Origin of the sequence: Amycolatopsis melonis, assembly GCF_040064235.1 — a bacterium.
Classification (GTDB): Bacteria; Actinomycetota; Actinomycetes; order Mycobacteriales; family Pseudonocardiaceae; genus Amycolatopsis; species Amycolatopsis melonis.
In genome coordinates this window covers 279,320-336,990 of record NZ_JBDZYD010000004.1, presented here as the reverse complement: position 1 = coordinate 336,990, position 57,671 = coordinate 279,320, and the positions used below count along the sequence as shown (strand labels likewise).

Below are 57,671 nucleotides of genomic sequence, written 5' to 3'. Positions count from 1 at the left end.
GGCCGCGCGTGCGGCGACCGCTTCCAGGTCGGTGTCCACTTCGGACAGTGCGCACAGGTGCAGCCCCGCCGCCGACGGCACCGTCTTCAGGCGGCCCGCGAACACGCGGTCCAGGGTCTCGGTGATCCGCTCGTGGCGCTCGGCGTACACCCGCGTCGCCCGGCGCAGGTGCCGGGTGAACAGGCCCTCGTCGACGAACCGGGCCAGCGCGGCCTGAGCGGGCAGGTCCCCGTGCCAGTCGGCGAGCTGCCGGGCGTGGTGCAGGGCGTCCCGCAGCGACGCCGGGGCGACCAGGAAACCCAGGCGCAGCATGGGAAGCAGCGTCTTCGAGAACGACCCGACGTAGGCCACGCGGCCGCCGCGGTCGAGGCTCTGCAGGGGTTCGAGGGGACGGTCGGAGAAGCGGAACTCGCTGTCGTAATCGTCCTCGACGACGACCGCGTCCGCGCGCTCGGCCCATGCGAGCAGGGCCGTGCGCCGGGCCAGGCTCATCGGCGTGCCGAGCGGGAACTGGTGCGACGGCGTGACGTACACCAGTTTCGTGCGCGGCGGCAGCGCGGCGACGTCGAGGCCTTCGCCGTCCACCGGCACGCCGACGACGTCCGCGCCGTGCGCGGTGAACAGCAGTTTCGCCAGCCGGTACCCGGGTTCCTCGACGGCCACCCGGTCGCCGGGTTCGAGCAGCACGCGGCACAGCAGGTCCAGCGCCTGCTGCGCGCCCTGGGTGACGAGCACGTCGTCCGCCCCGGCACGCACCGAACGGGACACCCCGGCGTGCCGGGCGATCGCCGCGCGCAGGCCCAGATGCCCGCCAGGGTCGGCGTAGTGCGCGAACCCGGCGGCGTCCCGCAGTTCCCGCGCGAGCAGCCGCCGCCAGGTCTCCAGCGGGAACAGGGCGGCGTCGGGAATGCCGACGCGGAAGTCGAACTCGGGGACGTGCGCGGCCGCGGCGACCGGGGGCGGCAGCGACCGCCACACCGCCTTCGGCTGCGGTCCCTGCGCCGAAGGCGCTTGCCGCGGTTTCGGCGCGGGAAGCTCGGCGCAGACGTACGTCCCGGCGCCGACGCGGCCGGTGAGGAAGCCGTCGGCGGTCAGCCGGTCGTAGGCCACCGCGACGGTGTTGCGGGAAACGGCCAGGCGCCGCGCCAGCTCCCGGGTCGGGGGCAGCCGCTCCCCCGCGCGCAGCCTGCCGTCCAGGACGGCGTCGCGCAGCTGCCGGTAGATCCGGACGCTGAGGTCGCCACGCCCGGCGAGGCTGACGTGGAAGTCCATCCGCCGACTCTACATTGGCCCAATACACCATGGCGGAATTGGATCTGGGATCGGGCCAAGTGACGGCTTAGCGTAACCGGCATGACGTCGACTTCCGTGCGGCCGGGCCGCCTGCTCGCCGCCGCCCAGCTGGCCGGCTCGCTCGGCGACGGTGCCTTCCTGACCTGTTCGGTGCTGTTCTTCACGCGCATCGCCGGGCTGACCCCGGCACAGGCCGGGCTGGGCCTGACGCTGGGCTGGACGGTGGGTTCGGTGGCGGGCGTGCCGCTCGGGCACCTCGCCGACCGCCACGGCGCCCGGGGTTCGGCGGTGCTGCTGGCGCTGGCGACGGCGGTGTCGATCCTGGCGTTCCTGCCGGTCCGCTCGCCGCTGCCGTTCGTCCTCGCCGCGTGCGCCTACGGCAGCTGCCAGTCCGGGCTGGCGGCGGTCCGCCAAGCGCTGCTGGCCACGCTCGCCGAGCCCCGGCGGCGCACGCGGCTGCGCGCGCAGCTGCAGTCGGCAGGCAACGCAGGACTCGCGGTCGGCGCCGCGCTCGGCGGTCTGGCGCTCTCGGCCGACACGGCATCGGCGTACCTGACGGTCTTCGTCCTCGACGCGGCGGCCTTCGTGCTGACCGCGGTGCTGCTGCTCGCCCTCCCGGCGGTCCCGCGGTCGCCGTCCGCACGGAGCGGCGAGCCGAAACTGGCGGTCCTGCGCGACCGGCCGTACGCACTGGTGACACTGCTCAACGCGATCCTGTTGCTGCGCATGCCGTTGCTGAGCGTCGCGATTCCGTTGTGGATCGTCGAGCGCACGGCGGCGCCGGGCTGGACGGTGTCGGCGCTGTTCGTGCTCAACACGGTGCTGGTGGTGCTGCTGCAGGTCCGGGTCGCCGGGCGTCTGACGACGCTGGGTTCGGCGGCGCGGATGGTCCGTCACTCCGGCGTGCTGCTGCTGGCGTCCTGTGTGGCGTTCGCGCTGGCGGCGTCGGGGAGTTCGCCGTGGACGGCGTTCGCGGTGCTGGTGGCGGGCTCGCTGGTGCAGCTGCTGGGCGAGCTGCTGCAGTCGGCGGGCAGCTGGGAGATCGGCTTCGCGCTCGCCCCGGCCGACCGGCAGGGCCAATACCAGGGCTTCTTCGGCACGGGCGTGTCGGTGGCCCGCGCGATCGGCCCGGTGCTGCTGAGCACGGTGGTCATCGGCTGGGGCCTTCCGGGCTGGCTGCTGCTGGGCGCGCTGTTCGCCGCGGCCGGCTGCGCGATGGGTCCCGCGGTGCGGTGGGCGACGGCTTCCCGCCCCGCTCCCGCCCTCGCGGAGTGCGCTGCCTGACCGAGTACGGCGCAGGGGCGGGCAGCCGCAGCAGCCGGCCGAACCGGCCGGGTCCGTGGTGGCGCAGTGCGGCGACCGCTTCCGGCTCGTTGCGTGCGCAGTTGGCGAGAATGCCGAACAGCAGCATGGTCACCAGCAACGACGAGCCGCCGTAGGAAATCAGCGGCAGGGTGACGCCGGTGACCGGGAGCAGGCCGACGACGTACCCGATGTTGATCGCCGCCTGGGCGACCACGAGCAGGGTGAGCGTGCCCGCCACGAGGCGGATCCACGGGTCGAGGTTGCGGCGGGCGATCCGGATGCCCACGAACGCGACGCCCGCGTAGAGCGTCATCACGGCGACGCAGCCGACGAACCCGAGTTCCTCGCCGATGAGCGCGAAGATGAAGTCGTTCTCCACGCCGGGCAGGTAACCCCAGTTCGCGCTGCCGCGGCCGAGCCCCTGGCCGAACACCCCGCCGTCGGCGAGGGCGTAGAGCGCCTGGGTCGTCTGGTAGGCGTCGGTGCTCGGATCGGACGCGCCGGACAGGAACGCCAGGACGCGCGCCTGCCGGTAGCCCGCGGTCAGCGCGAGCACGGTGAACCCGGCGGCCGCCCCCGCCAGCAGGGCCGCGAACAGGCGGGCGGGGATGCCCGCGAACCACAGCAGGCCCAGCACGATGATGCCGAGGGTGATCGTGCCGCTGAGGTTCGGCTGGGCCATCACGAGCGCGAACATCACCAGCGCCACCGGCACGACGGGCACCAGCAGGTGCCGCCACCGGTGCAGCAGGTGCTCCTTGGCGATCAGGACGTGGGCACCCCACAACGCCAGCGCGAGCTTGGCGAACTCGATCGGCTGCACGGACTGCCCGGCGATGACGAACCAGCGTTGCGCGCCACCGCCGTTGGAACCGAGCGGGGTGAGGACCAGGACGAGCATGACCAGGGCCGCCACGAGCGCTTTCCCCGCCCACGCGCGGATCTTCCCGATCGGCGTGCGCAGGCCGAGCCAGAACACGACCGCCCCGAGCCCGAGGTAGGTCACGTGCTTGACGAACAGGTCGTACTGTCCGGAGTGGACACGCGGGTTGTAGGAGGACACCGAGGAGGCGCTCAGCACCATCACCACCCCCACGACCGCGAGAATCCCGGCCAGCGCCAGCACGAGGTGGAAGGAGGCAAGCGGCCGCGTCAGCCACCCGGTGAGCCCTTCCCGCGCGGCGGCGGCCCGTGACCGCCGGGCCGGTTCCCGTCCTGCTGTCATGACGTCGATGACGAGCCCCTTCCCGTGCCGTGCCCGCCTTTTAGAAGCTAGCCAGACCGGCTGACAGGACGCTGAGAACGCGACCTTGATCTCATCGGCCGCGCAGCACCGCAGCCCGGGTCCGGTCCAGTTCCTCGCCCGGCTCGACGCCGTAGTCGTGCCGCAGCCGCTCGCGGACCTGCCGATACACCGCCAGGGCGTCCGCGCGCAGGCCGCGCAGGTGCAGCGCGCGCATGAGCAACGCGGCCAGCGGCTCGCGGTGCGGGTGCGCCGCCAGTGCCACGGCCAGCTCTTCGGCTGCCTCGGTGTGGCGGCCCAGCCGCAGCTGCAGGTCGGCCTTGCGCTGGAGCAGCACGAGCTTGCGTTCGCCGAACCGGCGTCGTTCCCCTTCGGCGAACGGGCCGGGCAGCCCGGCGAGCGGCTCGCCGTGGAAGAGCCCGATCGCGCCGGCGCACGCTTCGGCGGCCGCGGCCAGGTCGGCGGCCGCCTCCGCCGCGTCCGCCTCCGCGACCAGCGCCGACAGCGGGGCGACGTCGGTGGCGACGCCCTGGCCGGCGAACAGGTATCCGGTGCGTTCCCGGCGGACCACCGAGTCCTTCGTGGTTTCGGCGGGCGCCCGCAGGCAGTTCCGGATCCGCAGCACGTACGTGGGCAGCACGTCCGTCCCGGTGCCCGGCGGTTCGAGCCCCCAGACGTCGTCGAGCAGCTCGGTGTCGCTGACGACGGTGTCCGGGCGGAGCAGCAGCGCGGCGAGCAGCGCCTGCTGCCGCGTCGGCCCGAGGTCGAGCGGGGTCGTGCCGCGCCAGGCCCGCAGCGGCCCCAGCACGGAAAACCGCAGCGGGGCCGGGGAAACCCGGGGCGCCACGGCCGGCGGTACCGGGTCGGGCGTGTCCTGGCCCGGCGTCACGAGGCCGTGGTCGAAGGCGTACACGACGGCCGCGGGCCGGTCGCGCAGGCCGAGTTTGGCGAGGATCCGGCCGACGTGGCTCTGCACGGTGACCTCGGAGATGTGCAGTGCCCCGGCGATCTCGGCGTCGCTCTGCCCGCGGCCGACGGCCCGCAGCACGTCCAGCTCGCGCGAGGTCAGCAGGTCCGCAGGCACCGTGCGGCTCGCCGAACGCCGGTAGGCGGTGAGCACGCGTGCGGTCACCGCGGCGTCGAGCCACGCGTCGCCCGCGGCGACCGCGCGCACGGCCCGGATGAGGTCCTCGGCAGGCGAGTCCTTGAGGACATAGCCGACGGCACCCGCTCGCAGCGCGCCGGCGAGCAGCTCGTCGTCGTCGAACGTCGTCAGCGCCAGTACCGGCGGGTGCGGCCCGCCCAGCCGCAGCCGCCGGGTCGCTTCGATCCCGTCGATGTGCTTCATCCGCAGGTCCATCACGACGACGTCGGCCTCGGTGGCGGCGAGAGCGGCGGGCACGTCGGCCCCGTCGCCGCACTCCCCGGCGATGACGAACCCGTCGCGCGGGCGCAGGATCCGCCGCAGGCCGGAGCGCACGAGCTCCTGGTCGTCCACCAGCAGGACGCGGATGCCGGTCACGGCAGCACCGCCCGGGCGGGACCCGCCACAGCGGACGGCACGGTGACGTCGACGACCCAGTCACCACCGTCGGGGCCGGTGCGCAGTTCCGCGCCCAGCTGCTCGGCACGGGCGGCCATGCCGGTGAGCCCCGAGCCGCCATGGGCCGGCCCCGCCACCGGCGCGGGCAGGGCGTTGCGGACGGTGAGCCGGACCCCGCCGGCGCCGACGTCCAGCCGGATCCGCGCGGTGCTGCGCGGGGCGTGCTTGACGACGTTGGCCAGGGATTCCTGGGTGATCCGGTAGAGCGCGAGCCCGGCGACGGCGGCCACCCGGCCAGGGTCACCCGACTGCTCGAAACGGACGTCCAGCCCGGCCGAACGGGTGTGCTCGGCGAGCCCGGCGATGTCGTCCGCACCCGGGAGCGCGTGCCGGTCCGCCGGGGCGTGCGAGAGCAGGCCGACCGTGCGGCGGATGTCGGCCATCGCCACCCGGCCGATCCGCTCGGCCTCGGTGAGCCCCTCGATCGCGTCGTCGACGTCCCGATCCTGTTGCAGGGCATGGCGGGCGCCGGTGAGGTGCAGCATCGTGACGGCGAGCGAATGGGCGGCGACGTCGTGGACCTCGCGCGCGATGCGACGGCGTTCGTCGAGAATCGCCTGCTCGCGCGCGGACGCCTGCCCGGCGCGCTCGGCGGCCAGTGCCCGGACGTACCAGCGCAGCATGAACCCGCCGGACAGGCCCAGCAGCACCGCGGCGAGGTACACGGCGAGCCCGGTGAGCCCCGGCCCGGCCGCGGCCCAGCAGAGCACTGCGACATCGAGCACCGCGAGACCGAGCGCGAGCGCGGGACGGGCGATCGAGGCCATCTCGGCGGCCACGACCACCAGCACGATCGGGGCGAAGTCCGGCACGCGCGGCTCGCCGAGCAGCAGTGCCACCGCGGCCGCCACGGTGACGCCCTTGATCCATGCCGCCACGATCCGGCCGGTGACCAGCCAGGCCAGGCTCGTCGACAGGGTCAGCAGCACCGCGAGGACCAGCAGCGCGGGCGGCGTCACCGAGGCCCGCTGCCCGGCGGCGACCAGGATCAGCGTGGCACTGACTCCGTTGGCGCCGACGGCCACCCACCACGGCAGGGTGATCTCCGACTGCGCAAGGCTTTTCTCCAGCCGCTCTGGCATCCGCACCGCGTCACCGTAGGGGAATTCCGGGCCCGTCCGCACCCTCGCGGAGCCGGTTCAGCGGGATTTCATCGCCCCTTGGCAGCATCCCCGACGTCGAGGCCGCGGGGGCCGCCGACACCATCAGGAGGGGTTGCTGTGAAGAAGCTTTTGCCTTCATTGGCCGGTCTTTGCACGCTGGCGGGACTGTGCCTGCTGCCCGCACCGGCCGCGCAGGCGGCTTCGTGCGAAGGCACTTACACGATCGTGGTCGGCGGAACGGGGGACAACGATTCGAATGCGCCGTACTGGCAGGGCAACATCAGCCAGCGCGTCGGCTATCCGGCCCAGCCGATCGGCTACAACGCCCGCCAAGGCGTCAACGAGCTGAACCGGCTGATCCGCGACCAGCGCGCCGCCTGCGGGGACCAGCACGTCAAGGCGGTCGGGTTCTCCCTCGGCGCCGCGGTGGTGCACACCTGGGTCACCGAGAACTGGCCGACCATCGACAACGTCAACGCGGTGCTCATCGCCGACCCGAAGCGCGCACCGGGACCGGGCAACGCGGGAGCCGCGGGACATCCGGTGGTCGCCCCGTTCGTCGGCGCGCCACTGGCCGGAGTGGACAACTTCTTCGGCGACATCCCCACGCTGACGCTGTGCACCGACGACATCATCTGCGACATCGACGCGGCCTCGGGCCTGCCCGGCTACCTGTGGGAAGGCAGGCACGGCAACTACAACTTCAACGTCGACGTCTATTCCGACGACGCCGGAGGACAGTGGTACAACGGCGTCTACTACCCCTGACTGGGCAAAGCCTGAGCGCGTGGTCTGCCGGCCGGAAACGCGCTTTCGTCTCATCCGGCGCAGCGAACGGCCCTTTCCTCGCGCCGGACTCCAGGAAAGGGCCGTTCGGTGCGCGGGACGAGACGAACGTCCCTTTCAGCCCGCCTGAGCCGGGGCAGCCTGGTGCAGCGCAAGGTCCGGACCGGCTGCGGAGTCCTCGGCCCAGGCCCCGGACTCCGCCGTCCACGTCTTGCCCGCGAAGCTCACCTTGTCGATGCCCAAAGCCTCCGCCCGGGCGACCAGCCAGGTCGCGTACGTCCAGCCCTCGGCTGCCGGGTGGGGGCCGGTCAGCTTGGGCGTTCCCAGTTCCTGTGTTGCCGCTGCCGCCACGTTGCCCGGGGGTGCCAGGGTCAGGTTGCGGCAGGTCAGTGCCGAGGGGAACTGGCCGTTGAATGCCGCCGCCATTGCTCGGGCCTGGGGTTCCCACTGTGCGTACGCGTCCGGGACGCCCGAACGCTGGACGCTCTGCGCCGCCACCGTGATCGGGAGCGTGTCCCAGTTCGGGAGTTTTGCCAGCTTCTCGTAGAACTCCGTCGCCGCGTACACCGGGTCGCGCAGCTGGGCGATCGTGCCCCAGCCCTGGCTGGGGCGCTGCTGGAACAGCCCCACCGAGTCTCGGTCGCCGCCTTCGAGGTTGCGGAGCTTGGACTCCTGCAACGCCGTTGCCAGCGCCACCGTCGCCGCGTGTGCGGGCAGGTCCAGCTTGGCTCCCACGGCCGCGATCGTCGCCGCGTTGTTCATCTGCTCGGGGCTGAACGTGTACGCCGCCGCGTCCGGCAGGGCCACCGTGCAGCCCGGGGTCCGGACCGGGGCGCGCAGCAGCACGACCCCCACGACGATTGCCGCGACCAGCACGACGACCGCGCCCAGTCCGATGGCCACCTTCAGGCCGCACCCGCGCACCCTGCCTCCCCGTCACCCGTTCGCACCAGTCTGCCCAAAAGCAGGACGCGGTGCACCGGGCCGGGGTTCAGCGGCCGGTGCCGAGGAAAATCGGGTTCGCCAGCGCCACCATCGCGTTCAGCCCACCGGACGGGCGACGGACCTCGACGCGCACCCAGCGGCTGTAGCGCGGATACGTCGTCCACCTGACCGTCGCCGCGCCGGAGTCGCCGACCGGCTCGGTGTGCTGCGGGCCGAGCTGGTCAAGGATCGTGACCGTCGTGCCCGGCACGCCGCCGACGACCGCCTCGACCGTCACCGGCGTCCCGGTTCCCGCGGGCAGCCGCTCGCCGATCCCCGCCTGCTGCCCGCCGCCGGATACCGTGAAGTCCAGCTGGACGGCCGCCGACTCGGCCAGCCACGAGCGGCCCGCCTTGAGCCCGGCGAGGAGTTCTTCGCGGCGCAGCCGGTCGGCGAGCACGACCGTGTGCGGCAGCGCGACCTGCTGGCCGGGGTTGTGCGCGTCGGAGTTGCCGATCGCCGGGACGAACCGGCCGCCGCGCAGCAGCCCGTCCCAGTGGACGACGCTCGCCTCGTCCTCGGCCCCCCACGGGCCGTTCCAGACCTCGACCAGATCGGCGAGCTCGTGGGCGAATTCGTAGGTGCAGCCGAAGCAGTTCGCGAACGGGTGCGCGGCGGTGACCAGGCCGCCCGCCCGGTGCACCTGGTCGGTGAAACGCCGGAAGTCGCGCGGGTCGGCCGCCCGGTAGCGCCAGTCGATCCAGGTGCCGGCGGGCAGGCCGATCGCGGGCCAGTGCCCGGACCGCGTCGTCACCTCTTCGCCGTTGAGGATCAGCAGGTCCGCCGGCGCGTAACGGCCCCAGACCAGCTGCGCGCTGGAGGTGTTGTGCTCGGTGGAGACGATGAAGTCGAGCCCGGCGGCGCGCGCGTCGGCGACGAGCTGCTCCGGCGTGCGGCGGCCGTCGGAGTGGACGGTGTGCAGGTGGCTGTCGCCGCGGTACCAGGCGCGGCCCCGGTCGCGCGCGGGCGCGGACTCCGGCGCGGGCTCCGGCTCGAACGGCGTGCCGGCGGGACCGAAGGTGAGCGTGATGTCCACCCGGTAGTTCAGGCCCTGCGGCGCGACGGTGTACGGGCCGAGGATCACGTGCCACCGGCCGGGCGTGATCAGCCCGGCCAGGTAGCCGGGGGTGGCCTCGGACGCGCTGATCGAGAACCGGTCGCGGAAGCCGCCGGACCAGCCGCGGAAGCCGCGGGCGTTGCCCAGCTCGTACCCCTCGGGGCCGAAGATCCCGATGTCGCAGGCGTTTCCGCGGGTGCCTGCGGGCACGGACGGCTTGTCGTAGGAGTACGCGACGTCGATCTGCCGGACCCCGCGCGGGACGTCGACGGGCAGGTAGTACCAGTCCGGCACGTCCGGCTTCAGGGTGCCGGCGACGGTGCGGGTCCGGCTGCCGCCGTCCTGCCCGGCGAACGCGACACCGGGCAGCATCGCCGCGGCCACCCCCGCTCCCCCGGCCAGCAGCGTGCGACGGCTGAAGTCCCCGGAACTCATGCGTCCCGACGCTAGGCGGGCAACGCGAACACCGGCGCGAACCGGGGGTGAACATTCAGGAGAACCGAAGCCGTGACGCTGCCCGGCCGGCCGTCCGGAAGGGCAGGACACGCTCCGCCGGACGGCGCACCATGGGAACGATGCGCGCCCACCTGCCTGCCGAAGGGGCGCGGCCTGCCGAGTCGCGGCCGCCGCGCCGGCCCGAACACGCCCTGCTGGGTCTGCAGCGCGCGGCAGGCAACCGGGCCGTCGCCGGGTGGGTGGCGCAACGCTCCTACGGCGACCCCGCGCTCGAGCAGGCGGCCGCCGGTGAACTCCCGGCGGCGCTCGGCTGGCTCGGCGGGCAGAGCATGACGGCCCTGATCGCGATCATGAAGCGGGCCCGGCCCCGCGGCCTCCTTCCCGCGCTGCTCACCGGGCTGACCGGGGACGAGGCCCACCTGGGTCCCGCGGGCGCGAAGCGGATCGAGGCGGTGATCCGGGCCGTGCAGTTCCAGGCCAGGGGACCGACCGGCAGCGACCGCATGCAGCTGGTGCTGCTGATGGACGCCGCCGCCCTGCCCGCCGACCAGCGGGCCGAGCTGGAGGCGCTGCTCCGCCGTCCCGGCGACGCGGCCGGTGACGGGCTGGAGGCCAAGCTGGCCGAGGGCGAGTTCGGCACCGCCTTCGCGATGCTCAACGGCATGAACATGGCGGGCATGCTCGCCCGGCTGACCCGGCTCGGCCGCGCCTGGCACTCCTACCTGGTCGCCAACCTCTCCGCGGCCGACGCGCTCGGGCCGCACAGCCGGGGCAGGCTCGAAATCGCGCTGGTCGCCGTCGACCGGGCCATGGCGGGCAAGGCGACCGCCGACGACCTGCTCCAGCTGCGGAACCGGATGGCGGCGATCGGCCTGCCCGGCGACCAGCAGCAGGAAGTACTCGCCGTGGTGCCGCGGGCGCGCGGCGGCGACGCGGAGTCCATTGCCGGCTACTTCGAGAACGTCGGGCTCTCGCCGTTGCTGCTGCCGCTGGCGGTCGCCCGCTCGTTCCGGCTGCTCGACGGCCGGACGCCCGAGCAGGTCGCGGCGACCGGGGAAAAGGTCTCGGAGGACATCCTCCGTGCGCTGATCTCACATTCCCGCGCGGCCGCGGTCCAGGACGCGGAGGCGATCCGGCAGGGCCTGCAGCGGGCGTGGACGAGCCGGTTCCCCGGCACGCCGCCGCCCTGGGACGTCGGCAGGCCCGCGACGGTGGCGGACATGGCGGCGGCCGACAAGCTCGGGAAGGCCGTCGACGCCGCGGTGAAGCAGCTGGGACCCGAGTTCGGCGCGCGGATCCAGGAACTCAAGACTCCCGAGTCGATCGCGATGATGGCCGGCTTCACCACGATCTACGTCGCCTCGCAGCTCACCCCGGCGGGCTGGGTGGCCGACGTCCTGGTCGGCGGCCTGGTGGTCGCCGGGCTGGTCATGGGCGGGATGGAGGCGCTGGAGATCGTCCGGCACGTCGCCGCGTTCCTGTCGACCGCCGTGAACGCCGGCTCGGAAGCCGACTTCGATGCCGCGGGCCACCACCTGGCCGTCGCGGTGACCAAGCTCGGTGTCGACGTGGTGCTGGCGATCCTGCTGCACCGGGTCGGCAAGGGCGCGACCGGCGTGGCCAAGCGGGCGCTGGCCTCGCCGGGCCTGCCCGGGCTCAAGCTGGGACTGGTCACCCCGGACGGCATGCTGATCCCGGACCTGCCGCCGGAGACGCTGCAGACCAGGGGTGGCGGTGGCGGCGGCCCGAAGAAGGTCAGGGCCCCGGCCGGCGGGGAGATCCTCTTCGAAGGCACCCGGGCCGACGGCACGACCGTGATCCGCAGCCGCGTCGGCCGCTCGCCGGGCAGGCTGGGCACCGAGGACCTGCTGCCGTCGAGCGTGGAGGTCAACGTCCCGGGCTGGGAGCGGGCGCACAGCCAGGGCAACATCACCGGGGCGGAGAGCGCGCGGGGCATCCGGTACGCGCCCAAGGAGGTCAACCAGAAGCTGCAGCGGCTCGGCATCGAGCAGGCGATCCGCGACCTGTTCTCGCAGAAGGCCCCGGACGTCGAGGTGATCATGACGACCGAGACCCGCGCGCACCCGGGCAGCCTGCGGCTGGCGGAGATCATCTACCGGATCGACCTGAAGAAGCCGACCGGCGCGACCCTGCGGGTCTACGAGGCCGCGATCGAAGTGCAGAACACCACGACCGCACCGCGGTGCACGCCGAAGCCGCCCGAACCGATCGGCTGGAGCCTGCTCGAATCCGGCGGCTGGCTGAAAGCCCTGCCGCGCAGGCGTTAGCGAGACCGGCGCCCGGAGAGGATCTTCGCGAGCGCGACGACGGTGACGGCGGCGGCCAGCCCGAGCCGCGTGACGTCGACCGCGGGCACCCAGACGACCTTGTCCCCGCGGACCACGAACGCCCCGGAGGGGCGGGCGAACACCCCGAACCCGGCCCCTTCGCGCACGGGCAGGGCCCCGGTGCCGTCCCCGCCCCCGCCTCCGCCGCCGGACACCGCCGCGGCCGGGATGACGACCGTGCCGTCCCGCTCGACCGGATCGCCGTAGACGAGCCGGGCGGAGAAGAGGTCCCGTGCCGCGGAGGTCCAGCGTCCGAGTTCCATCCGGCCAGTGTGGCGCGGAGGCTGCGGCCCGCGCGTCTCGTGGGCATGCGGCGTAAATACGACATCGCCGAGGCTCTTCGCCACGTTCGTGTGTAAAGCGGAGGTATCCGGGGCATCACCAAGGGACACCTGTGCGCCGGGGAGCGCCCGTACCGAGGGGAGACCGCGATGACCTTCGACTTCGTCGGCCGCTGGCTGGGCAGGCATCGCGACCGCCCCGGCGTCACCGTCGACCTGTCGTGCGGCGGGCGGGTCACGCTGCGTGAGATCGACGGGCGGCCCGTGCTGGCCGTCACCACCGCGCCCGGGCCCGACGGGCGGTGCGACGTCGCCGCCGTGCCGTTGTCGGAGGCCGAACGTCGCGAGCTGGGCCAGGTTCTCGAATCGGACGTCCTGCTCGCCTCCTGAGCGATTCCGCGTCACCTGCCGTTCCCCTGGCCGTAGGCTGCCCGTGCGCTTTGTGGCAGACCTCGCGGGAAACCCGGTCCCGACAGTGTGGCGCGGGTCGCTTTTTGGAGGGTTCCCACAAAGCAGCCGCCCCGGCATGCGCCATGGCGGACATTGGTCCACCCGGCTGTCATCCAGCAGGGTGTAGACAGGTGCAGGCGACGTTCCCGGACAGGTTCGTCGCCTTCTGTGCGTGGGTACTTGGGAGGCTCAGCCGGTGTTCAGTCGTGTTGCCATCGTCAACCGCGGAGAGGCCGCGATGCGGCTCATCCACGCCGTCCGGGACCTGTCGGCGGAAACCGGGACGCGGATCGAGACGGTCGCCCTCTACACCGACGCGGACCGCACTGCCACGTTCGTCCGTGAGGCCGACCTGGCCTACGACCTCGGTCCCGCTTCGGCACGCCCGTACCTCGACCTCGCCAAGCTGGAGCGGGCGCTCGTCGAGACGAAGGCCGACGCCGCGTGGGTCGGCTGGGGCTTCGTCGCGGAGGATCCCGCGTTCGCCGAACTGTGCGAGAAGGTCGGCGTCACCTTCGTCGGCCCGAGCGCCGAGGCGATGCGCAAGCTCGGCGACAAGATCGGCGCGAAGCTGATCGCCGAAGAGGTCGGTGTCCCGGTCGCGCCGTGGAGCCGCGGCGAGGTCGCCACGCTCGAAGACGCGCTGAAGGCCGGCGAGCAGATCGGCTACCCGCTGATGCTCAAGGCCACCGCGGGCGGCGGCGGGCGCGGTATCCGCAAGGTGTCCTCGGCCGACGAGCTGGCCGACGCCTACGAGCGCACCAGCTCCGAAGCCTTGCGTGCCTTCGGGTCCGGCGTCGTGTTCCTGGAGCGCCTGGTCACCGGCGCGCGGCACGTCGAGGTCCAGGTGATCTCCGACGGCGCGACGGCGTGGGCGCTGGGTGTCCGCGACTGCTCGGTGCAGCGGCGCAACCAGAAGATCATCGAAGAGTCGGCCTCGCCCGTCCTCGCGCCGGAGCAGGCCGCCGAGCTGAAGGCCTCGGCCGAGCGGCTCGCCGTGGCCGTCGGCTACCGCGGCGCGTGCACCGTCGAGTTCCTGTACCACCCCGGCGAGAAGCTGTTCGCCTTCCTCGAGGTCAACACCCGCCTGCAGGTCGAGCACCCGATCACCGAGATCACCACCGGCACCGACCTGGTGAAGCTGCAGCTGCACGTGGCGAACGGCGGGAAGCTCGAAGGCACCCAGCCCGCCGAGCTCGGCCACGCCATCGAAGCGCGCCTCAACGCCGAAGACCCCGACCGCGACTTCGCCCCCTCCCCCGGCCGCATCGCGCGGCTCGCCCTGCCCGCCGGGCCCGGCATCCGCGTCGACACCGGCGTCAGCGAGGGCGACACCATCCCGGCCGACTTCGACTCGATGATCGCCAAGATCATCGCCTACGGCCGCGACCGCGACGAGGCGCTGGGCCGCCTGCGCCGCGCGATGGCCGAGACCACCGTGATCATCGAGGGCGGCGCGACCAACAAGAGCTTCGTGCTCGACCTGCTCGACCAGCCCGAGGTGATCGACGCCAGTGCCGACACCGGCTGGATCGACCGCGTCCGCGCCGAAGGCCGCCTGGTCACCCACAAGCACTCCGCGATCGCGCTCGCCGCGGCCGCCATCGAGGCCTACCAGGACGAGGAAGAGGTCTCCGTCCAGCGGCTGCTGTCCACCGCGCACGGCGGGCGCCCGCAGGTGCAGCACGAGACCGGCCGCCCGCTGGACCTCAAGCTCCGCGGCGTCGGCTACCGCGTCAGCGTGGCCCGCGCCGGCCGGACGCGGTTCCGCGTCGGCATCTCCGCCGGCGCGTCGGACGTCCACCACGCCGACGTCGAGATCCACCGCTTCGACGCCCACAGCGGCCAGATCCTGGTCAACGGGCAGCGGTTCCGGCTGGTGGCGGCCACGCACGGCCCGATCCACCTCGTCGAGGTCGACGGCGTCACCCACCGCATCAGCCTCGACGAGGGCGGCGTCGTCCGCTCTCCCGCGCCCGCGCTGGTCGTCGCGACGCCGCTGGCCGTCGACGACGAGGTCGAAGCCGGCGCGCCGATCCTCGTGCTGGAGAGCATGAAGATGGAGACGGTGCTGCGGGCGCCGTTCCGCGCCCGCGTCCGCGAGTGCCCGGTGTCGGTCGGCAGCCAGGTCGGGACCGGCGCGCCGCTGATGCGCCTGGAGCCGCTGGGCGACGACGCCGGGGAAGCGGCCGCCGACAGCGGCGAGACCATCGAGATCGACCTGCCGCCGGTGCCGGACGGCGGGTCCGCGGCCGAGCGCGTCGAACGCGGCCTGCTGGATCTGCGCAGCCTGCTGCTCGGCTTCGACGTCGACCCGGCCGAGCGCAAGCGGCTCGTCTCGGCCTACCTGGCCGCGCGCGCCGAGCTCGGCAACCGGCCGGTCGAGGGCGAGCTGGACCTGCTCACCGTGTTCGCCGACCTGTCCGAGCTGAGCCGCAACACCCCCGGCGGCGAGGACACCGCCTCGAACAGCGCGGTGCACAGCCCGCGCGAGTTCTTCCACAGCTACCTGCAGAGCCTCGACGTCGAGCGGGCCGGGGTCTCCGAAGGCTTCCAGGCGCGGCTGCGGCAGGTGCTCGGGCACTACGGCGTCACCGACCTCGACCGCACGCCCGAGCTGGAAGCCGCGGTGTTCCGGATCTTCCTTGCGCAGCAGCGGATGGCGGCCGACGTCGCCGTCGTCTCGGAGCTGCTGCGGCAGTGGCTGGCCGGTGCGCCGCCTGCCGAGGCGCTGAGCGAGCGCGCCGGGCTGGTGCTGGAGCACCTGGTGGAGGCCACGCAGGTGCGCTTCCCCGCGGTGTCGGACCTGGCCCGCGGCGTGGTGTTCCGCTGGTTCGCCCAGCCGCTGCTGCGCCGCAACCGCGCCCGCGTCTACGCCGCCGTCCGCGACGAGCTGCGCTACCTCGACCAGCACCCGGACGCGCCGGACCGCGCCGACCGGATCCAGGCGATGATCACCGGCTCGCAGCCGCTGGTCCGGCTGATCGGGCAGCGGATCGGGCGGCCCGGCCACGACCACGCGCCGCTGCTGGAAGTGCTGACCCGCCGCTACTACGGCAACCGGCGGCTCTCCGGCGTCACCGTCCGCGACGCCGGCGGCTCGCGCTGGCTGACCGCCGAGCTGAACGCGCCCGGAGGCGTGCTGCCGCTGGTCACCACCGCCGTCGACATCGCCGGGCTGCCGGACGCGCTGCGGGCGCTGGGTGAGGTCGCCACCGACGGCGTGGTCGCCGACCTGTACCTGCGCTGGGAGGACCAGCCGGACGTCGACGCGGCCGCCGAGCGGCTCGGCGCGCTGCTGGCCGAGCACGGGGTGCCCGCGAGCGTGCGCCGCGTCGTGGTCACCGTGGCAGGTACCGGCGGTGCCGTGATGCACCACCACTTCACGTTCGAGCGCGACGGCGCGGGTTTCGCCGAGGACCGGCTGATCCGCGGCCTGCACCCGCAGATCGCGCAGCGCCTGCAGCTGCAGCGGCTGCGCGAGTTCGACCTCACCCGGCTGCCCTCGGCCGACGAGGAGATCTACCTGTTCAAGGCCGTGGCGAAGACCAACCCGGCCGACGAGCGGCTGATCGCGATGGGCCAGGTCCGCGACCTGACGCCGCTGCGCGAAGCCGACGGGCGCCTGGTCGCGCTGCCCGCGCTCGAGGACGCGGTCACCGCGTGCCTCGACGCGATCCGCAACATCCAGGCGCAGCGGCCGCAGAACAAGCGGTTCGACACCAACCGGATCATGATGTACGTGTGGCCGCCGACCGACCTCACCACCGAGGAGCTGAACACCCTCGTCCAGCGCATCCTGCCGACGTCGGTCGGTGCCGGGCTGGAGGAGGTCCAGTTCCTGGCGCGGCGGCGCACGGACGCGGGCAAGCTGACCGAGCTGGCCGTCCGGATCGCGTTCGATCCGGGGCACGGCGCGCGGCTGCACGTCGGGGCGCCCTCGACCGAGCCGGTCAAGCCGCTGGACGACTACCGCCTCAAAGTGCTGCGCGCGGCGCGGCGCGGCAACGTCTACCCGTACGAGCTGACCGACCTGCTCGCCGGGCCGCAGGGCACGTTCACCGAGCACGACCTCGACTCCGACGGCGTGCTGGTGCCGGTGGACCGGCCCAAGGGCAAGAACTCCGCGGCCATCGTCGCCGGTGTCGTCACGACGCCGACCGAGCGGCACCCCGAGGGCGTCACCCGGGTCGTGCTGCTCGGCGACCCGACGAAGTCGCTGGGTGCGCTGTCGGAGCCGGAGTGCTCGCGGGTCATCGCGGCGCTCGACCTGGCCGAGCGGATGCAGGTGCCGCTGGAGTGGTTCGCGCTGTCCTCGGGCGCGCGGATCTCGATGTCCTCGGGCACCGAGAACATGGACTGGGTGGCCGCGGCACTCAAGCGGATCGTCCACTTCACCCAGGACGGCGGCGAGATCAACATCGTCGTCAACGGCATCAACGTCGGCGCCCAGCCGTACTGGAACGCCGAAGCCACGATGCTCATGCACACCAAGGGCATCCTGGTGATGACGCCGGACTCGGCGATGGTGCTCACCGGCAAGCAGGCGCTCGACTTCTCCGGTGGCGTGTCGGCCGAGGACAACTTCGGCATCGGCGGCTACGACCGCGTCATGGGCCCGAACGGCCAGGCGCAGTACTGGGCGCCGAACCTGCCTGCCGCGCGTGACGTGCTGATGGCGCACTACGACCACACGTACGTGGTGCCGGGCGAAGCGGGTCCGCGCAAGGCGGGTACGAACGACCCGGTGAACCGGGACGTGTCGACGTACCCGCACGCGATCGCCGGCAGCGACTTCACGACGGTCGGCGAGATCTTCTCGGCCGAGCACAACCCGGACCGCAAGAAGCCGTTCGACATCCGCACGGTGATGCGCGCACTGTCCGATCAGGACCACCCGGTGCTGGAACGCTGGGCGGGCATGGCCGACGCCGACACGGCGGCGGTGCAGGACGTGCACATCGGCGGCTGGCCGGTCTGCCTGGTCGGCATCGAGTCGCGGTCGGTGCCGCGGCGCGGCTTCCCGCCCACCGACGGCCCGGACGCCTACACCGCGGGCACGCTGTTCCCGCGGTCGTCGAAGAAGACCGCGCGGGCGATCAACGCGGCGTCGGGCAACCGGCCGCTGGTGGTGCTGGCGAACCTGTCCGGGTTCGACGGCTCGCCGGAGTCGCTGCGCAAGCTGCAGCTGGAGTACGGCGCGGAGATCGGCCGGGCGATCGTCAACTTCGAGGGCCCGATCGTGTTCTGCGTGATCTCCCGCTACCACGGCGGCGCGTTCGTGGTGTTCTCCAAGGCACTCAACCCGAACATGACGGTGCTGGCCCTGGAGGGCTCGTTCGCCTCGGTGCTGGGCGGCGCCCCGGCGGCAGCGGTGGTGTTCTCCGGCGAGGTGAACAACCGCACGGCCGCCGACCCGCGCGTGACCGAGCTGCAGGCCAAGGTGGCGGCGGCGAGCGGCGCTTCCCGCGCGGTGCTCAGCGCACAGCTGGCCGAGGTCCAGGCGTCGGTCCGCGCGGAGAAGGTCAGCGAGGTGGCGGCCGAGTTCGACCGGGTGCACAGCATCCAGCGCGCGGTCGAGGTCGGCTCGGTGGACGCGATCATCAGCGCGGCCGAGCTGCGGCCGCGCATCATCGAGGCGATCGAGCACGGCCTCAAGAAGTAACGTCACCCGCGGAGGGCGGCACTTTCACGTGAAAGTGCCGCCCTCCGGCGTTCCCGCCGGGAGCGGCGCCCTGCCGGCTCAGGCCCGGAGCATGACGATCGGGTAGGCGATCGTCGTGACGCGGAAGCCGTCGTGGCGATCCAGGTACGAACCGCGGATCCGGTAGAGGACGTCGACCATCTTCGGCGGACCCAGCCGCCCGGACCGGACCAGTTCGCGCAGCCCGAACGGACGCGCGGCGCCGTCGCCGCGCATTTCCCGCAGCCCCGACGCGATCCGGTCCAGATCGAGCGAGTAGAGCATCTGGAGCAGCGAGACACCGGAAACGTAGTGGGCAGGCCCGTCCGAGTGCGGGAATTCGGGAATCAGGTAGAGGGCGCCGATCTTCCGGCGACGACCGGCGCTGATCACCTGCTCGAGCGGCCGGTCCGAAACCCACAGCGCCGTCCCGCTTTCCCGCGAGCCGTCCGCGGGCGGTGGCAGCAGCACCGACCGGACTTCGCAGGTCTCCCGGCGGAAGGTCCGGCGCAGCTCCCGCCAGTCGGCATCGGGCAGGCTGGGATCGGGCAGCGCGTTGTCCCAGGAGTCGTCGATGCTCGGCCGTGCCAGGCCGAGGATCTCCTGGCCGCCCAGGTGTGCGCAGACCGTCTCCAGCTTCTCGGCGAGGCCGGCGGGAATCTGCGTCACCGCTCCCTGGAGCCCGACCGACGGGCTGATCCCGGCGCTGATCGTGTAGGTCGGCACGCGCCGCACCTTGGGCTTGGTCACCAGCTGCGAGTAATAGCCGTCCAGTCGTGCTTCGTCGACGTAGAGCGGTTCGATCACTTCGCCCCCTCGGTGGTCCGCGAAGCCCATGCTACGGGGCCGCCCTCCGGCGTTCCCGACTTTCGGGGGTATGGCGGGTTTGTTCCCGGCCGACACACTGTGCGTGCCGGTACGGTGACCGTGGGCTCGCGGTCCGTGCCGGGCGTCCATCCGTGCGGCGTGAGGAGATCCCCCGATGGCGTCAAGGTCCCTGTCCCGGCTCGCCCTCGCGGCGACCGGTGCCCTGCTCACCACCCTGCTCGGCGGCACCGCCGGCGCGCAGGCGGCGGACACGCCGGTGTTCTGGCGCGTCCCGGCCACCGCGGCCCAGGCGCAGGCACTGGGCGAGCTGGGATTCGACGTCGAGGAGGGGGACGCGGGCAGCGTCAACGTCGTCGGCGGCCAGGCCGTCGCGGCGAAGCTGCGGGCGCTGGGCTACCGGCCGTCGTTCTTCGACACCGTCTACAAGCCGCTGCCCGCGGAGACGAACCGGCTGGCGGCCGACACCTACTACGGCGGCTACCACACCGTCACCGCGCACGAGAACCATCTCGCGCAGGTCGCCTCGGCGCACCCGGACCTGGCCACGAAGTACACGATCGGCCAGTCGTGGAAGAAGCTGCAGGGCCAGGGCGGCCACGACATCCAGGCCATCTGCCTGACGAAGAAGCAGGCAGGCGACTGCACGCTGTCGACGACGTCGCCGAAGCCGAAGTTCTTCCTGATGGCCCAGATCCACGCCCGCGAGCTGTCCACCGGCGAGCTGGCCTGGCGCTGGATCGACTACCTCGCCGACGGGTACGCCACCGACGCGACCGCGAAGTCCATTCTGGACACCACCGAGGTGTGGGTGGTGCCGATCGCCAACCCCGACGGCGTCGACATCGTCGCCTCCGGCGGCAACTCGCCGAAGCTGCAGCGCAAGAACGCCAACAACTCCCGCGGTGGCTGCAGCGGCACCAACATCGGCGTCGACCTCAACCGCAACTCGACGTTCAAGTGGGGCGGCGACTCGAACTCCCCCTGCTCGGAGACCTACCAGGGCACGAGCGCCGGTTCCGAGCCCGAGGTGCAGGCGCTGGAGAAGCTGGCCCGCGCGATCTTCCCGGACCAGCGCGGCACCGCCGACACCGACCCCGCGCCGTCGACGGCCAAGGGCACGATGATCACGCTGCACAGCTACGGCAACGACATCATCATCCCGTGGGGCTTCACCCAGGCCACCTCGCCGAACGACGCGCAGTACCGCAGGCTCGGCGCGAAGTACGCCGCGTCCAACGGCTACCTCGTGGGCACGAACACCGAAACCGTCGGCTACGACACGACCGGCACCACCGACGACTTCACCTACGGCGTGCTCGGCGTCGCGAGCGTGACGTTCGAGGTCGGCGGCTCCAGCGGCACCTGTGGTGGTTTCCTGCCGCGGTACACCTGCATGGACAGCACGTTCTGGCCGAAGAACAAGGGCGCGTTCGTCACCGCCGCCAAGGCCGCGGCGGCGCCGTACCAGCAGTGAGTCAGGGACGGCAGACGTAGATGCAGTTCTGCGGACGCGGGGAATCCAGCACCTCGACGTGCCGGAACCCCGCGTCCGCGAGCATTTCCGTGGCCTTTTCCGTGCCCCACATGGCTCCCAGCGCGGCGCCGCCCTCGGCCAGCGACGTCGTCGTGCAGTACATCAGGCTGATGGCATAGCAGAGCGGGGCCAGCGGGTTGCCGATGTTCTTCTCGACGTGGCTGGAGAAGTTGGTGTCCACCATGAAGAACAGGCCGTCCGGGGCGAGGGCGCCGCGGATCCGGCGCAGCACGACGTCCGGGCGGTCCTGGTCGTGGACGGCGTCGAACGCGGTGATCACGTCGTACGGCGGGTCGGCGGTCAGCTCGGCGGCGTCCCCGACGAGGAACTCGGCGTTCGGCAGCCCGGTTTCCCGTGCCTGCTCGACGACGCGCGGATTGATGTCCAGGCCGGTGAAGCGGGACGCGGGGAACGCGCGGGCGGCGACCGCGATCGCGTTGCCGGTGCCGCAGCCGAGGTCGAGCACGCGCACCCCGGCCGTCAGCCGCTCCTTCAGGCCCGGGACCGCGCCGAAGAAGCCGTCCACCAGGTGCTCGCGGTAGATGTGCTTCCAGCTGTCGCCGGTCTTGGCGCCGAGGCTTTCCAGGTAGGGCCCGTACGCCGAGCGCGGGACACCGCCGCCCTCGGCGAACGCGCGTTCCAGGTCGGGCAGGATGCCGGTGAACGCGCTCAGGGTCAGCAGTGACGGCATGAGGTTCGCCGCCGTCTCGCCGAGCAGGTACTTCGCGTGGCCGGGCGGGAAGGCGTACTCCCGGCCGTCGTAGGTGAAGATCCCGCCGGTGACCATCGCGCCGAGCCACTCGCGCACGTACCGCTCCTCCAGCCCGGCCCGCGCGGCGAGGCCCTCGCTGGTGGCCGGACCTGCCGCGGCCGCTTCGAGCAGTCCGGTGCGGTGGCCGATCCCGATCAGCATGGTGAGCGCACTGCCCGTCATGAGGTCGGTCAGGTGCGCGGCGAAGTCCGTTTCCTCCATGCGGCCCGACCCTACCGGGCACCGGCGGCGGACCGTCCGATGTGGACGGCCCGCCGCGGGTCAGGCGTCCTCGTCCTCCAGCCCGGCGTCGGCGAGCACCGCGTAGACGCGCCGGCGTGCGTCGGCGAGGATCTTCTTCACCTCGGCGACCTGTGCCTCGGTCCCGCTGTAGCCGACCTGGGCTGCCGCGCCGGACAGTTCCCCGAGCGCGTGCCACAGGGCGGCGAAGCGGTCGGCGCCGGGCTCTTCCTCGGGTTCCTCCCAGAGCGCGGCGAACTCCGCTTCGCGGCCGGCGACGTGCTCGCGGCCCGCGTCGGTCAGCTCGGCGACGCGGCGCCCGCCGGACTCGACCGTGTGGACCAGGCCCTCGTCCTCCAGCTGCTGCAGGATCGGGTAGACCGAGCCGGGGCTGGGCCGCCACCGGTCGTGGGTGCGGCGGCGGATTTCCTGCATCAGCTGGTAGCCGTGCATCGGCTCCTCGGCCAGCAACGCCAGCACGGCCGGGCGCACCGGACGTGCCGCCGGGCGGCCGCCGCGGAAGTCCCGCACGCGCTGGAACGGCCCGGCGCCGCCGAACCAGCCGCCGGGCCCGCCGAACGACCCCGGGCCGCCGGGGAACCCCGGGAAGCCGGGGGGCTGCGGCGGATGGGGTGGATGCGGCGGGAACCCGCCCGGCGGCCCGCCGCGGGCCAGCTCGGGGCCGCCGTCCCAGTCCTCGTGGCCCGGGATGCCGTGCTGCGGGTGCGGGTGACCGGGGTGCGGGTGGCCGGGGTGGCCCCCGAACCCGGCGAAGATCCGACCTGGCCCGGCACTCATCTCCATGATTCCTCCTCGGATTGCCGTATCGCCGACACTTCGACGATATATCGCCGGTCGATCGACCGCAAGATGCCTGGTCACGGATGCGTCAAGGTGCCCGATCGGGTGAAACCGACATCGCCCTTCGAGCGACTGGGGAGCTACCGGGAAAGGGGACCGCCATGGCTCTCGGAAGAGTTCGCGCACTCCGCACCGCGCTGACGACCGCCGTACTGGCCGGGCTCGTGCTGCCCGTCGTGGCCCCGGGGGCCGGCGCGGCAGCGCTGCCGCCCGGCTTCGTGCTGCGGGAGACCGACACGGGCCTCGGCCAGTACCAGCTGACCGACTTCGCGCCCCTGCCCGGGGGTTCCGTCCTCGCCACCGGCAAGGACGGCCGGGTTCGCTGGGTCCCGGAGACCGGGACCGGCCGGACGATCGCGGCGCTGCCGACCCGCACGGTCAGCGACCTCGGCCTGACCGGGATCGCCGTGGCCCCGGACTACGCGACCTCGCACACGATCTACCTGACGCGGTCGGTCGACACGACCAGCGGCTTCGTCATGCGGTTGTCCCGGTTCACCGTCACCGTGGACGCGGCGGGCACGCCGTCCGGGCTGACCGGCGAGCTGCCGCTGTTCGAGGTGCCGGGCTTCCACAACGTCCACGGCATCGACACCGTCGCCGCCGCCGCGGACGGGACGCTGTGGCTGTCGATCGGCGACGCCGCCGACTTCACCAAGGTGGACACGGGCGCGTTCCGGGCCCAGGACGTCAACCAGCCCTACGGCAAGATCTTCCACCTGGCCGCCGACGGCACGGGCGTCCCGGCCAACCCGTACTACGACGCGGCGAACCCGGGCTCGACCGCGAGCAAGGTGTTCGCGCGCGGGTTCCGCAACCCGTTCCGGTTCGGCATCGACCCGAACCTCGGCCTGCCGGTCGCCGGCGACGTCGGCTGGAACTCCTGGGAAGAGGTCGACGTCGTCCAGCGCGGGGCCAACCAGGGCTGGCCGTGCTGGGAGGGCACCCACCCGACACCGGGCTACAGCGGGCTCGCGGAGTGCGCCGGGGTGGCGAACCAGCCGCCGATCTTCGAGTACCAGCACGGCAGTGGCCCCATGCAGGGCAACAGCGTCACCGGCGGGATCGTCTACAACGGATCCAGCTACCCGGCCGCCTACCGCGGGGCCTACTTCTTCGGCGACTACGTGACGCACAAGATCTGGACGATGACGTACGACGACCAGGGCAGGCTCACGCGAGGCCCGGAAAGTCCGCCCGTCTTCACCGACATCGGCGGCCCGGTGAGGTTTGCGGCGGCGGCCAACGGCGACATCGTCTACGCGGACATCCTGTCAGGGAAGCTGCGCCGGCTGAGCTATTCGGCGGGCAACACGGCTCCGGTGGCGAACGCGTCGTCGGCCACCGACCCGGCCACCCGGACGGTTTCCTTCGACGGCTCCGCGTCGGTCGACTACGACAACGACCCGCTCACCTACGACTGGGCCTTCGGCGACGGCACCGCCACCGCCGCCAACGCGGGCCCCCAGGTGAGCCACACCTACGCGGCGGGCACCGAGTCGTTCACCGCGACGCTGACCGTCCGGGACCCGCTGGGCGCCACCGGCACGACCACCATCACGGTCGCGCCCGGCAACCACACCCCGCAGCTCACGCTGACCACGCCGGGCGACACCACGACCTTCGCGGTGAACCAGCCGGTCACCCTCGGCGCGGCCGCGACGGACGCCGAGGACGGTTCCCTGCCGATCACGTGGACCTCCGCCGTCCGGCACTGCCCGAGCGAGGCGACGTGCCACGCGCATCCCGGCATCGGCGGGACCGGGGCGAGCTTCTCACTGCCGTTCACCGAGCACCCGGACTCCCGGATGGACTTCACCGCGACCGTCACCGACAGCGCGGGCGTCTCGACGTCGAAGACGTACACGGCGATGCCGCGTCGGCACCGGATCACCCTGCTCAGTACGCAGCCTGCCGCGTTGAGCATCCCCGTCGAGGGCGGCGTAAGCACGGCGCTGGTGACCGAAGGCGCCACCTTCGACGTCGTGGCCGCGCCGCTGGGCACCGACGGCGTCTCGAAGTTCACCGGCTGGCAGGGCGGACCGGCGGAGACGACGTGGATCGTCACCGTCGGCGCAGGCGACCTGACGCTGACCGCCAACTACGCGACCCCGATCGACCAGCGCTACGACGCCGACCCGGCGCTGCGGGCGAAGCTCGGGGCGCCGACGGCGGCCGAGGTCACCGACGGCCCGGTCCACTACCGGACCTACGCGAACGGCAGGCTGTACTGGAGCGCCACCGGCGGCACCCGGTACGTCATCGGCCCGGTGCTGGCCAAGTACCTCGCGTTCGGCGGGCACGCGAAGCTCGGCCCGCCGACGACCGACACCACGGCCACGCCGGACGGCGCGGGGCAGTACAACCACTTCGTCAACAACGGCAACGTCGGGTCGATCTACTACACGGCCGCGACCGGTGCGCACGCGATCTACGGCGAAATCCGCAAGAAGTGGGCCGCGCTGGACTACGAACGCGGCCTCGGCTACCCCACGACCGACGAGCTCGGCACGCCGGACGGCGCGGGGCAGTACAACCACTTCGTCAACAACGGCAACGTCGGGTCGATCTACTACACGACCGCGACCGGTGCGCACGCGATCTACGGCGAAATCCGCAAGAAGTGGGCCGCGCTCGGCTACGAACGCGGCCTCGGCTACCCCACGACCGACGAACTCGGCACCCCCGACGGCATCGGCCGCTACAACCACTTCAGCCTCGGCCACTCGATCTACTACACGACCGCCACGGGCGCGCACGCGGTCAAGGGCGAGATCCGCAAGCGGTGGGCGGCGCTGGGGTGGGAACGGTCCTACCTCCGCTATCCGAGAACGGACGAGTACGTGACGAACGGGGTGTACCGCAGCGACTTCCAAGGCGGCTACATCACCTACACGCTCGCGACCGGCGCGGTCGACCGCCCCTGGTGACCCGTTCCGGTTCCCGCCCCGGCCGGTCAGTCCGTGAAGTAGTGCCCGGCTTCGAGGTCGGCGACCAGCCCCGGCCGTTCGGGGACCCAGCCGAGCCGCTTCTGCGTCAGCACGCTCGACGCGGGCGCGTCCGGGCCGGTGAAGTGCGCGAGCCAGCCGAAGTGGCCCTCGACGTCGGACACCGGCTGCACCGGGACGCCGAGCTGCCGCCCGATGACCTCGGCGATCACCTTCAGCGGCACGCCTTCGTCGCCGACCGCGTGCAGCCGGGCGCCTTCGGGCGCCGCCTCCACGGCCAGGCGGTACACGCGGGCCGCGTCGAAGCGGTGGACCGCGGCCCAGCGTCCGGAGCCGTCCCCGGGGTAGCCCGAAACGCCCTTCTCGCGCGCGAGCCGGATCAGCGCGGGAACGAACCCGTGCCGGTCGCCCTCGCCGTGCACCGAGTGCGGCAGCCGCAGCACCGAGGCACGCACGCCCCGCGCGGTCAGCGCGAGCGCGGCGTCCTCCGAGGCGGATCGCGGGAACGCCGGATCGGCCGCGTCCTCTTCGGTGGCCAGCCTGCCCGGCGCCACCGGCCCGGTCGCCGCCGTGACGACCAGAGCCTTCCCGGAGCCTTCGAGGGCATCGCCGAAGGCGGCGATCGCCGTGCGGTCGGTCGCCGCGGCGGCGGCGATGTCGGCGAAGTCGTCGTGGACGTAGGCGGTGTGGACGACGGCGTCGGCCTCGGCGGCCGCGGCGCGCAGGCCGTCCAGGTCGGTCAGGGTGCCGCGGCGGACCTCGGCGCCGGTGGCCGCGAGCGCCGCGGCCTTGGCGTCCGAGCGGGCGAGACCGAGGACGTCGTGCCCGGCGTCCAGCAGTTCCCGGACGACGGCGCTCCCGACGAACCCCGTCGCGCCGGTGACGAACACACGCATTTCTGCTCCTCGTGAGGATGGTGGTGACTGTGCTTCCATCGTTGGGCCGCGGCGGCGCGCGCGTCCAAAGCCTGATCCGCATCGCGCAATACGCTCCAGGCATCACCGCAGTTAGGCTGGGTGCATGTCCGACCTCGACCTGCGGCTGGTCCGGTACTTCACAGCGGTCGCCGAGCACCGCCACTTCGGGCGCGCCGCGGCGGCCCTGCACACGACCCAGCCGTCGCTGAGCAGGCAGATCCGCCGCCTGGAGGGCCAGCTCGGGGCGCGCCTTCTCGACCGCACGCCCCAGGGCACCCGGCTGACCGAGGCAGGCGAGGTGTTCCTGCCCCGCGCCCGCGAGCTGCTGCACTCGGCCGAGCAGGCGGCGGCGAGCACCCGCGCGGCGGCGGCACCGAGCCGGATCACGATCGGGTACCTGACCAACCTGTACGTCACGCCGGCAGTGCGCGAGCTGCGCCGCCGTCACCCGGAGGCGGAGGTGCTGACCCGGCACCTCGGCTGGACCGAGGTCCGCGCGGCCCTGCTGGATCACCGGGTGGACGTGGCGGTGGCCCGCCTGCCGTTGCGGACCGGCAAGCTGCGCGTGCGGGTGCTGTACGACGAAGAGCGGGTGCTGGTGGTGCCGGCCGACCACCGCCTGGCGGGCCGCGAGTGGGTCACGCTCGACGACATCGCGGACGAGCCCCTCCCCCGCCTCGACGACCCGGAATGGAACGCGTTCTGGCGCATCGACCCCCGCCCGGACGGCACCCGCGCCCCGGACGGCCCCCTGGTCGGCAGCTACGACGAGAAGTTCGAGCTGATCGCGGCCGGCCAGCTGGTGGCGATCGTCCCGGCGGGCGCGCGGTACAGCCGCCTCCGCCCGGACGTGACGACGGTGCCGCTGCGGGGTGTCGAGCCATGCCAGGTGGTCCTGGCAACGCGGGCAGCCGACCACGGCCCCCTCCTCGCCGCGGCCTGCCGGATCCTGACCGCCCAGCTGACCGGACCGGAAGCCGCGAGCCTCACGGGCCTGCAACCGGCCCCGTGAAGGGACCCGCGCAGCCCCACAGGCCCGCAACCATCCCCACGCACTTCCGTGAATGGCACATTGAGGGACATAGAGTCCGTGAATGTGCCATTCACGGACTTCGGGACCCGGGCGCAGCAGGCCGGGCCAGGACTTCAGGACTGGCCGGACTTCACCGCCAGCGTCAGCAGGTCCGCCGCCGCCCCTGCCAGGCGGCGGCCCGCCGGCCAGACCGCGCGCAGGACGCGGCCCAGCTCCACCCCCGTCACCGTGACCGGGACCAACCGCCGTCCCGCGACTTCGCGGACCACGTCCAGCTCGCTGATCACCGCCGGGCCCGCTCCGGCGATCACCGCGTTGCGGACCGCCGAGGCCGAGCCCAGCTCCAGCAACGGCTTCACCGGGCCCGCTCCCGCCCGGCGCAGCGCTGACTCGACCGTCTCCCTGGTGCCCGAGCCTGGCTCGCGGACCACCAGCGGCGTCGCGGCCAGCTCCGCCGCGGTCAGCGGGCGGCGGCGGCGCGCCCACGCGTGGCCCGCCGGGACCACGACCACCAGCCGGTCCGCCGCCACGCGCCGCGTCGCCAGGCCCGGCCAGGGGCCCGGCGACTCGACGAACCCGAGGTCCACGCGGCCGCGGGCCACCAGGTCGGCGACCTGCTCGGAGTTCACCACCTCGAGCCCGACGTAGGTGTCGGGTCCGGTGCGCTTGATCTCGCCGATCCACGCCGGCACGAAGTGCTCCGCCAGCGTCATGCTCGCCGCCACCCGCAGCTGTGCGCCGCGCTGGGTGCGCAGGGCCTCCGCGCCCGTGCGCAGTCCGTCCACTTCGGTCAGGACGCGGTGGGCCCAGCCCGCGATCACCCGGCCGTCCGGGGTCAGTGCCGACCCACGGCGGGTGCGGTCCACGAGGGACAGTCCCAGCTGGCGCTCCAAAGTGGACAGCCGCTTGCTCGCCGACGGCTGGGCGATGCCGAGCGCCCCGGCCGCCTGGCCGATGCTGCCGAGGTCGTCGACGAGCACCAGCAGCCGCAGCGAGTCGAGATCCGGTCCGGTCATACCCGAAGTCTATGACCTCCTCCGCAACCGGCGGCTACCGCACAGCCGGAGTCCGGGCGACGCTGTCCTCATGGCACTGATGACTGCTCGCACGTCCGGTCTCGCGATCACCGGGCTGGGAGTCGCCGCGGCGTACGCGCTGAGTTCGGCGTGGCCGGTCCTGGGCGCACTCACCGTCGCGGTGGTGCTGGGCGTCGTCACCGGGAGCACCCCGGTCCTGACCGAAGAGCAACGCCGGGCTGTCGCGGGCGTCACGAAACGACTGCTGCGCGCTGGTGTCGTACTGCTCGGGCTGCAGCTGGCCGTGCCGGCGGTGCTGGCGCTCGGGCCCGGCACGCTCGCCGCCGTGGTCGTGACGGTCGCGGTCACCTTCCTCGGCACGCTCGGCCTCGCCCGGCTGATCCGCGTGCCGCGCAGTCTCGCCCTGCTGGTCGCCACCGGCTTTTCGATCTGCGGCGCCTCGGCGATCGCCGCGGTGGAGGGCGTGGTCGAGCGGGACGACGAAGACGTCGCGACCGCCGTCGCCCTCGTCACCTGCTACGGCAGCCTGTCACTGGCCGTCCTCCCGCTGCTCGCCCGCGCGCTCGGCCTGGACGCGACGCGGACGGGCAGCTGGGCGGGGATCTCGGTGCACGAGGTCGCGCAGGTCGTCGCGGCGGCCGGGCCCGCCGGTGCCGCCGCCGTCGGGATCGCCGTCGTGGTGAAGCTGAGCCGGGTCGTGCTGCTCGCGCCGGTGGTCGCGCTCGTCGGCGCCACCGAACGCACCCGCCGCGCCGGGCACGCGCCGCTTGTCCCCCTGTTCGTCCTCGGGTTCCTGGCCATGGTCGCCGTCCGCAGCACCGGGCTCGTCCCCGCGTTCGCGCTCGACGTCGCGAAGACCGCCTCGACGCTGCTGCTCGCGGGCGCGCTGTTCGGGCTCGGCTGCGCCGTCCGGCTCGGCTCGCTGCTGCGCGGCGGCGGCCGGGCACTGCTCCTGGGCCTGCTGTCCACGCTGGTCGTGCTGGCGACCGGGTTCGGCACCCTGGCCGCGTTCACCTGAAGTTTTCCTTGCGGACACGTATAGGTCGTTATACGCGAAGTTGTACGGGTCTTGTACGGGCCGCGTCGACGCTACGGCCGAGACGTAGGACGTAGAACGACCCGTAGGGAGCTTTCACCGTGAAGATCACCCGACTCGCCCAGGGCCTGCTGGCCGGGCTGCTGGGGTGCGCAGCCGTCGCCGTCCCGGCGGCCGTCGGTTCCGCGGCGGCCCAGGCCGACGTGTCCAGCACGCTGGTGTTCAACAAGAACACAGAAGGTCACGACTGTTACCGCATTCCCACCGTCGTCAAGGCGAACAACGGCGACCTGCTCGCCTTCGCCGAAGGCCGCAACGGCGGCGCCAGTTTCTGCAACGACCTCGGCGAAATCGACCTCGTCATGAAGCGCTCCACCGACGGCGGCAAGACGTGGGGTGCGCTGGAGACCGTCATCAAGGCGAACGGTGACACGAAGGGCAACCCGGCGCCGATCGTCATCCCGGGCAGCAACCGGATCGCGCTGCTGTCGACGATGCAGTGCTACACCAACCCCTCCTGCGGCCGCGTGCCGCGCGTGTCCATCAGCGACGACAACGGCAGGACGTGGGGCGCGCCGCGTGTGCTGACCACGGAACTGGGCTTCGCGAGCGCGCCGGGCTGGCTGGCGACCGGGCCGTCGCACGGGATCGTGCTGACCCGCGGCGCGCACGCCGGCCGCCTGGTCGCCGGGGTGAGCTGGACGATCGGCGGCAAGAACACCGGCGCGCTGGTCTACAGCGACGACAAGGGCGCGACGTGGCACCGCGGCGCGACCGACTCGCCGACGACGGCGATCAACCCGCAGGAGATCAGCGTCACCGAGCTGCTCGACGGCCGCGTCTACGCGGCGGCGCGCAACCAGGCCAACGACGACAACAAGTGCCTGGAGGGCGGCACGCGCAACCGCGCGTTCGCGATCAGCTCCGACGGCGGCGCGTCGTTCAGCACGAAGTTCACCTTCGCGACCGACCTCGTCGCCCCGACGGTCCAGGGCTCGACGGCCCGGATGAGCGCCACCGACACCGGCGGCAAGTACAACCGCGTCGTGTTCGCGGCACCGTCCACTTGCGACCGTCGCAAGGAGCTGCGGGTGCATTCGTCGTTCGACGAGGGCGCAAACTGGACCGGCACGGCGGGCAGCCTGCTGGTGTGGGGCCAGGACGCGGCGTACTCGGACATGGTGCAGCTGTCCCAGTCGTCGGTGGGCGTGCTGTTCGAGGCGGGCCCGGAGTTCCACGCGAACGACACGATCCGCTACGCCACGGTGACGGAGGCAGCACTCGGCGCGCCCGCCTGCGGTGGCGGCTACAGCGTGATCGACTCGGCGCCGCTGGGCACGGCGGGCACGGTTTACCTGTCGTACAACGCTTCCAACGGCAAGAACTGCGTCAGCACGATGAAGAGCACGTCCGCGGGGGCGGCCACGGCGACTTCGGCCTACCTGGAGGTCCAGGGTGCTTCGCGGATCACCGACTCGGGATCGTTCGCGTACTTCGCGGGCCCGGTCACCGCGACGGCTGCGGACAAGTGCGTCAAGTGGGGCGGCACGGCAGGCGGCCAGTCGTACGCCAGCGAATTCGAGCACTGCGGCTGATTTCGTGGTGGCCGGGCCCCGGGCCCGGCCACCGCGGTCCTTGATCGAACCGGCCGCCACGTATCCGGACGCCGGCCGTTTCGGGCTTTTCCCGACCCCGGCGGGCGGGACCCGCCCCCTGGCCGGGTCCCGCCCGCTCTCTCCCCCCAGAGTTCCGGCGAAGTCGCGCTGCGCCGCCGTACTGAAGGTGCCCTTCAGCTCAGCGTGAGCCGGCCGTCAGAATCCGGTGCAGCTGGCCACCGCGTACTCCCCGGACGCGGTCGCCGTCTTGACCTCCTTGCCGTCGACCACGACCTTGCAGGTCACCGATCCGCCGCTCTCGCCGGTGGTCGCGGTGAACGCGCCGACGTACAGGCCGGTGGCCTCGACGGTCTTCGTCCACGGCACGGCCGCGCCCGTCTCGCTCTTGACCGCGGCCGCCTGCTCGAAGGTGCTGTAGTCGATGTCGGCGGTCTTCGCCGTCCCGGTCACCGAGTAGACGATCGTGTGCTTCTGGTTGGCCTGGTCCTTGACGTCGCTGATCGCGTTGCCGATGACCACCACCCACAGGATGCTGACGGCCAGGCCGAGCACCGAAACCACGATGCCGGAGATCGACAGCCCCTTGTTGGTCGCCTTGCCGGCCCGCACCCTCGCCAGCCCGATCGCGGACAGGATGAGGCCCACGATCACCAGCGGCCACGCGACCACGCCGACGAACGGGATCGGCGAGAACACCAGCCCGACCAGACCGAGGACGAAACCGGCCGTGCCCAGGCCGTTGCGCGGCGGGGCGGCCTGCGGGGCCGGGTACTGCTGGATCGGGGTGTAGTCGGTCATCGGGCTTCCTTTCGGCCTTTGCTTGACGGCGAGAAGGAAACCAGCGCCGCGGGAACTCCCGCGTCATCCGCAGGCCTCGACCCATTACGACGAAAGTCGTCAACGGCGGCCGGGCGGACTGGCGGAAGGGCTGATGGTCCGGCGGAGGCGGCCTCGTAGGCTTTCCCCATGGGACGGTCCGTGCTTCGCGTGTTGTACACCGTGCTCGCCGTCGCGGCGGGCGTGCTGAGCAGCACGGTCAACGTCTCGCTCGACAGCGCCATCCCGGGCAGCGACGCCACGAACACCACGGTGCTCGGGATGCTCGGCTGGCTCGCCGGGATCGGCGCCGCCGTGATGCTGGTCTGGCGGCACCGGTGGCCGCTGCTGGTCACCGGCATCGCGCTGGTGCCGCCGGTCCTGCTCACCGGCGATTCGATGGCCGCGCTGATCGCGCTCGCCGCGCTCACCGCCCGGTACGTCGGCTGGTGGCGGTGGAGCGCGGCGACCGTCGTGGCCGCGGCGACGGGGCTCGCGGTGTGGCGTGACGCGGGCCGTCACCCTCAGCTGTCGATCGCCGAGGCGTGGGTGCCGACCGGGACCACCGCGGGGAAGCTCGCCGGGGTGGTGGTGACCGCGCTGCTGTTCACCGCGGTCCCGCTGACCGTCGGGATCGTCCGGCACAGCCTGGCCGAGACCCGCCGCCGGATCGCCGAGCAGGAGGCACTGCGCGACCAGGTGGCACGCCGCGAGGAACAGGCCAGGATCGCCCGCGAGATGCACGACGTCCTCGGGCACCGGCTGTCGCTGCTGTCGCTGCAGGCGGGTGCCCTGGAGGTCACCGCGGCGGCCACGCCGGGAGCGGCGGAGGCGGCCAAGACGGTCCGGACGACCGCCCGGCAGTCACTCGACGACCTGCGCCAGGTGATCGGCGTGCTGCGCACCACGGGTTTCGCGGACCGGGCGCCCGGTGGCCCGGCCGAGCCGCCGCAGCCGACGCTGTCCGACATCCCCGGCCTGATCACCGGCGCCCGGCAGGCGGGCCTGGCGATCAACGTGACGGTCCTGCTGGACCAGGCGTCGGCGGCACCGGCCCCGCTCGGCACGGCGGCCTACCGGATCCTGCAGGAGGCGCTGACGAACGTGCTCCGGCACGCCCCGGGCGCACCGGCGGAGGTGAGCGTCCGCGGCGGCCCGGGTGCCGGGCTGACGCTCGAAGTCGTCAACGCGCTGCCGCCGCACCCGGTGCCGTCCCCCGGTTCCGGCACGGGACTCACCGGCGTCAACGAACGGATCTCGGTGCTCGGCGGCACCCTCACGGCAGGCCCGGCCGACGACCGGACGTTCGTGCTGCGGGCCTGGCTGCCCTGGGCGGCACCGGCCCCCTAGCATGGGCGGGTGAGCGTGCGTGTACTGCTCGTCGACGACGACCCGCTGGTCCGCACCGGACTGTCCATGATCCTGGGCAGCACCCCCGACATCGAGGTGGTGGCGGAGGCGGGCGACGGCGACGAAGCGGTCCACCAGGTCGCACGGCACGCACCGGACGTGGTGCTGATGGACATCCGCATGCGCCGCATGAACGGCCTCGCCGCCACGGCGGCGGTCCTGGCCCAGCCCCGCCCGCCGAAGGTGCTGATCCTGACGACGTTCGACCTCGACGAGTACGTGTTCGAGGCACTGGCGGCAGGAGCAAGCGGCTTCCTCCTCAAGGAGGGCTCACCCCAGGAGATCATCGAAGGCGTCCGCGTCGTGGCCAACGGCGACGCAATGCTTTCCCCGCGCACGACGAAGCAGCTGATCGGCCAGTTCGTAGCCACCCGCACAAACCCGCGGCGCACCCGCGCCCAGGCGAAACTGGAGCTGCTCAGCGACCGCGAACGCCAGATCGTCACGGCGGTCGCGAGAGGCAAGCCGAACGCGGAGATCGCGGGAGAGCTGTTCCTCAGCGAGGCGACGGTGAAGACGCACATCACGCGGACGTTCGCGAAGCTGGATGTGAGCAACCGGGTCCAGCTGACGATCTTCGCCTACGAAGCCGGGCTCGTCACGCCGTGAGGTCCCGCCGGCAGGCCTCGTGAGTGACGGGAGGACCGTCTGCCGGGAGGGTCGTGAGTGGCGAATATGGTTATTGAGGGGTAAGGCGGTGGTGGGGGCATGGGAGGAGCAACCTGGTTCTCCCACACGGGCCCAGCGGCCGCCGCCGCTACTTCGCTCCCGCCGGTGCCGTCGTCACCGCCGATTCGCCGAACTTGATGCCCTTCGCCTCCTTGCCGATCGCCGTCAGGACCGCCACCGCGATCAGGCCCGGTCCCACCGTCCACACCAAAGCCGACGTGTACCCGTGGGACTCCGCGATCGCCTGCTGGATCGGCAGGTTCAGCGCCGCCAGGAGGTTGCCCAGCTGGTATGTCACGCCCGGGTAGAAGCCGCGGATTGCGTCCGGGGACATCTCCGTCAGGTGGGCCGGGATCACTCCCCATGCTCCCTGGACCATGATCTGCATCAGGAACGAACCCAGGGCCAGCATGCCCGCGCCGTGGTCGACCGCGAAGATCGGGATCACCGGCAGGCCCAGTACCGCCGCCGTGACGATCGTGCGGCGGCGGCCCAGGCGCTCCGACAGCGTTCCGAACGTCAGGCCGCCGATGATCGCGCCCACGTTGTACAGCACCGCGATCCACGTGCTCGTTGCCGCGCTCAGGCCCGCGCCGCCGTTTTCGTGGGCCTTCAGGAAGCTCGGGTAGACGTCCTGGGTGCCGTGGCTCATCCAGTTGAACGCCGTCATCAGCAGGATCAGGTAGCCGAAGCGGCGGATCACCTTCGGGTTCAGCAGGACGTCCCTGACCGACGTCCGCGTCACCCGCAGCTTCTCGCGGGCGGCCTCCCAGACCTCCGACTCGCGGACCCGCGCGCGGATCAGCAGGCTGATCAGCGCCGGGAAGATGCTCAGCACGAAGATCCAGCGCCACTGCAGGCCCAGTGCCGAGTGGAACAGCAGGTACGCCAGCGCCGCCAGCAGGTAGCCGATCGAATAGCCGACCTGCAGCAGGCCCGAGAAGAACCCGCGGCGCTCGGGCGGGATCTTCTCCATCGCCAGGGCCGCGCCGAGTCCCCACTCGCCGCCCATGCCGATGCCGTAGACGAACCGCAGCACCAGCAGCACGGTGTAGTTCGGGGCGAACGCGCACAGCAGGCCGGCGACCGAGTACAGCAGGACGTCGGCGATCAGCGGGATCCGGCGTCCGACGCGGTCGGCCCACAGGCCGAAGAGCAGGGCGCCGACCGGGCGCATCACCAGGGTCGCGGTGGTGATGAACGCCAGCTGCGTCGCCGTCGCGCCGAACGAGGCGTCCTTTGCGATGTCCGCCAGGACGAACACGACGAGGAAGTAGTCGAACGAGTCCATGCTCCAGCCGAGCAGGGCCGCGAGGAAGGCGTTGCGCTGGTCCGATGTAAGCGTTTTCTTCCCGGTAGCCACGTTTGCCCCGTCCCGTCGGTTTCTCACCGGAAGACCTCAGGCCCGGTGTAGCACTCACCGGCCCCGGCGGGCAAGGGCGGCTCAGAGGGTGACGCGGGTGCGGACGCGGCGGCCGACGTCGCGGGCCCAGGCGCGGATCCGGTCCCAGTCACGGAAGTCGCCTGCCCGCCGCCCGGACGCGAACAGCTTCGGGATCAGGCCGCGGACCGTCGCCGGGTCGAGCCTGCCGCCGAAGGTCGCGGTGCGCTCGGCGTCGATGCGCGCGGCCAGCAGCGCGACGTTCGCCGGCAGGCTGACCTGGTGGGTGGCCGCGCCGGGGCCGCACGGTCCGCTGTGGAACAACCACACGGGACGCTCGGCGAGCGCACGAGCGTTGCGTTCCAGCAGCCGCACCGCTTCCGGCCGCCACCGGTGGTAGTACAGGGCGCTGCCGACGACGACGGCGGCGTAGTGGCCGACCCCGGCGACGTCGGCGGCGTCGCGCACGTCCACCGCCAGGCCGGTTTCGCGGAGTTCGGCGGCGATGACCTCGGCGATCTGCCGGGTGCCGCCGTGCCGCCCGGCGTAGGCGACGAGGACTGCGGTCATGGGTCCATTGTCGGCCCTCCCGCTCGAGAATGCGCCGCGGGCGGGTCACGATCCGCCGAACGGGCGGTTCCACGCTGCCGTCCGGCCCGCGCTCCCGGTCAGCCCGGTGACAGGAACGCCGGACGGCGGCCCGGCTCCGGCTCGTCGTAGTACCGGTGGAACACCGCGGTCTGCCCGCCCGACAACGGCGGCACGATCCAGCTCCAGTCGGCCGGGCACCGCCGCCCGGCCCGCTTCTCCCGTTCCACGTGGGACAGGAACCGCCGGGACTCGGTGTGGTGGTCGGCCATCGTCACGCCTGCCGCGTCGAAGGAGTGCTGGACCGCCAGGGTCAGCTCGACCAGTGCCCGGTCGCGCCACAGCGTGCGCTCGGACGTGGTCTCCAGGCCCATCAGCTCGGCGACCACCGGCAGCAGGTCGTAACGCCGCTCGTCGGCCAGGTTGCGGGCGCCGATCTCGGTGCCCAGGTACCAGCCGTTGAACGGGGCGGCCGGGTAGGTGACGCCGCCGATCTCCAGCGACATGTTGCTGATCGCCGGCACCGCGTGCCAGCGCAGCCCGAGCCCGGCGAACCACCGGTGGTCGGGGTGGGTGAGCGGGACCTCCAGGACCGCGTCCGCCGGGAGGGTGAACAGCCGCGGCTCGCCGGGGACCGCCTCCACCAGCAGCGGCAGGACGTCGAACGACCCGCGGCGCTCCGGGGGCCGCCAGCCGAGTCTTCGCACGTGCTCGGTGAACCCGGCGTACCGCGGGTCGCCGAGGACCGAGCCGTCGTCGAGGCGGTATCCCGCGTAGCGGATGAGCTGCTCGTTGTGGATGCGCGGCCCCGGCCTGGCCGGGGTGTCCGGGGCGAAGACCGTGATCGTCGGCCGGATCCGGCCGCCGCGGGTGGCTTGGCGCAGGTGGGCGACGCACTCGCCGGCGATCGCGGCGGCCCCGGTGACTTCGCGCCGGTCGCGGATCCGCAGGCTGCGCCAGTACAGCCGGCCGATGCAGCGCGCCGAGTTGCGCCACGCGACGCGGGCGCCGTACGCCAGTTCCGCCGCGGTGTGCCGGTAGGTCCCCGTTTCGGCGATTTCCGCGCGGATCCGCGCCAGCCGCGTCTCAAACCGGTCACCCGGTTCCGCGGCGCCTTCGGCGAACATCCGGTCCAGGAATTCCTCCGCTTCCGTGAAATTGACCCGCCCGGGTGTCACGAAAACGTCCACCGTTCCTCCGAAAGCCGCCGACGACACCGCGGCCGGCGACACTACCCCACGTCCGGAATACGGAGAAGACCGCCGAAACAACTGCTACCAAGCGTCATCCGGACATGGCACGACGCATTTCTGCGTAAATCGATCACCGGGCGGCAGGAAATCCGGCGAACACCCGTTGGGAAGCGCGTCCGCGTGCGAGGTTAGAGTCAGGTGATCGGCAGAGAAGGGACGTACGTGAGCCGGATCCCCGTGGTCCTCGTCGCCGGCTTCCTCGGCGCGGGCAAGACGACGCTGCTCAACCACCTGCTGGCCAACCGCGAGGGCGCGCGGGTCGGCGTGGTGGTCAACGACTTCGGGAGCGTGAACGTCGACGCGCTGGCCGTCGCCGGCCAGGTCGACACGATGGTCTCGCTCGGCAACGGCTGCCTGTGCTGCGCCTGGGTGGACACAGCGGCGCGCAGCGCCTCCGATGAGGGCGGCGGCGGGGGCAAGGGCGGAGCGAGCGGCCTGGACGCGATGCTGGGCAGGCTGTCGCGGCCCGAGGCGGGCATCGACGTCATCGTCGTCGAGGCCAGCGGCATCGCCGAGCCCCGCGACCTCATCCGGCTGATGATCGCCAGCGAGAACCCGGACATCCGCTACGGCGGGCTCGCCGAGGTGGTGGACGCGGCCGAGTTCGACGCCGCCCGCGAACGTCACCCCGAGCTGGCCGACCACCTGCGGCTGGCCGATCTCGTCGTGCTGAACAAGGCCGACCGCGTGTCGCCCGAGAAGCTGGCCAAGCTCACCGCGACGGTCGAGGAGCTGGCGCCGGGCCGTCCGCTGCTGGTCACCGAGCACGGCCGCGTCGATCCGCACCTGTTCTTCGATCCCGAGCCCCGCGGCGAGCGCGTCGGCCAGCTGTCGTTCGACGACCTGCGCGAGGAGCACGACCACGCCGAGCACCTGCACGCGGCGTACCAGACGGTCACGTTCACGGCCGGGACACCGCTGGCGCCGCGCGCGTTCGTCGACTTCCTGGAGCGGCGCCCGGCCGGGCTCTACCGCATGAAGGGCCAGGCCGACTTCGGCATCGACTCCCGCTTCCACCTGCACACGGTCGGCGGATTCGTGCAGCTGGAGCGGTCGCCGTGGCCGCGGGGCGCGGCCCGGCGCACGGAGCTGGTGCTGATCGGCGCCGGGATCGACACCGAGGCTGTCCTTGCCGACCTGGGCCGTTGCGTGGCCGAGGACCCGGACACCGTCGACGAGCGTGGCCTGCTGCACATCCTGCGCTACCTGCCCGACGAGGCCTGACCCCGCCACGCCGAAGATCGGCAAACGCGCGGGTTCCGGGCCGCCGCGGCGGAAACTGACGGCCATGACGACCACCGCGGTGAGCGCACCACGCTGGTACCTGGTCGGCGTGCTGCCCGAAGACGTCCCCCTGGCCCACCTGATGACCCGCTCCGGCGACCTCCGTTACCGCCGGTCGGCCTGCGGCGAGCGCGAGTCCCGCAGCTGGAAGCCGGTGGACCTGACCACGTCGGAGGTCACGCCGTGCCCGGCGTGCGTGGCGACGCTGCCCGCGCCGCCTGCCGGGGTGCGCCTCGCCGGTGGCGGGGACGAGGGCCAGCTGTCGCTCGACCTCCAGGTCTGACCGGCGCTCGCTCCCGTCCGTCAGGGTTGGGCTACGGTGGACCACCTTCTGCGATGCCCGGTGGGCGGAGAGGGACGGACGCGGCCCGGTGAAGCGACTGTGGATGAGGCTCGCCGTTGCGGTGGCGCTGCTCGCCGCGACCGTCCTGGTCCTGGTCTGGGGTACGCCGTTCGTGGCCTCCTGGTCGGAGCGCACGCGCGCGGTCGTCGAGGCCTTCAGCTGGATCTTCGCCATCGGCACGCCCGCACTCGCCGTGGCGGTGTGGGCGGGCAAGGGCATCCGGGCGTCCCGGGCGAGCGCGAAAACCCCGGCCGACGGGCTGCCGGGCCGGGCCCTGTTCCTGGTGTCGGGGGCGTTGCCGACGCCGCGAGGCATCACGCTCGGGCAGCTGAGGGTGAAGCGGGCGATCGCGTCGCCGTCCAGCGCCGACCGGCACGCCCCGCCCCACGTCGCCCGCGATTTCGAGCGCGCCCTCGACGCCCAGCTGCGGCGGGGCGGCGTGGTGCTGCTGCACGGCCCCGCCGCCGCGGGCAAGACCCGGGCCGCGGCCGAAGCACTGCGGCGGGTGCTCCCCGACCGGCCGTTGCTGATCCCCGCCGACGGCCCGCGGCTGCGCGAGCTGGCCGAGCTGGACCTGGTGCCCCGCGATTGTGTCGTCTTCCTCGACGACCTCGAACGGTTTCTCGTGCCGGGCGGGCTCGACCTCGCGCTCCTGCAGCGGCTGGCGCCCGCGGGCGCGGCCGGGATCGTGGTGCTGGCGACGCTGCGGGACGAGGAACTCGCCCGGTTCGGCCAGGCATCCCGCCTCGCCGCGGACGAGCTCGCCGCGGGCGGCATCCCCCTGTCCGCGGTCGACCTGCTGGACCAGATCACCGACGAACGCCGGATTCCGGTGGCGCGCGAGCTGACGGAGGCCGAGCGCGAACGGGCGGGCGCGCTCGCCCGCCGGGACCGGCGGATCGCCCGGGCGCTGGCGGCCCGCGAGGGGTTCGCCGAGTACCTGGCCGCGGGCGCGGCCATGGTCGAGCGCTGGACGGTCGGCGACGGGCCGCTGTTCCAGGTGGGCAGTGCAATGATCACGGCCGCGGTCGAGTGCCGCCGCGCCGGTGTGCACACCCCGCTGCCGGTGACGTTCCTGGCCGGGCTGTCCCGGGAGTTCGTGGATCCGGCCTGGCGTGACCGCGGCGACCTGCCGTCGGCGGCGGAAGCCGCCGCCTGGGCCACCCAGCGCGTGCTGCAGGCGAGTTCCTGCCTGCAGCCCTACGGCGACGGAACGGCGATGGCCATGGACTACCTGGTCGACCACGCCGACCGCGGCGGCCCGCCCGGCCACGGCCGCGAGGTCCCGGACGCGGTGTGGGACGCGGTGCTCGGCCTGCCCGGCGCGGACCAGGCGTACAGCGTGGGGATCACGGCGTATCTGCGCGACCGGGAGGACGTCGCCCGCCGGGCGTTCCTCGCCGCGGCCGAGGACGGCCACCTCGAAGGCATGACCGCGCTCGGCGTGCTGTGTTTCCACGACGGGCAGCCCGGGGAGGCCGAGCGGTGGTGGGAACGAGCCGCGGCACGCGGACACAGCCGGGCGATGGTCAACCTCGGCATCGCCCACATCCGGCGCAGCGAGCGCGAAGCCGCGCTGGCCTGGTGGCACCGCGCCGCCGACCTCGGCGACGCCGAAGCCGTCTACCACCTCGGGGTCGCCGAAGAGGAGGCGGGGAACACCGCACGGGCGGAGGAGCTGTTCCGGTCGGCGGCTGACCAGGGCGAAGCAGAGGCGGCGTTCCGGCTCGGCGACCTCCACCGGCGAACGGGCCGGCTGGACGAAGCGACGGCCATGTTCGACCGGGCGTTCCGGCTCGGCCAGCCGTTCGCGGCCTTCTTCCGCGCCTGCCTCCATGAAGAGCAGGACCAGCTGCCGGAAGCCGCGCAGTGGTTCGCGATCGCGGCCAAGCTGAAGACTCCCTACGCACTCGGCAGGCTCGCGGCCGTCACGCTGAAGCTCGGGGACGAAGATCGGGCGGCGAAGTTGTTCCGCAGGGCCGCCGAGGAAGACGACGGCGAGGCACTGTTCTGGCTGGCGGGCCGGACGACCGACGTCGCGGAGTCGAGCCGGCTGTACCGGAAGGCAGCGGACCAGGGTGCCTTGCGCGCCATGACGGTCCTCGCCATCCGGGCGTTCAAGAACGGTGACGTGGCCGGGGCCGAACGCTGGTACCGGGAGGCGGCCGAGGGCGGCGAACCCGCGGCGATGGCCGCACTGGCGTCACTTCTGCACGAGGCCGAGCGGTACACCGAGGCCGAAAAGTGGTACCGCCGAGTGCTCGATGCGCAGCTCGGGGCCGGCGGCCTGGAAGATCCGATCCTCGGTGGTTGCGTGGTCAACCTGGCGAAAATCCTTCGCCGCCGCGGAAAAGACGCGGAATCGGAAGAACTCCTGCGACGCGGTTCGGCCGCGAACCTGCCGGTGGCGATGACCTATTTCGCGGCCTGCCTCATGGAAAGCCGACGCGAAGCCGAGGGCGTCGAGCTGTACCGCCGCGCTGCCGACGCCGGGGAAGTCGAAGCCCAGGTCGTGCTCGGAGGCCGGGCCGTCAAAGAAGGCGACGCGGCCACCGCGGAGAAATGGTTTTCCCGCGCCGCTAAGCAAGGGCATGCCGACGCGCTCTTCTGCCTCGGCATTCTCCGGCAGCAGGCCGGGGATGCCGAAGGGATGAAGACGTTCTTCCTGCGCGCGGCCGAGCAGGGCGACCTGGAGGCGATGCTGGAACTGGCTCGCACGGCGGCGCCGGACGACGCCGAGGCCGAAGCGTGGTACACGCGCGCCGCCGACCACGGCAGTACACCGGCGATGTCGGTGCTCGCGCACCGCGCGCTGCAGCGGGACGACCAGGAGCTTGCCTTGTCCTGGCTCGTCCGGGCCGCGGAAGCGGGAAGCATCGAGGCGGCCTTCGACTGCGGCAACGTCCTGCTGGACCTGGACCGGCCCGCCGAAGCAGCGCCCTGGTGGAGGCAGGCCGCGGCCGGGGGCAGCCTGCCTGCCGCGCTGAACCTCGGGGTGTGGCTGGAAAGCCAGGGCGAGGTCGCCACCGCGGTGAAGCTGTACAAGCGCGCGGCTCACGGCGGGCAGCCGGAGGCGATGATGGCCCTGAGCATCCACGAGGCTTCGCAGGGGAACCTCCAGGCCGCCATCGGCTGGGCGGAACAGGCAGCGGACCAGGGGCACACCCGGGCCATCGCCCACACGGCAGGCCTGCACGTCCTCGCCGGTGACGTCGGCCTGGCGGCAGCGTGGTACCGCCTCGCCGCCGCCCACGGCGATCCCGCCGGTGAAAGAGGACTCGCGATGCTCGGGACCTGAGTCAGGACTTCTTCGCGCGGCTCGGCGCCACCCGGGGTGGCTCGTTGGGCATCTTCGGGTACACCGGTGGCCATGGCGCGTCCATCAGGCCGTCCGCCAGGTCGCGTTCGGACAGTTCCAGCAGGGGCTCGATCGACTGCGGCCGCTCCCCCGCGCCCGCCCACGGATCGCCGCGCTCGGCGACGCGGGCCGGGACCGTGGTCAGGGTCAGGGTGTCCGGCTCGACCGTGTCCAGCTCGTCCCAGGCGATCGGGGTGGACACCTGGCCGCCCGCGCGCGGGCGGACGCACCAGGCGCCGAACACCGTCTTGTGCGGGGCGTTCTGGTTGAAGTCGACGAACACGCGCCGTCCGCGTTCCTCCTTCCACCACTGTGCCGTGATCTTCTCCGGGTGGCGGCGTTCCAGGGCCCGCGCGAGCGCGACCGCGGCGGCCCGGACCTGGAAGCTGTCCCAGCGCGGTTCGAGCATCACGTACAGGTGCAGCCCGCGTGACCCGGACGTCTTCAGGTGGCCCTCGATCCCGTGCTCGGCAAGGAAATTCCTGGTCAGCATTGCGGCTTCGCGCAGTTCGGCGAAGCCGATGCCGGGCGACGGGTCGAGGTCGACGCGCAGCTCGTCGGTGACCTCGGGGGTGTCCGCGCGGTAGGGCCAGACGTGGAAGCCGAGGCAGCCGAGGTTGACCGCCCACAGGATGTGCGCGAGGTCCTTGGCCACCAGCGCGTCGCTCGTCGTGCCGTTCGGGGTCGAGACGACCGTGGTGGTCAGCCACGGCGGCGCGCCCTTGGGCACGCGTTTCTGGAACCAGTTCTTGCCGCCCGCGCCGTCCGGGTAGCGCTCCAGCAGCAGCGGGCGGCCGCCGAGCCGGGCCAGCAGCGGGCCCGAGACCGCCCGGTAGTACTCGACGAGGTCCAGCTTCGTCTCGCCGCGCTCCGGGAAGTAGACCTTGTCCGGGCTGGTGATCCTTACCTCGACGCCGTCGACGTCCAGGACGACCGCCTCGCTCATCGCGCCTCCCCGAACAGCTTCGCCAGCTCCGCGGGCGGGGCCTCGTCGAGCTGGGCGTACGTGCACGACTCCGGCGTGCGGTCCGGCCGGAACCGGACCAGCCGCCCGCCGTGGCGGAACCGCCCGCCCTGCAGGTGCTCGTACCGGACCTCGGCCACCCATTCCGGGCGCAGCGGCTCCCAGGCCAGGTCCTTCTGCGGCGCCCAGCGGCTCATCGCTCCCGGCTTGCGGCCCGGATCCGGCTCGTACTCGGCCCAGGTGCGCCACGGGTGGCCGTCGAGCGCGTTTTCCCGCAGCGGCGCCAGCTCCTCGACCAGCTCGCCGCGGCGCGCCTTCGTGAAACTGCTCGCGACACCGACGTGGTGCAGCACGCCCTGGTCGTCGAACAGGCCCAGCAGCAGCGACCCGATGCCGGCGCCGTCCTTGTGCCAGCGGAAGCCGGCGACGACGCAGTCCGCGGTGCGCTCGTGCTTGACCTTCCACATCACGCGCTTGTCCTGCTCGTACGGCTCGTCGCCGGGCTTGGCCATGACGCCGTCGAAACCGGCGCCCTCGAACCGGGTGAACCAGTCCTCGGCCTGGGCGGGATCGTCGCTCAGCGGGGTCAGGTGGACGCGCTGGAGGCCTTCGGCGTCGGTCTTCAGGATGGTTTCCAGCTGCCTGCGCCGCTCGCGGAACGGCGCGCCGGTGAGGTCGGTGTCGCCGAGGGCGAGCAGGTCGAACGCGACGAAGCTGGCCGGTGTCTCCTCGGCCAGCTTCCGCACGCGCGAGGCGGCCGGGTGCAGCCGCAGCTGCAGCGCCTCGAAATCCAGGCCCGACGGGGTGACCAGGACGATCTCGCCGTCGACGACGCAGCGTGGCGGCAGCGCCGCGGCCAGCAGCTCCACCAGCTCGGGGAAGTAGCGGGTCAGCGGGCGGTCGTTGCGCGAGCCCAGCTCGATCTCGCCGCCGTCGCGGAACACGACGCAGCGGAAGCCGTCCCACTTCGGCTCGTACAGCAACCCGGGCGCACGCGGGACGGCGTGCACGGCTTTCGCGAGCATCGGCCGCACCGGCGGCATCACGGGCAAGTCCACCGCGCGAGCTTAAAACACGGGTCCGACAATTCCGGGCGTGATAGACACTCCCGCGTGACCATCGAACGACCCGCACCCCCGCTGACCGGGGGCGAGCGCGAAATGCTGCGCACGTTCCTCGACTTCCACCGCGCCACGCTCGCCATGAAGTGCGAGGGACTGTCCGACGAGGACCTGCGCCGCGCCGCCAGCCCGCCGTCCACGCTGTCCCTGCTCGGCCTGGTCCGGCACATGGCCGAGGTGGAGCGCACCTGGTTCCGGCGGGTGATCAACGCCGAGGACATCCCGCTGGTGTGGTCGGCCGAAGGCGACTACCAGGCCGCCTACGACGCGAGTTCGTCGACACGGTCGGAAGCGTTCGCGGCGTGGGAGGCGGAGGTCGAGCAGTCCCGCAAGATCGAGGAGGCGGCCGAGTCCCTCGACGTGACCGGCCACCAGCCCCGCTGGGGCGAGGACGTCTCGCTGCGGCTGGTGATGCTGCACATGATCCACGAGTACGCCCGGCACAACGGCCACGCCGACTTCATCCGCGAAGCGATCGACGGCGTCACGGGGGCCTGATGGACCTGCTCGCCGGGAGCGGGGGCACGGATGGAGCCCCGAAGGCGAACGGGCATTGGCGATCTGCTGCCCGACGCGGCCGGGGAGTGGCTCACCTCAGCGTCTTGAATGACTCATTCAGGACCTCCGAAGACCTGAATGAGTCATTCAAGACACCGCACCACCCTCCGGCCGCCGCTAAAGCTCCGCGAGCAGCAGCCCGCTGCGCGGCTTCGGCGTGAAGTACGTGGCCTTCCGCGGCATCCGGCGGCCCGCCGCGTGCACCGCGAGGACGTCCGCGTAGCTCACCGGGGCCAGCTGGACCACCGCGTCCGCGTCCGGGGGCAGCGGGCGGCCCGCCGGGAGGGGGCGGACCCACGGCCCGTCCGGGTCGAGGCCGAGTGCGTCGGCCAGCAGGACGCGCTCGACGATCTCGTGGTCGATCACCGGGTCCGGGGTGTCCGGCTTCGGCAGGACGACGCGCAGCACCGCCGTTCCCGCGCGGACCACCGCCTCGCCCGTGACCGGCTCGGCGTGCTCGTCGTAGCGGACGTCCAGGCCCGCCGCGCACCAGCGTTCCGCCAGGTCCTCCGGGCCGAGGCCGGTGCCGGTGAGGACGCGGTGGATCGCGCCGATGCGCAGGTCCGGGCCCGCGGTGACCAGGGCGAGCAGCGCGCCGTGCCCGGCCGCCGCGGCCGCGGCCACGCGGTGGTTGCCGTCGGCGACCAGCAGGTCCGCGGCGGCCACCGCGGCCAGCAGCCGCGTCTGCAGCGGGCCGGCGGGCACCACCCACAGGTCGTGGCGGCGCCCTGCGGCGTCCGAAGTGGACAGATCGGGCAGGCCGAGCCCGGCGCACGCGCGGGAGACCTCCTCGGTCAGCCGCGCGCCGCCGGTGGCCGGGACGAGCAGTGCCGCGCTGGTCGCGCAGCCGAGACCGGCGAGGACCGCGGCCCGCTCGGCCACGACGTCGGGGTAGACGTCCTCGGTGTGCCGGACGCGCGCGGCGCCGTCGTCGGTCACCGCGGCCGGGTCGGCCAGGCAGAGCAGGCCGAGGGCGACGCCGTCCGGTCCCTCGATCCGGTAGGGCGCGACGACCTGGTGCAGCGGCCGGTAGAAGCGGCGGCGGAGGCGTTCGAGCACGGCGCGGGCGACCGGGACGGCCGCGGTCAGGTCGAGCCCGCGGGCCAGCGCCGCGGGGGTCCGGGCCGGGTGCTGCACGGCCAGCAGGCTGTCTGCGGCGCCCGGCGCGGCGAGCGCGTCGATCACCCGCTCGGGCTCGGCGAACTCGTCGACGTCGGGGCCGGGTACCGCGTCGCGGACCACCCAGCCCCGCCCGATCGGCCGGATCCAGTCGCTCATCCTGACCATCTTGCGGCACGGCCCCGCGGAAATTCACTGGACCCGGCCGGAATGCTTAGGACTGCAAAGTAGTTGACTCCGGTCATGGGGAACCCGAGGAGCGCACCACCGATGACGACACCCGCCGCCACCAGCGAGAAGGGGGTCGGCTTCCGGTCCGAGCGCGGCCCGGTCCTGATCGCCGTCATGCTCAGCACCGCCCTGGTGGCGCTGGACAGCACGATCATCGCGACCGCCGTGCCGTCGGTGGTCCGCGATCTCGGCGGGTTCGCCCAGTTCCCCTGGCTGTTCTCGATCTACCTGCTCACCCAGGCGGTGACCGTGCCGCTCTACGGCAAGTTCGCCGACGTCCTCGGCCGCCGCCCGGTGATGTTCTTCGGGATCGCGGCGTTCCTCGTCGGCTCGGTGCTGTGCGGCGCCGCGTGGAGCATGCCGGTGCTGATCGCGGCACGCGCGGTGCAGGGCATCGGCGCGGGCGCGATCCAGCCGATGTCGATGACGGTCATCGGCGACCTCTACACGGTGGAGGAACGCGCGCGGGTGCAGGGTTACGTCGCCAGCGTCTGGGGCGTGGCGTCGGTCGTCGGCCCGACCCTCGGCGGAGTGTTTGCGGAGTACCTGGACTGGCGGTGGATCTTCTTCGTCAACCTGCCGCTGGGCGCCATCGCGGCGCTGATGCTGGCCCGCAACTTCGCCGAGCGCGTGGAACGGAAGCCGCACAAGGTCGACTACACGGGCGCGGCGCTGCTCACCGTCGGCTGCTCGCTGGTCATCCTCGGGCTGCTGGAGGGCGGCGTCGCGTGGGCGTGGGGTTCGCTGCCGAGCGTGGTGATCTTCGCCGCGGGCGCGGTGCTGCTGGCGGCGTTCGTGCTGGTGGAGAAGCGCGCGGCCGAGCCGGTGCTGCCGCTGTGGGTGTTCACCCGCCGCGTCCTGGTGGGCGGCAACCTGGTGGCGGTGGTGGTGGGTGCGGTCCTGATGGGCCTGACGTCCTACCTGCCGACGTACGCGCAGGGCGTGCTCGGCGCGGGCGCGCTGGTGGCGGGCTTCGCGGTGGCGGCACTGACGGTGGGCTGGCCGATCTCGGCGTCCCTGGCGGGCAAGATCTACCTGCGCATCGGCTTCCGCGACACGGCACTGATCGGCAGCGTGTTCATCATCGCCGGCGGCGTGCTGGTGGCCCTGCTGGGCGCGACGTCGTCGCTGTGGGCGGCGGCGCTGGCGGCGTTCGTCCTCGGGGTGGGCCTCGGCCTGGCGGCGAGCCCGACGCTGGTAGCGATCCAGTCGGTGGTCGGCTGGGACCGCCGCGGCGTGGTGACGGCGACGAACCTGTTCAGCCGTTCCCTGGGCAGCGCGGTCGGCGCGGCGGTCTTCGGCGCGATCGCGAACGCGACGTTGGCGGCCCGGTTCGCTTCCCCGCCGCCGGAGGTGGCGGGAAAGCTGCCGCCCTCGGTGGACGCGACGAGCCTGGTCCTGGGCGGCCACACGGACAACTCCCCGGCGGCGACGTTCGTCCGCGGAGCACTGGCGGACGCGACGCACTACGTGTTCCTCGGCCTGCTCGCGGTGGCGGTGCTGTCGGTGGGGGCGCTGCTGCTCATGCCGCGGAAGACCGAGCAGCTGGAGTTCTAGTTCTGCAGAGCCCGCGCGCGCTCCAGGCGTGGCGCGGGCTCCTCCCGGTATCTGCGGGCCAGCTGATCCTGAAGTCGAGCGTGCCGGAACTGGTACACGGCACCGACCTGACGCAGAACGCCCCGCCTACGGGCATCTTCGAGGAATCCGACGAGCCGCCACGGGAGCCTTCCGGTGAGCGGCAGCCACAGCCTGCTCAACACGAGCCAGCGGCCCCAGGCTCGCCCGGCCACCAGGACAACCATCGCGAACGAGACACCGAGCACGGCTCCCACCATAATCACCGGATCGTCGCCGGTGGCCGTGACCGCGTCAAGGATGGCCATTCCGCCACCGAGCGTGACGGCGTACAGCAACGACCTCGCGAGCGCGTTGCGGCGGTCCGCAGCAAGCAGGAAGACCGGATTGACAGCCACGGTAATGTCGAATTCAATTTCAAACTTCTCCATCACCTTGAACACTCCCGCAATCAACGCCGCCACGATCCCGAAGAAGACGCCGGAAACAGCGCCGCCGATGATTTTTTCAGCGTTTCCGTAGCCCTCCTCGCCACCAATGAAATCCGGCGGGATCAGTCCCGGGAAAACCAGTGATAAAGTTCTCAAGATCACACCCACAACAAGACCTGTTATTGCGAACCGCACAGGACGAGTGCGAGCGAGATAGCCGACCAACCCCCACCCTTCCCTCAGTTCTGTTCCACCCACAGGCAAACCGACAGCGAAACCAAATGCGACGGCAGGCGGACCGACTGGAAGCAGGTCCGACAGCGCCGCCGTCGGCCCCTTGACGATAACCAGGAGACAGAAGGTGGCCACCAAACTCTGCAGGGAACCGACGATCGCAGACTTCAGACGATATCGTGGAGCAAATCCACTAAAGGAACACATGACAAGCGCCCAAAGTCCGAACACGATCGCCAACGGAGCAGACGCTTCCGGGGCAACCCTGTGAAATGTACTCTCACTCCAACCGATCGCCAGATTGAAGTAGGCAAGACAAAGAATTGCGAGCAGACTGCCGACGAGGACGAAGATTGCCGAGACGAGATACTTCGAGGCTTGACCATGGAAAGTAATACGCACCCGAGAAGGAGCGAGTTCATCGCCAACGGAGAGCTTGTTCATGGAAACGAATATCAGGGTGATGCAAATCCCCTGCATGATGGCCGAATTCAATGCGTTGTTCCCACTCACCGACCAGATCGAGACGGCGGTGCAGCAGCTCAGGATAAAGGCAGCCACGGTGCTCCCCGTGCGCCGGGTTCCGACTCCGGTGGCGGCAGAGAAGCCGCTCAGCACCCCAAACAGGAGAACGGCCGACCAGTCGGGGTGCGGAGCATCGTCGCGGAGAAGCGCATACAGGCCGGCGTTGAGCGTCAGTGCGAGAAGGATGGCCACCGTTACGGCCACGCCGATCACGATCGCCCGGGTGTGTCGCGGAATCGCCGAACAGATCTGCCACCACGCCAGGTCATGGCTGCCCGTCCGGTTCAGGTGGTCGGCCAGGAACCCGAGCCAGCGCTCAGCGCGAGCTGCGTCGAAGCGGCGTTGTCCGGCTTTCTCGTACAACGCCGGGACGAAACCCCGGAGCAGATGTTCCTCGATGGCGAGAGTCGTGCCGAAGCGATCTCCGTCCAGGAGGTCGGCGGGATCGTGGCCCGGAGTGTCGCTGTAGATGGCCCGGGCAAGGCCGACCATCAGCGGAGCCGAGAGCGCCTCGGCGAGATTCGCCGCCGCCCGGCTTGGCGGCTGCTCGGCCAGGCGGTCGAGCACCGGCTTCCACAACGGGGTTACGTGGCCGCCGGCTGACCTGGTCCGGCGGGTCGTCGACGGTAGGTATCCGGCGAGGTCGGCGACCCCGAGCGGCGCGAGGGCGATCCCGGCCGCCGCAGTGAGGACGTCGACGTTCCCGACGGCGGACGCATATTCCTCGGGCCGGCTGGTGAGCAGCAGCGGCAGGGCCGTGCCATTGAGCGCCTTCATTGCCAAAGGGTGCAGCCCCACGGCGATCTCGTCGAAACCGTCGAGCACAGGAAGGATTCGGCCGCTTCCCACCAGATCGGTCGCAAGGCTCGACCCGTTCGGCCCGCGGGCGGACAACGCCGGGTGGTTGTCGGCGAGCTGCCCGGTCAGCCAGTCGCGGAACGGCGTCTTCGCCGGATTCCAGGACGCGAGATTCACGATCACGGGAACCGGGTCGCCTTCACTTCGTCGGCCGAGCATCGCGAGGGTGAAGCGGATGGCGAGGATGGTCTTTCCCGACCCCGCGTCGCCCAGGACGAACAGCCTGCCCGACGGGATCCGGCGATAGGTGGCGACGATCGCCCCGAGCTCGCCTGCCAGCTCGAGTGGCTCCCGATCGACACCCGCCGGGTTCCCTAAGATGGTGGCCCAGTGGTCGATGAGAGCCTCGTCTGCGTTCTTCCACCGCACGGGCAGCGGCGCAGGGTCATGGATCCGCCGGTTCTCCTCTTCTCGGGTCCACTGCGCGGACACCGCCTCGGCCAGATGCTCGGCAATGTCGTCCAACGGACCCGGTGCCCGATGGCCCAGCCGGCCCGCACGCCCGGTCCGGTACCGAGAGATGTCCGAGATCAGCCCGACGAGCTCGTCGGCGAGGACGGTGTATTCCGCTTCCTTGCTGCGGTAGCCCAACCGCAGGTACTGGCATCGGGCCAGCCGGGCGATATCCGGCGGGAGGTCGGCCTCGGTCAGGCGGCCAGCTCCGTCGACGAGGACGGGAATAACGGAGATGCCCCGGTCGAGCGCCTGCCGGATCTCGGCGCGGACCCAGTCCGCGGGCTCATCGATGCGCCGTCGCCCGGCCTCGTCCTCCTTCAGCCAGTTCCGGCCGATCACCGCCAGCAGGATCTCGCAGTCGCCCAGCTCGCGCTCGATGGCCTCGGCGAAGTCTTCGCCGAGAGTGATGGACCTGCTCGCGAAAAACACGTTTTCGACACCGAAGAACTTTGCAAGTTTCTCGGCAATGGTCCGCGCCGCCCATTCGCCGTCTTCGGTTCGATAGTTGACAAAGAGTCCGGTCATACCCGTGATTACCGCGCCTTCGACGTTCCCGTTGCCGACGAGTCGGCGTGGACCTGGGTACAGCGTCGGCGAGCCGCGTCACGCTGCGCATACAGTTTGACTGGGATGGCTGGCATCAGTATTTGTCCATCGAGTAATTGTCCACAAATTGTCCACTGTGGCGCCGAACATTCAGTTCTGCAGCGGCACCAGTTCCGCCTGGAACTTCTCCAGGAACCCGTCGAAGTCCCCGTGTCCCGGCCGGAGCACGAACTTCGACAGCCCCGCCTCGATGTGCTGCTCCACCAGGCGACGGGCCTCCGGCCAGCTCGTCGCCACCAAGTCCGGCAGCGGCACACCCGGGCTTCGCCGGGCCGCCATTGCCGCCAGGTCGTCCGGGATGCCCCGGTCCGCCACCACCAGGCTGAGCCCGAAATGGTCCTCCTCGATCTCCCGGCCCGCTTCGGCCGCCGCGGCCTGGATTGCGAGGCGGGCTTCGCGGGACTGGGACGGCGTATGGAAGCTGCCCAGCCAGCCGTCCGCGAGGCGGCCCGTGCGGCGCAGGGCCGCCGGGGCCGAGCCGCCGAGCCAGATGTCCAGGCGCTTCGCCGGACGCGGGCCCAGTGACACCCCGGTGACCTGGAAGAACTCGCCGTCGAACGTGACGTCGTCCTCCTCCAGCAGGCGGCGCAGCAGGGTCAGGGACTCGTCGAACACCGCCGCGCGGCGGCCCGGCGGGACCGGGAACAGGGCGTGCTCGGCCGCGCGGGCCGGGCGGAGGCCGAACACCGGCAGCACGCGCTTCGGCGCGAGCCCGGCGAGGGTGAGCAGCTGCTTGGCCACCAGTACCGGATGACGGCCGGGCAGGATCGCGACGCCGGTGCCCACCTTGAGCTTCGCCGTGCGTGCCAAGGCGTGGGCCATGCCGATCATCGGGTCGACTTCGGGCGAGTAGACCAGCTCGGACAGCCACAGGGAGTCGACGCCCGCCTCCTCCAGCCGCTGCGCCAGCCCGGCGAACTCCGCCGGTCCCGTCCCCGCCGCCGGCGCGACGCCCAGCCTGATCTTCAGCACGTTCCCTCCCGGAGGTCTTTCCGGTGGCAACGCGCCGCGGGCCGGGGAATTCCTCAGGCCGTCGCGTCGATGACCCGCGTCAGCACCGCGTGCAGCGCCTCCAGCTCGGCCACCTCCATGCCCAGCGTCTCGACCACCCGGTACGGGATCTTCAGCGCCTCCGTGCGGAGCTCCCGGCCCTTCTCCGTCAGCTCCACCGTCAGCTGACGCTCGTCGGACCGGCTGCGGGCGCGCGTGACGTAGCCGAGCGTCTCCAGCCGCTTGAGCAGCGGGGACAGCGTCGCCGGCTCGTGCCGCAGCGACGTGCCGAGGTCCTTCACCGACCTCGGCGACCGTTCCCAGAGCGCGAGCATCACCAGGTACTGCGGATGGGTCAGGCCGTAGGGCTCCAGCAGCGGCCGGTAGATCGCGATCACGCTGCGCGAAGCCACCGACAGCGCGAAGCACACCTGCCGGTCCAGCTTCAGCGGGTCCTCACCCAGGTCGATCATGCCCCGATCCTACTGTGTCACCGGTCGCGCTAATGATTAGCACACTAACGATTAGTGTACTCTCGAAGTCATGGAACGACCTGGAGTCCCGCGCCGGCTCGGCTACGCCCTCGGTGTCCGGCTTCCCGCGCGCTTCAACGACTGGGCCCTGCACGACGCGACGTCGAAGCACTGGCGCGCCCGGTACGTGCTGCAGCGCTCGGCCGGCATCCTGCCGCTGTGCGCCGTCTGGCTGCTGCTGCCCGGGTCGATCTGGCTGCGGCTCTCGCTGGTCCTCATGGCCGCGCTCGTCGCGTACTTCTATTCGTGCGCCTACATGGAGGAGAGCATCGAGCACCGGCTCGGCCGCCAGGGCTTCCCGCACGGCACCGGACGCCGGATCCGTGCCGAAGCCGCCGAAGCGGAGAACGCCGACGCGACCGCCCGCTACCTCGCCCGCTACCGGACGCCGCCGTCGAGCTAGAGTCGGCAGGCGATGAGACGCAAGCTCCGCCCGCCGATCCCGCCCCGCCACGGGCTGGAGCCCGCCCGGCTCAAGCTGCCCGCCGAGGGCGAGTGGCCGACCCTGCTGGCGCACCTGGTCGACCGGCTGCCGCGGGTGCCGCCCGGCCGGATCGAGGAGATGCTGCGCGAGGAACGCATCCACGGCATCGACGGCCCGCTGGGTGTCGACACGCCGTTCGAGCCCGGCTCGTTCGTCTGGTTCCACCGCGACCTGCCCGACGAGGTGCCGGTCCCCTTCGGCCTCACCGTCGTGCACCGCGACGAGCACCTGCTGGTCGTCGACAAGCCGCACTTCCTGGCCACCATCCCGCGCGGACAGCACATCCTGGAGACCGCGCTCGTGCGGCTGCGCCGCGACCTCGGCCTGCCGCACCTGTCCCCCGCCCACCGGCTCGACCGGGTCACCGCCGGGCTGGTGATGTTCGTGATCACGCCGGAGCTGCGCGGGAAGTACCAGACGCTGTTCCGCGACCGGAAGGTCCACAAGGAGTACGAGGCGATCGCGCCGTACGACCCGGCGCTGGCGCTGCCGCGGACCGTGCGGAGCCGGATCGTCAAGGAACGCGGGGTGCTCGCCGCCCAGGAGGTGCCCGGCGAGCCGAACGCCGAGACCTACGTCGAGCTGCTCGAACACCGCGACGGGCTGGGCCGGTACCGGCTGGTGCCCGCCACCGGCCGGACGCACCAGCTGCGCGTGCACCTGAGCGGCCTCGGCATCCCGATCCTGGGCGACGACTTCTATCCCCGGCTGCGGGAGAAGCCGCTCGGGGACTTCACGAAACCGTTGCAGCTGCTGGCGAAGGTCCTGGACTTCGACGACCCGCTGACCGGCGCGCACCGGCGGTTCACCAGCGGGCTGCGGCTGGCGGCGTGGGACGACCTCGAGGCGTGGGCGGCGCCCCCGGCGTGAACCGGGAGCGCCGCTCGCCTCACTTGTGCCAGAACCGGATGCCGCTCCACTGCACGGTGATCGGGCCGGCGCCGCTGGCCGTGCGGTAGCTGCCGAACTTGTCGTAGTAACTGCCGCCCGGGCTCGGAATCGTCTGCTTGAGCGAGCCGTTGAGGTACACCTTGTGCGAGCTGCCGACCTGGTTGATCGTGTTGACCCGCACCGCCGTGCCGACGGTCGCGCCGCTGCCCAGCGTCGCCCCGCCTTCCACGGCGTAGAGCCGTCCGCCCTTCTCGACGGCCAGCAGGAAGTACGGCCCCGCGTCGGAGCCGTCGCGGAAGGTCTGCTTGAGACTGATCCGCGTGCCGGACATGCTGGTGATCTTGAATGAACCCTCGAACTGGTGGGTGCCGCCGCTGTAGGTGGTGTAGCGGCGTTCCGCACGCTGGTCGCCACTGGCGGTCGAGCAGGTGAGCTGGAACGTCAGCCCGGAGACCTGGCCGCATCCCCGCTCCTGCTCGGTGTACCCCGGCGAATCCGCGATCCAGGGACCCGTCCCGACCTGGGCGTCCGCGGCCGGGGCCAGGGCAACCAGGCCCGCCACGGCCGTCGCGAGCACGGCCGCACGTCGAAGTCCGCGCACCGTCCACCTCCTGTGTCACTCGGGGCGGCGGTGGTTCAGACCTTTGTCCGACCTGAAGTCACTGTACGAGCCGGAGCCGTCACGGACAAGAGTTTCCCGGCCCGTGTCGATTCCGGCCCGGCCCGTTCGACAGACTCACGTAGGCAAGCCCGAACCACCGAGGAGCACCACACATGCGCACCCTGATCTCCACCTCGTTCGTCTCGCTCGACGGCGTCGTCGAAGCCCCCGGCGGCGAACCGGGCTACCGCAACGCGGGCTGGACGTTCAAGGACATCGAGTTCGACCCGGCCGCGTACGCGATCAAGGGCAGCGAGCAGGAAGAGGCCACGGCACTGATGATGGGCCGGGTCAGCTACGAGGCGTTCGCGCCGGTCTGGCCGGGAATGACCGTGGAGTTCGCCGGCTACAACGCGATGCCGAAGTACGTCGTGTCGACCACGCTGGACGAGGCGGACCTGGTGACGAACTGGGGCGAGATCACCATCCTGCGTTCGCTCGACGACGTCGCCGCGCTCAAGGAGACCGAAGGCGGGCCGATCATCGTCAACGGCAGCGCCACCCTCAACCGCGCGCTGGCCGACGCGGGCCTGATCGACCGCTACCACCTGCTGGTCTTCCCGGTCCTGCTCGGCGCGGGCAAGCGGCTGTTCAGCGACGCCGACAAGGACAAGCAGAACCTGAAGCTAGTCGAGAGCGAGGCCTACGGCAACGGGATCCAGAAGATGGTCTTCGACTTCGTGCGGTGACCGGCGTCCGGGTCCGGCGGCTTTCGCGATGTTTCACGTAGAACATCTGTTCGAACTTCGTGTACCGTCGGACCCATGACGACCCCGGCCCTGCAGGCATCGCTGTTCGGCGAATCCGGTCCCGTCACGCTGCACCCGCTGGCACCGCGCCGGACCCAGCTTGGCGCGGGCGCGTGGATCGACGTGCAGCCCGGCTGGCTCGACGGCGCCGACGAGGTGTTCACCGACCTCGTCACCGGCGTCCCGTGGCAGGCCGAGCGGCGCCGCATGTACGACCGGCTCGTCGACGTCCCCCGGCTGCTGTGCTTCTACCGCGAAGCGGCACCGCTCCCCCACCCCGTGCTGACCGAGGCCCGCACGGCGCTGAGCGAGTACTACGCGGGCGAACTCGGCGAGCCGTTCCGCACGGCGGGCCTGTGCTACTACCGCGACGGCCGCGACAGCGTCGCGTGGCACGGCGACACCCTCGGCCGCGGCAGCACCGAGGACACGATGGTGGCGATCCTCTCGGTCGGCGCGGCCCGCCAGCTGGCCCTGCGCCCCCGCGGCGGTGGCGAATCCCACCGCTACGCACTGGGCCACGGCGATCTGATCGTCATGGGCGGCTCGTGCCAGCGCACGTGGGAACACGCGATCCCGAAGACGAACCGGGCGGTCGGGCCGCGGATCAGCATCCAGTTCCGGCCGCGCGGGGTCCGCTGAGGCGCGTGCGACGGGCTCAGTCCACCAGCACCGGCAGCTCGTCCAGACCGTACACAATGGACACCTGACGGAAGGACAGCTGCGTCTCCGGCACGGCGAGCCGCAGGTTCGGGAACCGGCGGACCAGTGCCGGGTACGCCGTGCGCAGCTCCATGCGGGCCAGCTCCGCGCCGATGCAGCGGTGGATGCCGTAGCTGAACGCCAGGTGCGACGTCGGCTCGCGGGTGGCGTCGAACTTCTCCATGTCCGGGCCCAGCTTCGGGTCGCGGTCGGCCGCCGACAGCGACACCAGGACGATGTCGCCCTCGGCGATGCGGACGCCGCCGATCTCCATGTCCTCCTTGGCGAACCGGGGGAACGCCATCTGCACCACCGTCAGGTAGCGCAGCAGCTCCTCGACGAAGCGGTGCACGGACTCGTCGTCGCCGCGGACGGCCGTCATGGCCTGCTCGTCGCGCAGCAGCACCAGCGCGCCGAGTGCCAGCATGCTCGCCGTGGTCTCCAGGCCGCCGGTGAGCACGCCGTCGGCCAGCCCGGCCAGCTCGCGGTCGCCGATCTCGTCGCCGTGCTCCTTGATCAGCATGCCGAGCAGGCCGTCGCCCGGCTGCTCGCGCTGCTTCTTGACGATGTCGAGCAGGTAGGTCAGCGACTCCGACATCGCGCCCAGCGACGCGCTCGCGCCGCCGAAGAGGTCGAAGCGGGCGGTGCTCAGGCGCTGGAAATCCTCGCGGTCCTCATAGGAGACGCCGAGCAGTTCACAGATGGTCAGCGACGGGATCGGCAGCGCGAACGCCTGCCACAGGTCGACCGGGCCGTCGGCGGCGGCCATGGCGTCGAGCTGCTCGGCGACGATCTCCTCGATGCGCGGCGCCAGCCTGCTCAGCCGTCGCATGGTGAACTCCGGGGTGAGCAGCTTCCGCAGCCGCGTGTGCACCGGCGGGTCCGCGAAGCCGAGCCCGCCGGGGTTCTGGTCGGCGGTCACCCCGGCGTTGCCGACGAGGTTGGTGAAGTCGCTGGAGAACCCGGTCGCCCTGCCGAGCACGGCCTTCGCCTCGTCGTACCCGGTGACCAGCCAGGCGTTCATCCCGAACGGCAGGTCGAGCTTGCCGATCGGCGCGTCCGCCCGGCGCGCGGCCATTTCCGGCACCGGGTCGAGCCCGTCCCGTTTCAGCGGTACCAGCGCCGAATCCGGCAGGAACGACGACATCTTTTCGAGATCGAACCCGTTTTTGGACTGCCGGGCGAGATACCGCCGGCCCACCCAGCCCAGCACCCGCGAGCGGAGACTCCCCATGGGCCCGACAGTACCGCACTAGCCCGATCGGGTGACCGGCGGCGAGACGCGGTTCACCCGCGGCTCAGCCCCGCGGCGGCAGCTCCCGGTTCTCCGTGAACAGCCCGTGCTCGCTCGCCAGGTAGTGGAAGTACGGCCGCCCGAGGTCGTCGGAGCCGGTGTACAGCGTCTTCGACCGGCCGTCGGCCTCCGTGTTGACCCCGTTCGTGCGGGCCAGCACGCCCGAGGAGCTCAGCCACTCCCGCGAGGCGCGC

At 72.0% G+C, this 57,671-nt stretch carries 44 protein-coding genes and 3 pseudogenes (2 of these 47 running past the window's edge); 21 read left to right on the top strand and 26 right to left on the bottom strand.

The genetic code is table 11. The annotated features are described in order from the left end of the window. Positions 1-1,272 carry the 5' portion of a MocR-like pyridoxine biosynthesis transcription factor PdxR gene (gene pdxR / locus ABJI51_RS12470; protein WP_348950292.1) on the bottom strand. 138 nt of this gene lie to the left of the window's left edge, so only the first 1,272 of its 1,410 coding nucleotides appear in the window; the start codon lies at positions 1,270-1,272; the stop codon falls past the left edge of the window. Positions 1,273-1,353: 81 nt separating this feature from the next. Between pdxR and ABJI51_RS12465 the strand changes: the two are divergent. Next, positions 1,354-2,544, top strand: a pseudogene (locus ABJI51_RS12465) (MFS transporter); the annotation flags it as partial. On the opposite strand, the gene ftsW reads toward ABJI51_RS12465, so the two are convergent. From ftsW to ABJI51_RS12450, 4 genes and pseudogenes are all read right to left on the bottom strand, one after another. Continuing rightward, the gene (gene ftsW, locus ABJI51_RS12460) at positions 2,444-3,823 is read right to left on the bottom strand and encodes a putative lipid II flippase FtsW (RefSeq protein ID WP_348950290.1); all 1,380 of its coding nucleotides are present in this window, start codon (positions 3,821-3,823) and stop codon (positions 2,444-2,446) included. The pseudogene ABJI51_RS12465 and the gene ftsW overlap by 101 nt on opposite strands. A 91-nt stretch (positions 3,824-3,914) precedes the next feature. Beyond that, a pseudogene (locus ABJI51_RS43540) lies at positions 3,915-4,583 on the bottom strand (AfsR/SARP family transcriptional regulator); the annotation flags it as partial. A 135-nt stretch (positions 4,584-4,718) separates the two neighbouring features. After that, positions 4,719-5,363: pseudogene (locus tag ABJI51_RS43535) on the bottom strand (response regulator transcription factor); the annotation flags it as partial. Further along, the gene (locus tag ABJI51_RS12450; protein ID WP_348950847.1) at positions 5,360-6,526 is read right to left on the bottom strand and encodes a sensor histidine kinase; all 1,167 of its coding nucleotides are present in this window, start codon (positions 6,524-6,526) and stop codon (positions 5,360-5,362) included. The gene ABJI51_RS12450 and the pseudogene ABJI51_RS43535, both read right to left, overlap by 4 nt. A gap of 138 nt (positions 6,527-6,664) precedes the next feature. On the opposite strand from ABJI51_RS12450, the gene ABJI51_RS12445 reads away from it, so the two are divergent. Continuing rightward, positions 6,665-7,315: a cutinase family protein gene (locus ABJI51_RS12445; RefSeq protein WP_348950286.1), complete on the top strand. Its 651-nt coding sequence runs from the start codon at positions 6,665-6,667 to the stop codon at positions 7,313-7,315. Positions 7,316-7,450: 135 nt separating this feature from the next. Here the strand turns inward: ABJI51_RS12445 and ABJI51_RS12440 are convergent, their stop codons facing one another. Both ABJI51_RS12440 and ABJI51_RS12435 read right to left on the bottom strand, forming a co-directional pair. Then, the gene (locus ABJI51_RS12440) at positions 7,451-8,236 is read right to left on the bottom strand and encodes a hypothetical protein (protein ID WP_431605600.1); all 786 of its coding nucleotides are present in this window, start codon (positions 8,234-8,236) and stop codon (positions 7,451-7,453) included. 88 nt (positions 8,237-8,324) lie between these two features. Further along, complete coding sequence (locus tag ABJI51_RS12435; RefSeq protein ID WP_348950285.1) at positions 8,325-9,809, bottom strand: CehA/McbA family metallohydrolase; 1,485 nt, start codon at positions 9,807-9,809, stop codon at positions 8,325-8,327. Positions 9,810-9,949: 140 nt separating this feature from the next. Between ABJI51_RS12435 and ABJI51_RS12430 the strand changes: the two genes are divergently transcribed. After that, the gene (locus tag ABJI51_RS12430; RefSeq protein WP_348950284.1) at positions 9,950-12,118 is read left to right on the top strand and encodes a polymorphic toxin type 4 domain-containing protein; all 2,169 of its coding nucleotides are present in this window, start codon (positions 9,950-9,952) and stop codon (positions 12,116-12,118) included. Here the strand turns inward: ABJI51_RS12430 and ABJI51_RS12425 are convergent. Continuing rightward, positions 12,115-12,441, bottom strand: a complete 327-nt coding sequence (locus ABJI51_RS12425) for a hypothetical protein (protein WP_348950282.1) — start codon at positions 12,439-12,441, stop codon at positions 12,115-12,117. The two genes, ABJI51_RS12430 and ABJI51_RS12425, sit on opposite strands and share 4 nt — an antisense overlap. A 168-nt stretch (positions 12,442-12,609) precedes the next feature. On the opposite strand from ABJI51_RS12425, the gene ABJI51_RS12420 reads away from it, so the two are divergent. Together ABJI51_RS12420 and ABJI51_RS12415 are read left to right on the top strand one after the other, a co-directional pair. Next, positions 12,610-12,849, top strand: coding sequence for a hypothetical protein (locus ABJI51_RS12420; RefSeq protein ID WP_348950281.1), 240 nt, complete (start codon positions 12,610-12,612; stop codon positions 12,847-12,849). A gap of 256 nt (positions 12,850-13,105) precedes the next feature. Further along, entirely contained in the window at positions 13,106-18,574 is a 5,469-nt protein-coding gene (locus tag ABJI51_RS12415) for an ATP-binding protein (protein WP_348950279.1), read from the top strand. 78 nt (positions 18,575-18,652) lie between these two features. On the opposite strand, the gene ABJI51_RS12410 is transcribed toward ABJI51_RS12415, so the two are convergent. After that, positions 18,653-19,399 (bottom strand): hypothetical protein, encoded by a 747-nt coding sequence (locus ABJI51_RS12410; RefSeq protein ID WP_348950278.1) that lies wholly within the window; start codon positions 19,397-19,399, stop codon positions 18,653-18,655. Between the two features lie 175 nt (positions 19,400-19,574). Here ABJI51_RS12410 and ABJI51_RS12405 point away from each other — a divergent pair, with 175 nt between their 5' ends. Beyond that, positions 19,575-20,894, top strand: coding sequence for a M14 family zinc carboxypeptidase (locus tag ABJI51_RS12405; RefSeq protein ID WP_348950276.1), 1,320 nt, complete (start codon positions 19,575-19,577; stop codon positions 20,892-20,894). Between the two features lies 1 nt (position 20,895). Here the strand turns inward: ABJI51_RS12405 and ABJI51_RS12400 are convergent, their stop codons facing one another. Beyond that, positions 20,896-21,927 (bottom strand): class I SAM-dependent methyltransferase, encoded by a 1,032-nt coding sequence (locus tag ABJI51_RS12400; protein WP_348950275.1) that lies wholly within the window; start codon positions 21,925-21,927, stop codon positions 20,896-20,898. A 60-nt stretch (positions 21,928-21,987) separates the two neighbouring features. Continuing rightward, on the bottom strand, positions 21,988-22,749 hold the full coding sequence (locus ABJI51_RS12395) for a PadR family transcriptional regulator (protein WP_348950273.1): 762 nt from the start codon (positions 22,747-22,749) through the stop codon (positions 21,988-21,990). 158 nt (positions 22,750-22,907) lie between these two features. Here ABJI51_RS12395 and ABJI51_RS12390 point away from each other — a divergent pair, with 158 nt between their 5' ends. Beyond that, a complete protein-coding gene (locus tag ABJI51_RS12390; protein ID WP_348950272.1) occupies positions 22,908-25,736 on the top strand; it encodes a PQQ-dependent sugar dehydrogenase in 2,829 nt (942 codons plus the stop codon). A gap of 26 nt (positions 25,737-25,762) precedes the next feature. Here the strand turns inward: ABJI51_RS12390 and ABJI51_RS12385 are convergent, their stop codons facing one another. Next, positions 25,763-26,650, bottom strand: a complete 888-nt coding sequence (locus ABJI51_RS12385; protein WP_348950270.1) for an SDR family oxidoreductase — start codon at positions 26,648-26,650, stop codon at positions 25,763-25,765. 124 nt (positions 26,651-26,774) lie between these two features. On the opposite strand from ABJI51_RS12385, the gene ABJI51_RS12380 reads away from it, so the two are divergent. After that, positions 26,775-27,683 (top strand): LysR family transcriptional regulator, encoded by a 909-nt coding sequence (locus ABJI51_RS12380; protein WP_348950269.1) that lies wholly within the window; start codon positions 26,775-26,777, stop codon positions 27,681-27,683. A 134-nt stretch (positions 27,684-27,817) separates the two neighbouring features. On the opposite strand, the gene ABJI51_RS12375 is transcribed toward ABJI51_RS12380, so the two are convergent. Then, complete coding sequence (locus tag ABJI51_RS12375; RefSeq protein ID WP_348950267.1) at positions 27,818-28,720, bottom strand: LysR family transcriptional regulator; 903 nt, start codon at positions 28,718-28,720, stop codon at positions 27,818-27,820. A 70-nt stretch (positions 28,721-28,790) separates the two neighbouring features. On the opposite strand from ABJI51_RS12375, the gene ABJI51_RS12370 reads away from it, so the two are divergent. After that, a complete protein-coding gene (locus ABJI51_RS12370) occupies positions 28,791-29,759 on the top strand; it encodes a YeiH family protein (RefSeq protein WP_348950265.1) in 969 nt (322 codons plus the stop codon). A 119-nt stretch (positions 29,760-29,878) separates the two neighbouring features. Further along, complete coding sequence (locus tag ABJI51_RS12365; RefSeq protein WP_348950263.1) at positions 29,879-31,372, top strand: sialidase family protein; 1,494 nt, start codon at positions 29,879-29,881, stop codon at positions 31,370-31,372. Between the two features lie 216 nt (positions 31,373-31,588). Here the strand turns inward: ABJI51_RS12365 and ABJI51_RS12360 are convergent, their stop codons facing one another. After that, positions 31,589-32,191, bottom strand: coding sequence for an MmpS family transport accessory protein (locus ABJI51_RS12360; protein WP_348950262.1), 603 nt, complete (start codon positions 32,189-32,191; stop codon positions 31,589-31,591). A gap of 168 nt (positions 32,192-32,359) precedes the next feature. Here ABJI51_RS12360 and ABJI51_RS12355 point away from each other — a divergent pair, with 168 nt between their 5' ends. Together ABJI51_RS12355 and ABJI51_RS12350 are read left to right on the top strand one after the other, a co-directional pair. After that, positions 32,360-33,559, top strand: coding sequence for a sensor histidine kinase (locus tag ABJI51_RS12355; RefSeq protein ID WP_348950260.1), 1,200 nt, complete (start codon positions 32,360-32,362; stop codon positions 33,557-33,559). 9 nt (positions 33,560-33,568) lie between these two features. Further along, on the top strand, positions 33,569-34,228 hold the full coding sequence (locus tag ABJI51_RS12350; RefSeq protein WP_348950258.1) for a response regulator transcription factor: 660 nt from the start codon (positions 33,569-33,571) through the stop codon (positions 34,226-34,228). A gap of 148 nt (positions 34,229-34,376) precedes the next feature. Here the strand turns inward: ABJI51_RS12350 and ABJI51_RS12345 are convergent, their stop codons facing one another. The 3 genes from ABJI51_RS12345 to ABJI51_RS12335 all read right to left on the bottom strand — a co-directional run bounded on the left by ABJI51_RS12345 (position 34,377) and on the right by ABJI51_RS12335 (position 37,447). Further along, positions 34,377-35,678: an MFS transporter gene (locus ABJI51_RS12345; protein WP_431605599.1), complete on the bottom strand. Its 1,302-nt coding sequence runs from the start codon at positions 35,676-35,678 to the stop codon at positions 34,377-34,379. A gap of 54 nt (positions 35,679-35,732) precedes the next feature. Then, a complete protein-coding gene (locus ABJI51_RS12340; protein WP_348950256.1) occupies positions 35,733-36,239 on the bottom strand; it encodes a flavodoxin domain-containing protein in 507 nt (168 codons plus the stop codon). Positions 36,240-36,337: 98 nt separating this feature from the next. Beyond that, positions 36,338-37,447: a nitric oxide synthase oxygenase gene (locus tag ABJI51_RS12335; RefSeq protein ID WP_348950254.1), complete on the bottom strand. Its 1,110-nt coding sequence runs from the start codon at positions 37,445-37,447 to the stop codon at positions 36,338-36,340. 201 nt (positions 37,448-37,648) lie between these two features. On the opposite strand from ABJI51_RS12335, the gene ABJI51_RS12330 reads away from it, so the two are divergent. From ABJI51_RS12330 to ABJI51_RS12320, 3 genes are all read left to right on the top strand, one after another. Next, positions 37,649-38,734, top strand: a complete 1,086-nt coding sequence (locus tag ABJI51_RS12330; protein ID WP_348950252.1) for a CobW family GTP-binding protein — start codon at positions 37,649-37,651, stop codon at positions 38,732-38,734. Between the two features lie 64 nt (positions 38,735-38,798). Next, on the top strand, positions 38,799-39,077 hold the full coding sequence (locus ABJI51_RS12325; RefSeq protein WP_348950250.1) for a hypothetical protein: 279 nt from the start codon (positions 38,799-38,801) through the stop codon (positions 39,075-39,077). A 103-nt stretch (positions 39,078-39,180) separates the two neighbouring features. Then, a complete protein-coding gene (locus ABJI51_RS12320) occupies positions 39,181-42,435 on the top strand; it encodes a tetratricopeptide repeat protein (protein WP_348950248.1) in 3,255 nt (1,084 codons plus the stop codon). A gap of 1 nt (position 42,436) precedes the next feature. Here ABJI51_RS12320 and ligD read toward each other — a convergent pair whose 3' ends face one another. Then, entirely contained in the window at positions 42,437-43,441 is a 1,005-nt protein-coding gene (gene ligD, locus ABJI51_RS12315; protein WP_348950246.1) for a non-homologous end-joining DNA ligase, read from the bottom strand. Then, complete coding sequence (locus tag ABJI51_RS12310; RefSeq protein ID WP_348950244.1) at positions 43,438-44,517, bottom strand: ATP-dependent DNA ligase; 1,080 nt, start codon at positions 44,515-44,517, stop codon at positions 43,438-43,440. Before ABJI51_RS12310 ends, ligD begins: the two co-directional genes overlap by 4 nt. Positions 44,518-44,571: 54 nt before the next feature. Between ABJI51_RS12310 and ABJI51_RS12305 the strand changes: the two genes are divergently transcribed. Further along, positions 44,572-45,078, top strand: a complete 507-nt coding sequence (locus ABJI51_RS12305) for a DinB family protein (protein ID WP_348950242.1) — start codon at positions 44,572-44,574, stop codon at positions 45,076-45,078. Positions 45,079-45,255: 177 nt separating this feature from the next. On the opposite strand, the gene ABJI51_RS12300 is transcribed toward ABJI51_RS12305, so the two are convergent. Then, a complete protein-coding gene (locus ABJI51_RS12300; protein ID WP_348950241.1) occupies positions 45,256-46,416 on the bottom strand; it encodes a DUF1015 family protein in 1,161 nt (386 codons plus the stop codon). A gap of 111 nt (positions 46,417-46,527) precedes the next feature. Here ABJI51_RS12300 and ABJI51_RS12295 point away from each other — a divergent pair, with 111 nt between their 5' ends. Then, positions 46,528-48,045, top strand: coding sequence for an MDR family MFS transporter (locus tag ABJI51_RS12295; protein ID WP_348950239.1), 1,518 nt, complete (start codon positions 46,528-46,530; stop codon positions 48,043-48,045). On the opposite strand, the gene ABJI51_RS12290 is transcribed toward ABJI51_RS12295, so the two are convergent. The 3 genes from ABJI51_RS12290 to ABJI51_RS12280 all read right to left on the bottom strand — a co-directional run bounded on the left by ABJI51_RS12290 (position 48,042) and on the right by ABJI51_RS12280 (position 52,636). Beyond that, complete coding sequence (locus ABJI51_RS12290) at positions 48,042-51,092, bottom strand: TIR domain-containing protein (RefSeq protein WP_348950237.1); 3,051 nt, start codon at positions 51,090-51,092, stop codon at positions 48,042-48,044. The two genes, ABJI51_RS12295 and ABJI51_RS12290, sit on opposite strands and share 4 nt — an antisense overlap. A 171-nt stretch (positions 51,093-51,263) precedes the next feature. Continuing rightward, positions 51,264-52,145 carry a TIGR03854 family LLM class F420-dependent oxidoreductase gene (locus ABJI51_RS12285; protein WP_348950235.1) on the bottom strand — a complete coding sequence of 294 codons (882 nt, stop codon included), beginning with the start codon at positions 52,143-52,145 and terminating at the stop codon, positions 51,264-51,266. A gap of 53 nt (positions 52,146-52,198) precedes the next feature. Continuing rightward, positions 52,199-52,636, bottom strand: coding sequence for a MarR family winged helix-turn-helix transcriptional regulator (locus ABJI51_RS12280; protein ID WP_348950233.1), 438 nt, complete (start codon positions 52,634-52,636; stop codon positions 52,199-52,201). A gap of 70 nt (positions 52,637-52,706) precedes the next feature. On the opposite strand from ABJI51_RS12280, the gene ABJI51_RS12275 reads away from it, so the two are divergent. Next, complete coding sequence (locus ABJI51_RS12275; RefSeq protein ID WP_348950232.1) at positions 52,707-53,099, top strand: DUF5313 domain-containing protein; 393 nt, start codon at positions 52,707-52,709, stop codon at positions 53,097-53,099. 12 nt (positions 53,100-53,111) lie between these two features. Next, positions 53,112-54,050, top strand: coding sequence for an RluA family pseudouridine synthase (locus ABJI51_RS12270; protein ID WP_348950230.1), 939 nt, complete (start codon positions 53,112-53,114; stop codon positions 54,048-54,050). A 19-nt stretch (positions 54,051-54,069) separates the two neighbouring features. Here ABJI51_RS12270 and ABJI51_RS12265 read toward each other — a convergent pair whose 3' ends face one another. Further along, positions 54,070-54,648 (bottom strand): hypothetical protein, encoded by a 579-nt coding sequence (locus ABJI51_RS12265; protein WP_348950841.1) that lies wholly within the window; start codon positions 54,646-54,648, stop codon positions 54,070-54,072. Between the two features lie 197 nt (positions 54,649-54,845). Here ABJI51_RS12265 and ABJI51_RS12260 point away from each other — a divergent pair, with 197 nt between their 5' ends. Then, positions 54,846-55,421 carry a dihydrofolate reductase family protein gene (locus tag ABJI51_RS12260; RefSeq protein WP_348950229.1) on the top strand — a complete coding sequence of 192 codons (576 nt, stop codon included), beginning with the start codon at positions 54,846-54,848 and terminating at the stop codon, positions 55,419-55,421. A gap of 75 nt (positions 55,422-55,496) precedes the next feature. Further along, the gene (locus tag ABJI51_RS12255) at positions 55,497-56,123 is read left to right on the top strand and encodes an alpha-ketoglutarate-dependent dioxygenase AlkB (RefSeq protein WP_348950227.1); all 627 of its coding nucleotides are present in this window, start codon (positions 55,497-55,499) and stop codon (positions 56,121-56,123) included. Positions 56,124-56,139: 16 nt separating this feature from the next. Here the strand turns inward: ABJI51_RS12255 and ABJI51_RS12250 are convergent, their stop codons facing one another. Both ABJI51_RS12250 and ABJI51_RS12245 read right to left on the bottom strand, forming a co-directional pair. Next, positions 56,140-57,417, bottom strand: a complete 1,278-nt coding sequence (locus tag ABJI51_RS12250; protein WP_348950225.1) for a cytochrome P450 — start codon at positions 57,415-57,417, stop codon at positions 56,140-56,142. Positions 57,418-57,481: 64 nt separating this feature from the next. Beyond that, positions 57,482-57,671, bottom strand: the final stretch of a protein-coding gene (locus ABJI51_RS12245; RefSeq protein WP_348950839.1) for a peptide-N4-asparagine amidase. Its footprint extends 1,472 nt past the window's final position; only the last 190 of its 1,662 coding nucleotides appear in the window; its start codon lies off the right edge, out of view — the gene reads right to left on this strand; it ends in the stop codon at positions 57,482-57,484.

Bases quoted from the DNA above. Each gene is read 5' to 3' on its own strand.
- ftsW (WP_348950290.1), bottom strand. From the start codon at position 3,823: ATGACAGCAGGACGGGAACCGGCCCGGCGGTCACGGGCCGCCGCCGCG.
- ABJI51_RS12450 (WP_348950847.1), bottom strand. From the start codon at position 6,526: ATGCCAGAGCGGCTGGAGAAAAGCCTTGCGCAGTCGGAGATCACCCTG.
- ABJI51_RS12435 (WP_348950285.1), bottom strand. From the start codon at position 9,809: ATGAGTTCCGGGGACTTCAGCCGTCGCACGCTGCTGGCCGGGGGAGCG.
- ABJI51_RS12430 (WP_348950284.1), top strand. From the start codon at position 9,950: ATGCGCGCCCACCTGCCTGCCGAAGGGGCGCGGCCTGCCGAGTCGCGG.
- ABJI51_RS12425 (WP_348950282.1), bottom strand. From the start codon at position 12,441: ATGGAACTCGGACGCTGGACCTCCGCGGCACGGGACCTCTTCTCCGCC.
- ABJI51_RS12420 (WP_348950281.1), top strand. From the start codon at position 12,610: ATGACCTTCGACTTCGTCGGCCGCTGGCTGGGCAGGCATCGCGACCGC.
- ABJI51_RS12405 (WP_348950276.1), top strand. From the start codon at position 19,575: ATGGCGTCAAGGTCCCTGTCCCGGCTCGCCCTCGCGGCGACCGGTGCC.
- ABJI51_RS12400 (WP_348950275.1), bottom strand. From the start codon at position 21,927: ATGGAGGAAACGGACTTCGCCGCGCACCTGACCGACCTCATGACGGGC.
- ABJI51_RS12395 (WP_348950273.1), bottom strand. From the start codon at position 22,749: ATGGAGATGAGTGCCGGGCCAGGTCGGATCTTCGCCGGGTTCGGGGGC.
- ABJI51_RS12390 (WP_348950272.1), top strand. From the start codon at position 22,908: ATGGCTCTCGGAAGAGTTCGCGCACTCCGCACCGCGCTGACGACCGCC.
- ABJI51_RS12385 (WP_348950270.1), bottom strand. From the start codon at position 26,650: ATGCGTGTGTTCGTCACCGGCGCGACGGGGTTCGTCGGGAGCGCCGTC.
- ABJI51_RS12380 (WP_348950269.1), top strand. From the start codon at position 26,775: ATGTCCGACCTCGACCTGCGGCTGGTCCGGTACTTCACAGCGGTCGCC.
- ABJI51_RS12375 (WP_348950267.1), bottom strand. From the start codon at position 28,720: ATGACCGGACCGGATCTCGACTCGCTGCGGCTGCTGGTGCTCGTCGAC.
- ABJI51_RS12370 (WP_348950265.1), top strand. From the start codon at position 28,791: ATGGCACTGATGACTGCTCGCACGTCCGGTCTCGCGATCACCGGGCTG.
- ABJI51_RS12360 (WP_348950262.1), bottom strand. From the start codon at position 32,191: ATGACCGACTACACCCCGATCCAGCAGTACCCGGCCCCGCAGGCCGCC.
- ABJI51_RS12355 (WP_348950260.1), top strand. From the start codon at position 32,360: ATGGGACGGTCCGTGCTTCGCGTGTTGTACACCGTGCTCGCCGTCGCG.
- ABJI51_RS12340 (WP_348950256.1), bottom strand. From the start codon at position 36,239: ATGACCGCAGTCCTCGTCGCCTACGCCGGGCGGCACGGCGGCACCCGG.
- ABJI51_RS12325 (WP_348950250.1), top strand. From the start codon at position 38,799: ATGACGACCACCGCGGTGAGCGCACCACGCTGGTACCTGGTCGGCGTG.
- ABJI51_RS12320 (WP_348950248.1), top strand. From the start codon at position 39,181: ATGAGGCTCGCCGTTGCGGTGGCGCTGCTCGCCGCGACCGTCCTGGTC.
- ligD (WP_348950246.1), bottom strand. From the start codon at position 43,441: ATGAGCGAGGCGGTCGTCCTGGACGTCGACGGCGTCGAGGTAAGGATC.
- ABJI51_RS12300 (WP_348950241.1), bottom strand. From the start codon at position 46,416: ATGAGCGACTGGATCCGGCCGATCGGGCGGGGCTGGGTGGTCCGCGAC.
- ABJI51_RS12295 (WP_348950239.1), top strand. From the start codon at position 46,528: ATGACGACACCCGCCGCCACCAGCGAGAAGGGGGTCGGCTTCCGGTCC.
- ABJI51_RS12290 (WP_348950237.1), bottom strand. From the start codon at position 51,092: ATGACCGGACTCTTTGTCAACTATCGAACCGAAGACGGCGAATGGGCG.
- ABJI51_RS12280 (WP_348950233.1), bottom strand. From the start codon at position 52,636: ATGATCGACCTGGGTGAGGACCCGCTGAAGCTGGACCGGCAGGTGTGC.
- ABJI51_RS12275 (WP_348950232.1), top strand. From the start codon at position 52,707: ATGGAACGACCTGGAGTCCCGCGCCGGCTCGGCTACGCCCTCGGTGTC.
- ABJI51_RS12270 (WP_348950230.1), top strand. From the start codon at position 53,112: ATGAGACGCAAGCTCCGCCCGCCGATCCCGCCCCGCCACGGGCTGGAG.
- ABJI51_RS12260 (WP_348950229.1), top strand. From the start codon at position 54,846: ATGCGCACCCTGATCTCCACCTCGTTCGTCTCGCTCGACGGCGTCGTC.
- ABJI51_RS12255 (WP_348950227.1), top strand. From the start codon at position 55,497: ATGACGACCCCGGCCCTGCAGGCATCGCTGTTCGGCGAATCCGGTCCC.
- ABJI51_RS12250 (WP_348950225.1), bottom strand. From the start codon at position 57,417: ATGGGGAGTCTCCGCTCGCGGGTGCTGGGCTGGGTGGGCCGGCGGTAT.